The following is a 56082-nucleotide window of genomic DNA, read 5'->3' on the forward strand; positions in this document are numbered from 1 at the left end:
CGCAAGGGGGCGACCGTCGACGATCTGCTGGATCTGATCCCACTGCGTCCGGCTCAGCGCGTCTTGCCCGGCGATCAGCCAGTAGGTCGCGTGATGGGGCAAGCTGGTCTCCTCCAGCCGGATCAGGGCCCCGCTGCGCAGGTCTGCCTCTGCCAGTGGCAGCGATCCCAATACCACCCCCGCTCCGGCGCGCGCAGCGCCGAGCGCGGACAGATGGGTGTCAAATCGCAGCTGCGGTACCGGTGTGCTGCTGCCACCGTGGCGGGCCAGCCAGTCGCTCCATCCGGGGCGCGCGCCGGAACACGCAATGCGGGGCAGATGGGTCCAGTCGCGCCCCCTTGCCTCCAACAGTGACGGCGCCGCAAGCGGGGCGAGGGCCTCTCCATATAGCGGCAGCTTGTAGGGATGCGGCCAGTCGCCGGTGCCATAGCGGATCCGGATGACATCATCCTCTGGCGCGTCATGGGCCCCCGTCACCATTGTCTGCACAGAAATCTCGCCATGGGCGACCTCGGCCAGCTGGCCGAGACGGGGCATCATCCAGAGGTCAATAATCGTTTGACTGGCCGAGATAACCAACCGGCGCCGGCCAGATCCAAAAATTGCTTCGGAACTGTCGCGCATACCTTCAAGAGCAGATTGCACATGGGGCAGCCAGGCCTCTCCTTCGACGCTGAGGGTGATGGCGCGGGGGTGGCGGTGAAACAAAGCGGTGCCAAGGCGCTGCTCCAACTGGGCGATCCGCTGGCTCACGGCTGATTGGGTGATCCCGGTTTCCGCCGCCGCGGCGGTAAAGCTGCCGGTGCGGGCTGCAGCCTCAAACACCCGGATCCATTCCAGCGGGGGCAAAGTGGGACGCGGGTTATGCATTAGCTGACCTTGGCCTAAGAGCGGTAATTCGTAATTTGAGATTATGTATCGCGAATGTCACTTTGGTCCCAAGCGTTTTGACACTCACACCAGACATTTTATGGGAGACACCATGCCGTCTGTTACCGTTTCCGCCGAAGGCGATTTTCTGACTCTCACTTTGGGTACACATTGCCTGCGGTTTCACGCCATCTGGTTGCGTGACAATTCCAGTGATCCAGAGACGCGTGCGCCTTCAAACGGGCAGCGCCTGATTGCGTTGCGCGACATTCCGGCAGACACCAAGATTGCCGAAGCTGGTCTTGAGGGGGGCGCGTTGGAAGTGCGTTTCCTGCCCGAAGATAAAACCATCAGCTACGATCTCGCCTGGCTGGAAGCCCACGCCTATGACCGCGCGCAGGACGCAGCGGCGGGCTGGCTGCCGGCAGGGGTTGAACCCTGGGACGCTGGCCTGATGGCGGCTGTCCCCACCGGTGATTTTGCGGCGTTGGAGGCAGGCGGCCCGGCACTGGATGACTGGCTGGGCGCGGTTGTGCGTTATGGGTTTGCAAAGATCGTGAACGCCCCTGTCGAAGAGGGCGCGTTGTTCCGGGTGGTGGACCTGTTCGGTCATGTGCGTGAAACCAACTATGGCCGCCACTTTGAAGTCCGCACAGAGGTAAACCCGACCAATCTCGCCTTTACGGGGCTGGGCTTGCAGGCCCATACGGACAATCCCTACCGCGATCCGGTTCCGACCATTCAGGTGCTGTACTGCCTCGAAAGCTCTGCTGCGGGTGGTGAGAACATGGTGGTGGATGGCTTTGCGGCGGCGCTGCGTCTGCGAGAGGAAAACGAAGCCTATTTCAATGTACTGGCAGCCCATTGCGCCCGTTTTGAATACGCGGGCGAAGAAGGCGTCTGTCTCACGTCCCGCCGTCCGATGATTGAATTGGCCCCCGATGGAGAGTTGATCGCTGTCCGCTTCAACAATCGCTCCTGCGCGGCGATCACCGATGTGCCCTTTGATCAGATGGCGCTTTATTACGCGGCCTATCGACGCCTGGGCGAGATCATCGACGACACCGCGATGGAGGTGACCTTCCGCCTGAACCCCGGCGAAGCCTTTGTGGTCGACAACACCCGCGTGCTCCATGCCCGCAAGGGATATTCCGGCGAGGGCACACGCTGGCTTCAGGGCTGCTATGCCGACAAGGATGGCCTGCGTTCTGCCTATGATGCGCGCCGTCGTCAAAAGCTGGCGGAGGCTGCAGAATGAGTGGTCCAGATCAAGACAACGCCGCAACACATCTGCCGCCAGAGGATCTGTCGGCAGAGACGATCGTTGCCTTCATCGGTTCGATCTTCGACCGCCGGGGGGGCGAGGAATATCTCGGCGAACCGGTCACCATGGGCGAGCACATGCTGCAGGGTGCCACGATCGCCGAGCAAAACGGCCAGCCAGAAGAGATCATCGTGGGGGCGCTGCTTCATGACATCGGTCATTTTACGTCGGAGTTTGGCACCTACCATCCGGATGATACCGAAGACCGTCATCACGAAGACGCAGGCGCCGCCGTGCTGGAGCGGTTCTTTCCATCCGTCATCACCGATTGCTGTCGCTACCATGTGGCCGCCAAACGCTATCTCTGCGCGACAAAGCCAGAGTATTTCAAACGGTTGTCACCGGCCTCGGTTCACACCCTCGAACTGCAGGGTGGTCCGATGACCGCAGACGAGGTGACCGCGTTCGAGGCCAACCCCAATCTCAAAGAAATCATCGCCGTCCGCTATCTCGATGAGGCAGGCAAACGTGAGGGGATGGAGACGCCTGATTTCTGGCATTTTGCCCCGATGGTCCAGCGGATGGTCGATCGTCACTGCGACAAGGCCAGCTGATCTGACAGGCCGCAGTAAAGCCTAGGCAACGGTACGGCCAAGGGCGGATGCGAATTGCATTCGCCCTTTTGCCTGCATAGCTTTGCCTCATGTGCAATCTCTACGCCTCTACCCGCCCACCGCAGGCCATTGTGCAGGCCGCAGATGCGATGGTTGTTGATCCGGCCATTGGCAACCTGCAGCCGCAAGAGGGGATCTATCCCGATTACACTGCCCCGATCGTACGTCACGGAGACCAGGGGCGGACTCTTGCGATGGCTCGTTGGGGGCTGCCCAAACCGGCTTTTGCGCTCAAAGGCAAGAAGGTCGACAGCGGTGTCACCAATGTACGCAACACCGATAGTGCGCATTGGCGCCGCTGGCTGGGTGTGCCGCATCGCTGCCTGGTGCCCTGGACCCGCTTCAGTGAACCGGGGCGCACGGCCGAAGGGAAATACGAGCCGGTCTGGTTCGAGATGGCAGACCCGGATGTCGTGCCGTTCTTTGCAGGGCTGTGCATTGCCCAATGGACATCCGTGCGAAAGCTGAAAGAGGGCGCGGTGACCGCGGATCTTTTTGCCTTTCTCACCACCGAAGCCAACGCAGAGGTGGGCGCTGTCCACCCCAAGGCGATGCCAGTGATCCTGACAACAGCTGCAGATATCGAAACCTGGCTCATGGCCGACTGGGCAGAAGCCCGCCACCTGCAAAAGCCGCTCGCCGATGGCTGCCTCAGGCGGTTGGGCCCCGGTTAAGGCGCCGAGGCTCAAGGCATGAAAACGCCCCCAACCCAGATCCGGGAAGGGGGCGCTGGAACCCGATGTGATTTCGGTTTTGACTTACATTGCGTTTTTGAAGAGCTGGGTGAGGTTTTCCTCGGTCAGCTCGACAGGGTTTCCGCCGCAGGACGGGTCGATGAGGGCGCCTTTGACGAGCTGGGGGATGGAGTCTTCGGTGACGCCGAGCTGGGCCAGTCCGCGGGGGATGCCGAGTGAGTCGTTGAGCTCCTGCACATAGCTCTTGAAGCCCGCAAAGCCGCCATCGATGCCAAGGTAGGCCGCTGCCATGTCAAAGCGCTCGGCGATTGCGTCGGCATTGAACTCCAGCACGGCGGGCATGCAGACCGCATTGGTGGTGCCGTGGTGGGTGTTGAAGACGGCGCCGATCGGGTGGCTCATGGCGTGGATGGCGCCCAGACCTTTCTGGAAGGCGGTGGCGCCCATGGCGGCGGCTGACATCATCTGCGCGCGGGCTTCGATATCGCTGCCATCGGCATAGGCGCGCGGCAGGTAGTCCTTGACCAGGCGCATGCCTTCCAGCGCGATGCCCTGGGACATCGGGTGGTAATGGGGGCTGGAGAATGCCTCGACACAATGGGCAAAGGCGTCCAAACCGGTGCCTGCGGTGATGAACTTGGGCATGCCGACGGTCAGTTCAGGGTCGCAGATCACCACCGTGGGCAGCACCTTGGGGTGGAAGATGATCTTTTTCTGATGGGTCACACTGTCGGTGATCACAGAGGCGCGGCCCACTTCGGATCCGGTGCCAGCCGTGGTCGGCACCGCGATGATCGGCGCGATGGCATCGGCATCGGCGCGGGTCCACCAGTCGCCAATGTCTTCAAAATCCCACACCGGACGGCTCTGGCCGCACATGAAGGCGACCATCTTGCCCAGATCGAGACCCGAGCCGCCGCCAAAGGCAATCACCCCGTCATGATCGCCTGCCTTGTAGGCGGCCACGCCTGCGTCGAGGTTTTTCTCGTTCGGGTTGGGGTCAACATCCGAGAACATCGCCCGGCCAAGGCCCGCGGCCTCCAGAATGTCGAGCGTGGATTGGGTGACCGGCAGATCGGCCAGGCCTTTGTCGGTGACCAGAAGCGGTTTTTTCATGCCCGCCGCCGCGCAGGCCTCGGCCAGCTCCTTGATCCGGCCAGCGCCAAACTTGATTGCGGTCGGATAGGACCAGTTTCCAACAAGTGTCATAGGTGTGTTCCTGTGATGAAGCCGGGGAGGGGGCGCTGCCCCCGCTTGCCCTGCGGCAAGCCCCCCGGAGTATTTTTCGGAAAGATGACGGGGCTCAGCCCGTGACCTTTTTCAGGTGATAGGATTTCGGGCGGGTGAGGTTGTGGAAGCCGATGACCGACAGGCCGCCCCCACGCCCGGTGTTCTTGCAGCCGGTCCAGCACAGGCCGGGGTCCAGGTAATCGGCGCGGTTCATGAAGACGGTGCCGGTTTCGATCTGATCGCCAACCCGCGCCGCGCGCTCGACATCGCGCGTCCACAGCGAGGCGGTGAGACCAAACTCGCTGTCATTCATCAGCTGGATGGCCTCCTCGTCGGAGGTGACTTTCATGATGCCCACCACCGGGCCAAAGCTCTCGTCGCGCATCACCCGCATGTCATGGCTCACATTGGTCAGGATCTGCGGGGTGAGATAGGCGCCGCCATCATCCTCGGCGAAGGGCGCGATATGGGCCACGGCACCGGCCTCGAGCGCCTCGGCGATCTGGGCGCGCACCTCCTGTGCAAAGCGCACATTGGCCATCGGGCCAATGGTGGTGTCGGCCTCCAGCGGATTGCCCAGCTTGTAGCTGTTGACGATCGCCACGGCCTTTTCGACAAAGGCATCGTAAAGGCTTTCATGGACATAGATCCGCTCGATGCCGCAGCAGCACTGGCCTGCGTTGAACATGGCGCCATCGATCAGCGTGTCCACCGCCGCGTCCAGATCGGCGTCTTCCATCACATAGCCCGGATCCTTGCCGCCCAGCTCGGTGCCGACGCCGGTAAACGTGCCCGCTGCGGCGCGTTCCATCGCCTGACCGCCACCGACGGAGCCGGTGAAGTTCACGAAGTCAAACGCGCGGTCTGCGATCAGCGCGGAAGTGGTGTCATGATCCAGGAAGACATTCTGGAACACATCCGCCGGAACCCCCGCCGACTGGAAGGCCTGCGCCATGCGCTCGCCCACCAGGAGCGTCTGGGTGGCGTGTTTCAGAACCACCGTATTGCCCGCAATCAGGGCAGGGGCCACGGTGTTGATCGCGGTCATATAGGGGTAGTTCCAGGGCGCGACCACCAGCACGACACCGTGGGGCACGCGCTTGATGTAGCGTTTGAATGTGGCGTCTTCGCCCACCTCGATATCAGCCAGCGCGTCTGCCGCGATCCGGGCCATGTGGCTGGCGCGTTCGTTGAAGCCGCCGAACTCGCCGCCATAGCGCACCGGTCGGCCCATCATATGGGCCAGCTCGGGCACGATCTCGTCGTTCATCGCCCCAACAGCAGCCACACCGGCCATCACCAGATCGATGCGCTCCTGCAGGGGGCGCGCGGCCCAGGCCGCCTGGGCGCTGCGCGCTGCTGCGGCGCGCTCTGCTGCGGCCTCGGGCGACAGCGTTTCACGCTCGGCATAGACCGATCCGTCGATCGGAGAGATACATTTCAGGGTCTGGCCCATGGTCTTCCTCATGTGGTTTGACAGGGGCGCGGCCCCCATCGTCATCTTTCCAAAAATACTCTCGCCGAAGGCTCTGCGCGCCTCAGGCGCGCTCGAACCCGCGGGCAATTTCGTAGTCGGTCACGATCCGCTCGAAATCCTCGATTTCCACCTCTGCCGCGCGCACGTAGTGATCCACCACCTCATCGCCCATCGCGGCGCGCAACATGGCAGAGCCCTTGAGCGCCGCCGCCGCGTCGCGCAGGGTGCCGGGGATCATGCCGGTGTCGCCCTGATAGACATCGCCCTTGGTGGGCGCCTGCAGCTCGAGACCCTCCTCGATGCCCGCAATACCCGCAGCCAGCATGCCCGCGATGGCCAGATAGGGGTTCATGTCCGAACCCGGAATGCGGCATTCGACGCGGATGGCCTTGCTGCCGACGCCACACAGGCGATAGCCCGCGGTGCGGTTGTCCACCGACCAGATGATCCGGGTGGGGGCAAAGGTGCCCTTCATGAAGCGTTTGTAGCTGTTGATGTAGGGCGCCATGAAGGCGGTGTAGTCGGGCGCGTATTTCAGCAATCCCGCCATGTAATTCTTCATCAGGGGTGACATGCCCAGCTCGTCGCTGTCGTCAAAGAACGCAGGCTTGCCGTCCTGCCACAGCGACTGATGCACATGAGAGGACGAGCCGACCTTGTCGTGATGCCATTTCGGCAGGAAGGTCACCGCATGACCCTGTTGCTGGGCAATTTCCTTCACCGCATGTTTGGCGATGGTGTGGAATTCCGCCGTGTCCATCGCCGCGGCATATTTGATGTTCAGCTCTTCCTGACCGGTCTCTGCCTCGCCCTTGGAGTTCTCGATCGGCAGGCCCGCGTCCCACAGGTGGTTGCGGATCGGACGCAGCACGTGCTCTTCGCGGCTGGTCTGCAGGATGCTGTAGTCTTCATTGTAGCCCGAGATCGGCTCCAGATCGCGAAAGCCCGACTTGCGGATCGCATCAAAGCTCTTTTCAAAGAGAAAGAACTCCAGCTCGGTTGCGCACATCGCGTCAAACCCCATCTCCCTGAGACGGTTGACCTGGCGTTTCAGGATGGCGCGCGGCGAATGCGGCACCTCTTCGTGGCTGTGATGATCCAGCACATCACACAGCACCATCACCGTGCCCTCAAGCCAGGGCACCGGGCGCAGGGTGGCCAGATCCGGCTTCATGACATAATCGCCATAGCCGTTTTCCCAGCTGGTCGACGCATAGCCATCCGGCGTCGCCATCGCCAGATCCGTGGCCAGAAGATAGTTGCAGCAATGGGTCTCTTCCCAGGCGCCATTCACGAAATGCTTGGCGTGAAAACGCTTGCCCATAAGGCGACCCTGCATGTCAACAAGGCAGACAAGAACCGTATCAACCGCACCAGAGATAACCTGGTCTTTGAGTGTGTCGAAGGAGAGCATGAGCAGCCCTTTGCATCTGAGGCCGCAACTTTTCAGGAAGTTGGGCAAATTCGTTGGGAAGGGGTTTGGCCCGTAGGGGCCGGGCCAAACCCAGGATTTGAAAGCGGGCCTTAACCGTAACGGTAGGGGCGGCCTGCTTTTTGCATGTCTGCGTTGTACTTCTTGATGATTTCAACAACACGCGCCTTGGTCGGGCTTTCGGCTGCGATCTCATCCCAGAACTTGTAGGCGGCTTCCTCGACCGTTGCCCATTCGGCATCGGGGATTGAGGTCAGCTCCATTTTCGGACCGTTGACGCGCAGGTCTGCCTCGCCACCCCAGTACCACCACTGACGGTAGTAGTGCGACTGGTCACAGCAGACGCGGAACAGGGTCTGCAGATCTTCCGGCAGTTCGTTCCAGCGGCCCTGGTTGGCAAAGAAGGAGCCCGCCCAGGCGCCGGAGATGTTGTTGGTCAGGAAGTAGTTGGTCACATCTGCCCAGCCAACGGTGTAGTCTTCGGTGATGCCGGACCATGCGATGCCGTCCAATTCGCCCGTTTGCATCGCGACTTCGATGTCTTCCCACGGCAGGGTGACGGGGACGACGCCGAACTGGCTCAGGAAGCGGCCAGCAGTCGGGAAGGTGAAGACGCGCTTGCCCTTCAGGTCCGCGAGGCTGCGGATCGGGTCTTTGGTGGCAAAGTGGCAGGGATCCCAGGCACCGGCCGAGATATGTTTGACGCCGACCTTGGAATATTCCTCGTCCCAGATTTCGTTCAGACCGTATTTGTTGAACAGCACCGGCACGTCCAGGGAATAGCGGGACGCAAAGGGGAAGTAACCGCCAAAAACGGTGACTTCGGTGGGTGAGGCCATGGAGTCATCATCGGACTGCACCGCATCGATGGTGCCACGCTGCATGGCGCGGAACAATTCGCCGGTCGGCACCAGCTGGTCGGCAAAATAGAGTTCGATCTGCATGCGGTCGCCTGCGATCTTGTTGAACATGTCGATGGCGGGTTTCACCACATGCTCGGCCAGCGCCGCGCCCGCATAGGTCTGCATCCGCCATTTGATGGTGGACTGCGCCAGAGCAGGGGTTGCCAGCGGTGCCGCCATGGCGCCAACACCGGCGGTTTGCAGAAACTTACGTCTTGTTGTCATCAGTTCTCTCCGTGTTGAAATTCCGGCCCCCTTGCGGGGCTCTTCTGGGGGTTATTTTCCGTAAACAAATTCTGGCAGCCAAAGAGCGATCTGCGGGAAGATCATCACCAGGGCCAAGGCCACGACCATGACGGCAGCAAAGGGGATGATCGAGACATAGATGTCCTTGAGCCCGATCTCGGGCGGGGCCATCGCGCGCATCAGGAACAGGTTGTAGCCGAAGGGCGGGGTCATGTAAGCGATCTGGGTGGTGATGGTGTAAAGGACGCCATACCAGATCAGATCGAACCCCAGCGCGCCCACCAGCGGCACATAAAGGGGGGCCACGATCACCAGCATAGCGGTGTCATCCAGGAATGTGCCCATCACGATAAAGCTGAGCTGCATCAGGATCAGGATCATCCAGGGCGACAGGCCCAGCTGCGTGGTAAACAGATCCTCGATCGCCTTCACCGCGCCCAGCCCGTCAAAGATCGCGCCAAAGCCGAGGGCTGCGAGGATGATCCACATGAACATGCAGGAAATCCCAAGCGTCGAGCGTACGGAGGTTTCAAACACCTCCTTGTTCATCCGGCCCTTCAGGATGGCCGCGATAAAGGCGGTCATGGCTCCGATGGCCGAACTTTCCACCAGCGAGGTCCAACCGTTGACGAAGGGTACCATCATGGTGGCAAAGATCGCCAGCGGCAGCACGCCAGAGAACAGCAGCCGGTATTTTTCCGCCATGAACACGTCGTGATAACATGCAGGGATCTTGCGGGTCACAAACCCAACAGCCAAGAGCGCCAGCGCAAGACCCGCGGCCGGTTTGGCCTCCAGCAGGCCCATCATGGCGGCCAGTGGCACCAGGATCAGCGTGCCCAGAACAATGTAGTTCAGGCGCAGCGGGTGGTCGCTGATGCGGTCATATTCGGCCAGGTCTTCGGGGCTCATGGCGGGGCCAAGCTCAGGCTGCATCCGGGCGCGCAGGTAGATGTAGACAATGAACATCGTCGCCATCAACAGGCCCGGCACAACGCCTGCAAGCCACAGCTGGCCAACCGGCTGGCGGGCGATCATCGCATAAAGGACCAGCACAACAGAGGGCGGCACCAGAATGCCCAATGATGATCCGGCCTGAATGGTCCCTGTCACCAGCGTCTTGTCATAGCCCCGGCGCAGCAGTTCGGGCAGGGCGATGGTGGCGCCGATGGCCATACCGGCAACAGACAGGCCGTTCATCGCTGAAATCAGGACCATCAGGCCGATTGTGCCAATCGCAAGCCCGCCTTTGACCGGCCCCATCCACACGTGGAACATCCGATAGAGATCGTCCGCGATCTTGGATTCCGACAGAACGTAACCCATGAAGATGAACATCGGCAGGGTCAGCAGCGGATACCATTTCATCAGCTTCATGGCCGCAGAGAAGGGAATTTCACTCCCGCCTGTACCCCAAAGCAGCAGTCCAGCCAAAGCGCCGACAAATCCGATGGCACCAAACACGCGCTGGCCGGTCATCAGCATCAGCATCATGCCGGCAAACATCACGATGGCGATGAGTTCATAAGGCATTAGAATTCGTCTCCGCGAAGGCGTCCGAGATCACGGAACAGTTCGGCAAGGCATTGCAGCAGCATCAAAGAGACACCGAGGCACAGGATGGTTTTGACCGGCCACAGGAAGGGGCGCCAGGCGGTAGAGCTGCGCTCCAGATAGCCCAGCTTGGCGCTGGCCGCATCAAGGCCTTCGGTCATGAGGGTTTTCAGCAGATCTCCAAAGAACTGGAACGGCTCAAGCCCGAAATACCCCAGTGAATAGGCCGTGGAGCTGACCGCGCCGTAAAACAGCACCCCGAGGTAGAACATCAGGAACAGCACGGTAAAGGCATCGACCCAGGCTTTGGTCTTCAGCGACCAGGCACCGTAAAACAGGTCCATCCGCACATTTGATCCCATCTGGATCGAATAGGGGCCACCCAGAATGTAGTAGGCGACCATCACGAATTGTGCAGTCTCCAACGTCCAGAGGGACGGGTTGAAAAACGTCTTCGAGATCGACGACCACAACAGAACCCCAACCAGGGCAAAGATCAGGTACATCGCAATGCGCCCGATAAAGCGGTTCATGGCGTCGATTGCGCGAACGTAGCCTTTGATCACACTAGGCATTGTCGGCTCCTTCCGTTGCCGGGGCCGCAGCTGCCAGATGCGCAAGGGCCGGGCGCAGCAGTACCAGCAGCTCTTCGGTCATCTGGGCTTCCTCGGCACTGTCGCGCACGAGGTCGTTGCGGATTTCAATCATCACATTGGCAAGCCCGTTGTTCACCCCATGCAACACCAGGCTGTGGGTGACGCCATCTTCGGGACCATAGGGGCTGTTGCGCTCGACCAGCCTGTTTGGCAGGGCCGGGGCGGCCTCCAGCATCAGATCGGCAAGCCGTGTGTCCGTGTCGTGCAGGATACCGATCTCAACCGCGCGCGGCTTGCCGTAATAGACAGGGGTAAAGCTGTGGACGGTGATCAAAACCGGTGGGCGCCCCTCGAGGGTGCGTTTCTCGATCAACTCGCTCACCGCGGCACAGAAGGGCCGGTAGACGGCATCGGTGCGCTCGGCACGGGCGGCGTCATCCAGATCGCGATTGCCCGGCACGTCAATCAGCTCTGACTTGGCAGGCATCGCGCTTGGGGCTTCGGGCGGGCGGTTGCAGTCATAGACCAGGCGGGACACCCGGCTTGCCACCATCGGGGCATCAAGCGCCTGCGCCAGTCCCAGGGCAACCGCGCGTGCGCCCGGGTCCCAGGCTGCATGGCTTTCACTGTCAGCGTGCGACAGACCAAGGCCGTCATAGCGCGCGGGGATGTGGTTGCTGGCGTGTTCGCACAGCACCAGCACATCGCCAGAGCCATCGGCATTCCAGACCTCGACCGGGGCGTCGAGATCGTCTGGCAGGCCGGAGGTAGGAGCGTTGGAATCGCTCAGCGGCATTGGGGTCTCCCTGTATTTTGGAAAAATGTTTTCATGCAGATCGGTTTGTGTCAATATATTTTCAGAAAGAGTTTCACCGCCCGCCCCATGCTGGTTTTTGGACGCCAGACGTGCTTAATTGACGGGCAAAGTTGATGAGGTAGCCTGCCTGTGACCAAACCGCCCAGCACCGTCAGAGAGCTGATCCGGGATCAATATTCGGCGTTGACGCAATCGGAGAAGAAATTCGCCAATGCGCTTCTTGCGAATTATCCGGCTGCGGGGCTGGCATCGATCACGATCGTCGCCTCCAATGCCGAGGTGTCGACGCCAACCGTGGCGCGGATGGTGCAAAAGCTGGGATTCAAAGGGTATCCGCAGTTTCATCAGGCCCTGCTGAAAGAGCTGGAGGCAAAGGGTTCAGGCCCCACGCAGCGGCGCGCCAACTGGGCGTCCGAAGCCCCCGAAGGCCACCTGCTGAACAGATTTGCACAGGCAGTTACCGATAACCTCAGTCAGACATTTTCGAATGTGGATTCAGAGCAGTTCGACGCGGCCGTGCGCCAGCTCGCAAATACCGAAGGGCGGCTTTACGTGGTGGGGGGGCGCATCACGCGGGCGCTTGCCGACTATGCCTTCACCCACTTTCAGGCGATCCGCCAACGTGTCACGCATATGACATCGTCATCGGCCACCTGGCCGCATTACGTGCTGGATATGGTTGAGGGCGACACGCTGCTGATGTTTGATGTGCGGCGGTATGAAACCAACCTCCAGCGCCTTGCCGAACTGGCAGCCGAGCGTGGGGTTTCGGTCATCTTGATCACCGATCAATGGTCAAGCCCGATCAACAGCGTTGCTGCGCATACGTTCAACTGCTGGGTTGAGATCCCATCCGCCTGGGATTCCAATATTTCAACCATGATGCTGCTTGAGGCGATGATCTCTGCGGCTCAGGAAGAGCGCTGGGATGAGACCCGTGCGCGGTATGAAAAGCTCGATACCATCTTCGATACGACCCGGCTTTTCCGCAAATTTACATAGGTTTGATAGTTTTAGGGGGCGATAGTTTCACCCATTGGTGACGAAAACAGGCAGGTGGCTATCTGCCTCCTGCCTGTTTCTCATCATTTGTAATATGTCGATATCACGCGGCGCGCTTGTGTCCCAGCGCCAGCCCCAGAAGCACGCCCAGGCCAACCGCACCAGCCAGTGCAACGCCGGGGTTTTCCTCAACGAATTTGGACCCGGATTTGGCCAGATCTGCAGCGGCGTCGGTGGTGGACTTCAAGGTCGCATCCGCAGCAGCGCGAACCTCTTCGGCCTTTTGCGAAGCAGCTTCCTTCAGCGCTGCGACATTGCTGTCTGCGTCCGCCTCCGGCTTGTTGGTCTTGCTTGCGGTCGTGTTGTTCTTTTCAGCGATCGTGGCCATCGTAAATCTCCTTTCGTCACCTCAAGTGTCACCATCTCAACGAGCTGCCGGGCCATCTGGTTCCATCCTGTTTTTCGGGAACCGGATCAGCCCGCGCTGCGTTTTGCCGGTATCCACGAAACGACAACCAAGGAGGCTCCGATGCTATATTGGGCTCTTATCTTTCTGGTCGTCGCATTGATCGCAGGTCTGTTCGGCTTTGGTGGCGTTGCGTCGGCTTCTGTTGGGATTGCACAGATCCTGTTTGTACTGTTCCTCATTCTGGCCGCCGTGGCCTTTGTGGTTCAGCTGGTCAGGGGACGCTGATCTGACATGGTTGATATCTGAGACGGGCAGACCTCTGGTTTGCCCGTTTTTGTTTGGGCCACGGCGGCTGTTGCGGGTGGTGCGACAAAAGAATCAGGAACAACCACCGGGGCGTTGCGTTGGGTCGGTGAACGTAAACGAGAATGAGAGGAAAACGATATGAGCGAAGTTCTATCCGTAGTGCCCAGCAAAGATTCTGTGTCCACCGGCGTGCGCGATACCTCGGCCCTCGCCGAAGGTCTGGCAGATGTACTGGCGGATACCTATCGTCTCGTCTTCAAAACCCACGCCTATCACTGGAATGTCGAAGGCCCGGCCTTCTACTCGGTCCACAAGCTGACCGAAGAGCAATACGAAAACATGTTTGCGGCCACCGATGAGCTGGCAGAACGGATCCGTGCCCTTGGCCATCTGGCGCCAGCAAGCCTGGCTGACATCGTGAGCCGCTCCAAACTGCAGGACAGCGCTGGCGGCCTGAGCGCGGCGGAGATGATCGAAGATCTGGCCACCAGCCACGAACGCGTGGCGCACCGCTTGCACGCGCTGGCCGAAATGAGCGGGGACCGCAAAGATATCGTAACCGAAGATCTGGCGACGGCCCGCTCCGCCTTTCACGAACAAGCCGCCTGGATGCTGCGCGCAATCGGCAAATCCTGATCAGGTTGCTCTTGCCTGTCGCCCAGCTTCAGGCAAGAGCGGTCATCGGACCAGAAAAACAGGTTCAATGAAAAAAGCCGCCACATCGCTGTGGCGGCTTTTCAGTTTCGGTTGAAGGAGCCCGGTTCAGACCTTCAAAGTCTCGGTCGAGCTGAAGAACATGGCCTGGCTCACGGCAGAGCGGACCTGTTCCTCGGTGTAGGGTTTGGAGATCAGGAATGCCGGTTCCGGGCCTTCACCTGTCAAAAGGCGCTCGGGGAAGGCTGTGATAAAGATCACCGGACAATCTTCCTGTTCCTGCAGGATTTTGTTCACGGCATCGATCCCGCTGGAATTGTCGGCCAACTGAATATCCGACAGAATCAGGTCCGGCCGCTCTTCCTGTGCGAGTTTGACCGCCGCCGTCTCTGTGCGCGCGATCCCGGTGACACGGTGGCCCATCTCGGTAACGATGCTTTCCAGATCCATCGAGATGATTGCCTCATCTTCGATGATCATCACCTTGCCCGAGGTCGATTTGGACATTTCCTGATAGGCAATATTGATCAGCTCCTGGGCTTCGGCAGCGCCGACACCCATGACTTGGCCGACTTCTTCGGTCGAAAACTCCTCGATTGTGTGCAGCAAAAGGGCTTCACGGGTGTTCGGTGTCAGCGCGCTCAGGTGCTTCTGGGCTTTGCTCTCAAGCCCCGATGCGGGGGCCTCAACCTCCAGTGGAGCGCCAGAGGTGGTCCAGATTGCGTGAAAAGCGCGGAACAAAGCAACTTTTGCCTTGAGCGCTGTGTCAAACCGGTCAGGCTCGGACAGGATAGCCTCTAGTGTGGCTAGGGCATAAGTGTCACCGCTTGTCTGGCTTCCAGTCAGCGCGCGCGCATACCGGCGCAGGAAAGGCAGGTTCGCCCCGATTTGGTTGGCAAGAACTTCTCCTGGCTCAGCGGTCATCGGCTATGTCCTTTTTTTGGAATACATATGGAACCATACGCCGGATTAACGCGTTTGGTTCCGGAAAGCGCAAAAAAAATGTGTGAAAAATTTGGATGAGAGAGCACGAGATGCCCAAGAAGCGCAGTGATACGGTCGAGCGAGAGATCGACCAAAACCTGAAGCGTGCCTTTGACGCACTGGCCTCGGAGCCTCTGCCGGACCGCTTCACCAGCCTGCTGGATCAGCTCAAGGCCAAAGAGACGTCAGATAACGCGTCGGCCTCTGATGACCAGGAGGGGCGAAATGACTGACCCCCGCGATGAGCTTGTCGAACATCTGGGCGCCATGCGCGCCTTTGCCATCAGTCTGACCAGAAACACGGCAACAGCCGATGATCTTGTGCAGGACACGTTGGTTAAAGCCTGGACAAACTTTGACAAATTCGAGCAGGGTTCAAATATGCGAGCCTGGTTGTTCACAATTCTCCGCAATACGTATTACTCCCTGCGACGCAAACGGCGCCGCGAGGTAGAGGACGCGGATGGCGTCATGGCGGAAAGCCTGTCCCAAAAGCCGGATCATGACGGCCGGTTGAACATGCGCGATTTCAATGTTGCGTTTGAACAGCTCAACGACGAGCAGCGCGAGGCATTGATCCTGGTGGGCGCCGGTGGTTTTTCCTACGAGGAGGCCGCAGAAACCTGTGGCGTGAAAGTCGGGACAATCAAAAGCCGCGTTAATCGTGGTCGTGCGCGGCTTGCGGAACTGATGAACATGGACGAGGACGAGCCGATGGAAATCACTGACGTGGTAACCGCGGGCATCGTCGCACAGCAGAGTCACGCCTGATTTATGTTTGAGCGCTACCTGTCCCGAGGGCTGTTTTTCCGGCTGGCCATCCTGATGAGCTTTGCCCTGCTGCCCTTGGGTCTGATTGCATTGTATCAAACCTACACCGTGGTGGATGAGGCCGCCCGCCTGTCGCGGGTGGCCATTCTCGCGCGGACAGAGCGCGCGGCGATTGGCGAGCGCGAGCTGCTGCAGCGAAGCCAGGGCGCGGCCAATACCTTGGCCTCAATCGGCTGGACGCTGATGCGCGAGCGCAGTGCCTGCGCCGATGTGATGAGAGGTTTTGTCTCCGATCATCCGGAATATAGTTTTGCGGGTCTGACTGACGCAGACGGAAATTTGATCTGTGCATCGGACAACACCGGAAAAGACGTGTCCGAGGAGGCGTTTTTTATCAAGGCCAGCAACAAAGGGGCGCCTGTCTTCAGCGTCGACCGCTCCCTTGCGGATCGGGAACGGCTCCAGCTGTCCTTGACGTATCCCATCCGTGACGGGGACGCGGTGGTGGGATTTGCAACCCTTGGCATCCCAAAGTCGCTCACCAGTGTCTTCTTTACCGAGAAGTGGCAGTTGGAAGGTATCAAGTTCGCCACTGTCGATTCCGATGGCGACATTCTTTCCTCCTCTGATGTCTTTCCGCAGGCGGGGCTCTTGCTGCCTGCTTCGATCGAACGGGACCAGTTGCTCGGCTATAGTGGGCAGACGTTTTTCGCCCAGTCCACGGCAGGCAACGATCGGTTTTTCGCCATTAGCGAAGTCATCCCGGGGCAGGTGGCTGTGGTGGGAAGTTGGCCTGCGGATATCTCTGATCTGGCATCTGGTCCCGGGCGTTGGTTGTTGACGCTCGCCTTCCCGGTTCTGATGTGGGTCGCCGGGATCGGGGTTGCCGTGTTCGGCCTGCACCAGCTGGTGATCCGGCACCTCAGTGATCTGCGCACCGCGATGCGGCGCTACGCTTTGGGGGAACGGGAACATGCGCAGCTGCAGCTGATCAACCCACCGCGCGAGTTTTCAGAGGCACAGCAGTCGTTTAACCGGATGGTCATGATCCTGAGCAACGCCGAGTCCCGGCGTGAGATCGATCTGCAGGAAAAGACGGTTCTGCTGAGAGAAGTCCATCACCGGGTCAAAAATAACCTGCAGCTCATTGCATCGATCATGAACATGCAGGCCCGTGGCACCAAGTCCGAAGAGGTGCGTGGCGTGCTCTCGCAGCTGCAACGCCGGGTCCGGGGGTTGGCCGCAATCCATCGCTCGCTCAACACCAACCCCGACAGCACGGCCGTGGATTCACGTGAACTGATCGAAACACTGGTGGGCGAGGCGCGACTGCAGTCGGGCGCAGCGGCAGAAATCCGAACAGAGGTGCAGCCCGTGCCTCTTGATCAGGATACTGCTGTCAACCTGTCGATGCTGCTGGCCGAGGCCTTGAGCAACGCGATCAAGTTCGCCTCTCACTGCCCGGAGGGACAGAGAACGGTGGATGTGCAGTTTTTCCTTCTGGACGATGACCGCTGCCATCTGGTGATCCGCAACAGCCGTACAGCGGGCGCAGGTGATGATACAGCAGACACCGCAGGATCGGCCGGCCTTGGCGCGCGTCTGATGAAGGCCTTTGCCTCGCAGTTGGGTGGAGAGCAGAATATCAGAACAACCGAGACAACCTTTACCTACGACATCGTATTTTCACTGGATACGCCATAAGGTCAGGTAGCAGGGGCCAGAGACGGGGCCCCATTCGCAGTCAATTTGCATTCACGACAGGGATCTGCCGACATGGAGCGCAGAGACACCACCGCCGACGCCCCCGACAGGGAAGACATGTTTGAGGTTCTGGTCACGGCGCAGGAAGCCTGGCCTGCCTTTGAGCGGGCTGTCCTGGGGGCAGAAACCGTTGTCCGGGCCAGCTTTCGGATCTTTGACTTTGCCACGTTTTTGCACAGTGACGAGGCCAAGGAGCTGGGCACGACATGGGCAGATCTGGTCGAACATATTCTGCGCAAAGGTGTGGATTTTGATCTGGTGGTCAGTGACTTCGATGCGCTGATGGCAGAGGATCTGCACGGCAAATCGCAAGCAACCTTGAAACAGGCCCGCGACATTCAGGCAAAGCTAAGGGCGGATCCGCCAACCAAGTGTGGCAAACTGACCGTCCGCGCGGCCCTGCATCCGGCGCGGGCGGGGCTGGTGCCCCGGCTTGCCTTTGGCCCGTTTGTCAAACGGCGCAAGAAAAAGGTGATCCGCGGGCGCAAATCCCGTGACCAAAGCAGTTGGTTGCCGGAACTGAGCCCGGTCACCCACCACCAGAAACTCGCCGTGGTCGACGGCACCACGCTTTATGTTGGTGGGCTTGATCTCAACAATCGCCGTTACGACACGCCCGATCATGACCAGGTGGCAGAACAGACCTGGGCAGATGTGCAGCTGATCCTGAAGGGGCCGGAAGCCGCCGAGGCCGATGCCTATCTGCAGGAGTTCGAAACGCTTGTCGCGGGCAAGGAGACACCCAAAGAGGGTATCCATCTGCGCCGGACCCTCTCTGCGCCCCGCAAGCTGGGGTTCTGGGCGGTATCACCCCAGACGGTCGCGCGAGAGATCGAGGAGGACTTTCTCAACGCCTTCAAGCGTGCGCGCCATATGATCTACATGGAAACCCAGTTCCTTCGCTCCAGCGTGCTTGCAAACGGGCTGGCAGAGGCGGCACAGCGTAACCCGGATCTGTCGGTTATCCTGGTTTTGCCTGCGCTTCCCGATGATGTCGCGTTTGACGGCAACCGTGAACTGGACGCGCGCTATGGCATGGCGCTTCAGGCCAGCGCCCTTGAGCGGGTTGTGGGGGCCTATGGTTCACGCGCCTGCATCGCCAGCCCAGTGCAGCCCATGCTGGCAGACAGAGACTCTCCGCGCGCCCTAGCAGGTTCACCGATGATCTATGTGCACAGCAAGGTGCTGCTAGTGGACGACAGCTTTGCGATGGTGGGATCGGCCAATATGAACGGTCGCTCCATGCGCTGGGACACCGAAGCCGCACTGCGCACCGATGATCCCGCGCGCGTTGCCAAGGTCTGGAAGGCCATGTGCGACCACTGGTGGCGTGGCTCTCATTCCCTGCCGGACGAGGCGCGCAGCCCCGAAACCGCCGTGGACTGGTGGCGCCGCGAGGTCGCCCGAAACGGTGTGCGTCTGCCGCAGAAACGAACCGGTTTTCTGGTGCCGCATGATCCGTCGAATATGAAAGATCTGCAGCAACCTTTGCCAGGGGCAACTGAAGATATCGTATAGGATCAGTGGGTTAAAATATGTACCCAAAATCCACATTTACCGCGGGTAAAAAAAAGCTAGAATGAAAGGGAACCACCCTGTGTTTGCGCGCGTTCAGGTTGCACAAATGTTCAGATGAAGGCAAATGTCCAGCTGATCATCTGTACGACAGGCAACCTGAATAGGATCCAGAGAGAGTTAATCACGTGGATTTTAGCCCAGACATGATGAAACGCGCCGCACAGCAGTTGTGGCACCAGTTAGAAAACCGCCGTTCCTCCATGTTGATGATCGAGGCGGCGAAACCAGCCCTGCAACCGGTCAGTCATTTTGCCGATCCTGAACGCGGTCTTGTGTGGTTTATCTGTTCACGAGACAGCGCGCTGGTTTCCGCTTTCAAGGACGTCGCGCCGGCTCGGCTGAACTTCGTCAGCAACAGCGAAGACTATTTCGCCAGCCTCAGCGGCGAGATCGAAATCGCTGACGATCCCGATCAGCTGGACCATTTCTGGAGCTATGCGGCGGATGCTTGGTTTGAACAGGGGCGAAATGATCCCAGTGTTGTTCTGCTGAAGATGACGCCTCAAAAGGCCACCGCATGGGTGGCGCAGGGGCAGCAGCTCTTGGTGGCGCCCAAATCCATGTGCATTCAGTTCGGGGTTGAACCGGTCAAATCCAGCCAACGCAGCAACACCCGCTGATTGCGGGTACTGTCTGCTCTCGGCGCCAGTGTTCTTCGAAAAAAAGCGGCCCAGGGGGCCGTTTTTTGCTGAACAGGGTGTCGCTGCCTCAGGCCTTGGCGCCGCGCGGACCGAACAGAAGCCAGCAGATAAAGCCGATGATTGGCAGGATCAGAACGAACAGGATCCAAAAGACCTTTTTGCCGGTGCTCGCGCCAGAGCTTACGGTGCCTACGATGGCCCAGATTGTCAGGGCCAGCACGATCAACCCGCCAATGCCTACATAATCATTCATTCCAATACCTCTTTCGTGATCCGCTTTCGGCCCTTGCCCGGTCAATGCCGGGCAGGGCGGGGGCGTGTTACTGCGCCTCCTGGGACTCTTCAGTGATCGTATTGCCCAGCGAAGACACATCGCGGCCAAAGCCTTCGGTGGTTTCACAGGCCGCGAGGCCAACAAGGGCAAGCGCTGCAAGCATGATACGCATAATCTGTCCTTTCATCATCTCTGATTGCGGGCGGGTCGCCACGCAGGAGGAGGGGCGAGAGGCAGGAAGGCCTGCAATCATCGTAACGCCCGAACGGTCCTGACTGATCTCAGGTTTGCAGTGCCTCAACGCGCCTTCCTGCAAGTGGTTCCATGCGCTGCGGTTTTCTTTTTCGGGAACCCGGCCCGCAAGCCTTGCGTTTTTCAGGCAGACAATGCCCGTCCCGTCCTGATGCCAAGCGCAGACAGAACAGGGGGCGCGGCCCCCCTGCCGCGCCAGCGTACCGACAAGGAGACCCCCATGTCAGCAGATCAGCAACCGGTCGAACATATGATCGATACTACAAGCGAGCTGCTGGACGAGGACTGCATTCATGTCGATGACGTGGTGGATGATCTGGGCCGCAGCTCGATGTCTGCCACGCTGCTGTTTCCGGCAATGATTGTGGTGTCCCCCCTCAGCGGGGTGCCGGGTCTGTCCACGGTCTGTGGTCTTCTGATCTTTCTTGTGGCCGGTCAGATGGTGCTGGGCCGGGACGAGCTGTGGTTGCCCCAGTGGCTGCGCCGTCGCAGTCTTGCCTCTGATAGGGCGCGCAGGGTGCTGGGACCGCTGCGCCGCATGGCGCGGTTTCTGGATCGCCACACCGATGCCCGGCTCACCGTTCTGACGCGTCGGCCGTTCGTCACCGTCCCGCGCGCCATCTGCGCGCTGTGCGGGGCGATGATGCCGTTTCTGGAGCTGGTGCCCTTTACCTCCTCTGCCTTGGGGGCAGTGGTGGCAGGCCTGTCCGTTGCGATGCTGACCCGCGATGGCGTGGTGATGCTGGTTGCGCTTTGTCTGGTCTGCGTTCTTGCAGTGGGGCTACCGATCTTTGTGACCGGCGTCGTCGCCTGAGAAGCCCGCCCTTAGGGCAGGGCATGACGGCGACGAACCTGACCAGGACGGCCAGGCAGTGACAAGGTCGCATCACCGCGTGCACTGCGGGAAATGATCTTGCCTTTTGCCACAACCGCCAGCCGCGCCGGCCGCAGGCGCACGGCCTCGGTCGGGGTGGCGGCATCCAAAACCACAAGAGAGGCCTTGGCGCCCTTTTTCAGCCCATAGCCCTCCAGCCCGATGATCTGGGCGTTGGTCTCTGTCACCATGGTAAAACAGCGCGCCATTTCCTCAGGGTGGGTCATCTGGGCGACATGCAGCCCCATGAAGGCCACATCCAGCATGTCGCCTGTGCCAAGGCTGTACCAGGGATCCAGCACGCAATCCTGCCCCCAACCGACCGCAATGCCGTGGGCCTGCATTTCCTTCACGCGGGTCAGGCCTCGTCTCTTGGGGAAACTGTCATGGCGACCCTGCAGCACGATATTGATGAGCGGATTGGGAATTGCACTGACGTCTGCCTCTGCAATCAACGGCAAGAGCTTGGAGACATAGTAGTTGTCCATCGAATGCATCGACGTCAGATGGCTGCCAGCAACGCGGCCACCCAGGCCGTGGCGCAGGGTCTCTCGTGCCAGTGTTTCGATATGGCGCGACAGCGGATCGTCTGTCTCATCGCAATGGATGTCCACCATCAGGCCACGCTCGGCCGCAATGCGACACAGATCGACGAGCGAGTCCGCACCTTCCTGCATCGTGCGCTCAAAGTGAGGGATGCCGCCGACCACATCGACTCCCATATCCAGCGCCCGCAGCAAGTTCGCGCGCCCGGTTTCCGTTCGGTACAACCCATCCTGAGGGAAGGCGACAAGCTGCAGGTCGATGTAGCCCTTGACCGCCTCGCGCAGCTCCAGCATGGCAGTGACCCCGCGCAGGTGATCCGGGGTGGTGTCCACATGGGTGCGGATCGCCAAAAGCCCCATGCTGGCGGCCCAGTCGCAATAGGTCAGCGCGCGCTCGACCATATCCTCTACGCTTGCTTCCTCGCGCAGTTCTCCCCACAGGTTGATGCCTTCCAGCAGCGTGCCCGAGGCATTCACGCGGGGCTGGCCATAAGACAAGGTGGCATCCATGTGAAAATGCGGGTCGACAAATGGCGGCGAAACCAGATCGCCGGTCGCGTCGATCGTCTCCTTCGCGGTGGCCTCCAGTGCGGGGGCGATCTCTGCGATGGTGTCTCCGGTAATGCCGATATCCGCAACAGAACCATCCGGCAGCGTGCCGCCTTTGATGAGCAGATCAAACATCATCTCTCTCCCTTGTTGAACGGCACCATCAGCGCCGCAGGAACCTCTGCGCGTCGTGACATCACGACCAGCGCCAAAATCGACAGAATATAGGGCAGCATCAAAAACAGCTGATACGGGACCAACGCCCCGATCCCCGTCTGCTGAAGCCGGATCTGCAGCGCATCAAAGGCCGCAAAAAGGATTGCGCCCAACACGGCCTTGCCGGGACGCCAGGCCCCGAACACCACCAGCGCAATACAGATCCAGCCGCGCCCGTTCACCATGTCAAAGAAAAAGCTGTCAAAGGCCGACAGGGTCAGAAACGCCCCGCCAACCGCCATGAAACCACTGCCCGTGATGACCGCGCCCATGCGGATCGCTGTCACGGACAGACCTTGCGCTGCGACAGCCGAAGGGTTCTCTCCTGCGGCCCTGACCGCAAGACCCACAGGGGTGCGATACAACGTGTAGGCACAGATCGCGGCCAACAGAAATGCAGCATAGGTCAGCGGCGTCTGCGAAAACAGCGCAGGCCCAATCAGCGGCAGATCGGCAAGGAGAGGTATCTCATAGGGTTGAAAGGCCTCGATCTTGGGCGGAGAGGAGACTTCGGGCAAAACCACGCGATAGGTGTAAAAGGTCAGCGAGGTCGCCAGCAACGTCAGGCCAATCCCGACCACATGCTGCGAAAGACCAAAGGGCACGCTGAGTGTTGCATGCAGCAGCCCAAAGGCCATGCCGGTCAGCATTGCCACCGCAACGCCCCCCCAAAGCGGCAGCCCGGCCCAGACTGCGATCCAGCCGGAGAATGCGCCCGCAACCATGATCCCCTCGATCCCGAGGTTCAGCACACCGGCCCGTTCGCAGATCAGCTCTCCCAGCGTGGCAAAGATCAGCGGCGAGGCGATCCGGATGGCAGCGGCCCAGAAACTTGCCGACAAAAGGATGTCCAGAATATCCATCTCAATCCCTCCGCAGGCGGAATTTGCTCAGCAGGATGGCAAGCACCATCAACAACAGAGCCGAGGCCAGCATGATATCGGCAAGATAGCTCGGCACCCCTGCGGCCCGGCTCATGCTGTCGGCGCCGACAAAAATGGCCGCCACAAACAACGCCGCAAAAACCACGCCAATGGGGTGCAGAAGGGCCAGCATCGCAACAACGATGCCGGTGTAGCCAAAGCCGGGGCTCAGATCGAGCGTCAGCGCCCCCTTGAGACCCGCCACCTCGGAATACCCTGCCAGCCCCGCCAACCCACCGGACAGCAGCGCGGTCTTGAGGATCACTTTGGTGACAGGAATGCCCGCAAACTGCGCAGCCTCAGCATTCTGCCCCACCGCCCGCATTTCATAGCCAAGCGTGGTGCGCGTATTGATGAGCCAGATAGCGACGGCCGAAATCAGCGCCAGAGCAAACCCCCAGTGCAACCGCAACCCGTCCACCACCCGTGGCAGCCGCGCCTCTGGGTCCAGGCGTGGTGATTTCGGCCAGCCCATCCCCATCGGATCTTTCAGCGGTCCCTCCAGCAGGTAGGACACAAACAGAAGAAAGATAAAGTTGAACAACAGCGTGGTGACAACCTCATCCACGCCCAGCCGGGTTTTCAGCAGCGCAGGCCCAAGTAGCAGCCCCGCCCCGGCGACCATCGCCGCCAAGGCCAGCAGCGGCAAAAGCAGCGGCGCAGGCAGCGCCAGCGCGCCCGTGCCCAGAACAACCGTTACAACCGCCCCGGCATACAGCTGGGCCTCGGCGCCGATGTTCCACAGCTTCGCACGAAAGGCGACAGCAACCGCAAGCCCCGTAAAGATCAGCGGGGTCGCCCTGTTCAGGGTCTCAAGGATCGCAAATTTCGACCCAAGCGCCCCTGACAGGATCAGCCCGAAAATCGAAAACGGGTTGCCCCCGGCAATCTGCGCAAGAAGCGCGGCAATCACAAATGTTGTAAGAATGGCGGCGGCAGGCGGGATCAGCCGACGCTGCCAGCTGGGCGCCGCGATGGGTTCAAGGCGCATGGGGGCCCTCCGCTGTCATCGTGTCAAACCCGTGTCCGGCCATCCAAGCGCCTAGATCTTCGGGCTGTTGGCTGCCGCGCGGAAAACTGGGGCTGAGCCTGCCTTCGCTGATCACATGGATCACATCGGAAAGCTGCATGATCTCGTCGAGATCCTCTGAAATCAGCAAGACCGCTGCGCCCCGCGCCCGCGCTTTGGCCAGTTGTTCATGGACATAGGTGACCGCGCCGATGTCCAGCCCGCGCACCGGTTGGTTGGCGAGAATTATGTCGGGCGCCAACTCCAGCACGCGGCCCAGGATCAGCTTTTGCATATTGCCGCCGGATAACAACCGGATGCGGGTGTCCGGCCCCGGACAGCGCACGTCGTAGGTCGCGATCAGATCCTTGGCAAACTGCCGGGCAGCCCGCCAGTCCAGCCATCCCTTGCGCGCAAACCGGGTCGAATAGGTTTCCAGTATGGCGTTCTCGGTCAGATCGAAATCTGCGATGGTGCCGGTCTTGTGGCGGTCCTCGGGGATGCGTGCAATGCCTGCATCGACCGCCTTGCGCGGTGACCATGCGCCGATCTCGCGCCCGCGGATGCGGATCTGGCCGGACTGGGCGGTGATCAGCCCCGAAATCAGATCAGACAGCGCTGCCTGGCCGTTTCCTGATACGCCGGCAAGCCCGGTGATCTGGCCCGCTGCCAGATCCAGCGTAACGTTGCGCAGCCCCGGCGCAGCCCCATTGTCTGGTGTTGATACGCCTTGCAGCTGCATCAGCGCAGGCCCCGCTGCATTCGGTGCAAACCTTGCAGGCTTCACGTCAGCCCCGACCATCAGTGACGCCAGTTCATCGCGGCTGGTCTGAGCGGTGCGCCGCTCTGCCACCAGACGGCCATGACGCAGCACCAGAACGCGATCTGAAATCGCCATCACCTCATGCAGTTTGTGCGAAATGAAGATGACCGAAAGCCCCTGACCGATGGCCTCTCTCAGCGTCGCAAAAAGCGCATCGGACTCCTGTGGTGTCAGAACGGCCGTGGGTTCATCCAGGATGAGGATCCGCGCGTCGCGATAAAGCGCCTTCAGGATTTCAACACGCTGGCGCTCTCCCACCGTGAGGCGGCCCACTTTGGCGTTGGGGTCGACCTTCAGGTGAAAGCGCTCGGAAAGACTGCGAATGCGGGCTCTGGCGGCGCTGGCATTCAGTCGCATCTGAAAAAACGGCTCGACGCCCAGGGTGATATTTTCCCAGACCGTCAGATTGTCTGCGAGGGTGAAATGCTGGTGGACCATGCCCACACCACCATCCAGCGCCGCTCGGGGCGCACCGGGTGGCAGGGTTGCGCCAAACAGCTCAACCTCTCCCGCGTCGGCCGTATACTGGCCAAAGAGGATGTTCATCAGCGTGGTCTTGCCCGCGCCGTTTTCACCAAGAAGCGCGATGACCTCGCCGGGAAAGAGGTCAAAGCTCACGTCTTCATTGGCCGTCACCGGACCAAACCGCTTGGTTATCTCTTTAAGGCGCAGCACCGGGCCATTGGCCGCGCGCTGCGCCATGCTGGGGGTTGTCATGCCTTGGCTCGGATCACGACGAGGTGGGTTCTGCGTCGTTGATCTCTACCACATAGGATCCATCCTTGATGGCCGCCGTGCGGCTGGCGATCAGGTCCAGTGCAGCTTGGGGGATCTTGCCCTCAAAGGTGCCAAACGGGGCAAGCGAGGCGCCGCCTTCCTTCATGAAGGAATAGGTGCCATAGTCCGCCGCCACAAAGCTGCCGTCGCGCACCTTGGCGATGGCCGCATCCAATGTCGGCTCGAAATGCCACAGTGCCGATGCCACCACGGTATCGGGATAATCCCCTTGGGTGTCGATCACGTTGCCAATCGCCAGAATGCCCTTTTCCTTGGCCGCGTCAGACACGCCAAAACGTTCTGCATAGAGCATATCCGCGCCATTCTCGATCATGGCAAAGGCGGTTTCCTTGGCTTTGGGCGGGTCAAACCAGCTGCCGATAAAGGAGACCTGGAAGGTGATATCCGGGTTCATTTCGCGCGCACCGGCCATGAAGGCATGCATCAGGCGGTTCACCTCCGGGATCGGGAAGCCACCGACCATGCCGATATTGCCACTCTCGGACATGGCGCCCGCAACGATCCCAGACAGGTAAGAGGCGTCCTGAATGTAGTTGTCGAACACCGCAAGGTTGGGCAGGCTCGGATCCTCCTTGAAGGAAGAGCCCATCAGAAACGCGACGTCGGGATAATCTGCGGCGACTTCCCGCGCTTCGGCCTCGACCCCAAAGATTTCGCCAATGATCAGCTTGTGGCCCTGCTCGGCATATTCCCGCATGACGCGCGGGTAATCGGTGTTGGAGGTGTTTTCGGAAAACGTATAGGTGATATCGCCGCGCTCCTGCGCGGCAAGCGCGGCCACATGGATGCGGCTGACCCACTGCTGTTCCACGGGGACGGTGTAGATGCCTGCGACCTTGATCGGGTCGGCGGCCAGAACGGGATCTGGCAGAACCCCGGCAAGCGCAACAGCCAGCGCGCCCGCGGCAGTGCTGGTCAGGAATTGGCGGCGCGACAGCCGCGCTGCGGTCTTGATCTTGGTCATTCTCACTTCCCCCTGTGGATTGGCCTGCTTGGGCAGGCTTGGTCTGGAATGGCACCGCAGCTGCGGTGCGTGCAGTCACGCTAAGGGCCCCGAATGCGGGCCGCCAAGGGATCCGCTGCATTCACATCCAAAACTATAGAGGCGTGCCTCTTATCTGGGCAAGAACCAATTCATACATCCTAATTTGTGCGTTATTTGAACGGCTTGCAGCGCGTGTTGGCCCATTTTGTGCGGGGTGCGCACTGGCGGTGATCACCGGCCAGATATGGGCACCGGGCTGTGCCAAACCGGATCGTCCCACCGGCCCTTGGGGCAGGTTTATGCCGCGACAGGGGCCATCGTGGCCGCGCTGACGTTGCGCGCGGGCGCGGCTCTGGCTATCGAGTTGGCGAGGCCACTTCGGCCGACCTCAGGTTTTTTGGAGACAGGACATTCAGATGAGCGACATCGAACGCAGCCACACCGGCACCCGCATGAGCCAGATCGTCAAGCACGGCGATACCATCTACCTCGCAGGCCAGGTCGGCACTGCCGGGGCCAGTGTTGCCCAGCAGACTCAGGATTGTCTGGATAAGATCGACGCCCTCCTGGCCGAAGCAGGCAGCGACAACACCCGCATCCTGCAGTGTGTCATCTGGCTCGCGGATATGGCGGATTTCGAAGAAATGAACGGTGTCTGGGATGCCTGGGTTCCCGAAGGCCATGCACCCGCGCGCGCCTGCGGCGAGGCAAAACTGGCCCGCCCCGATCTGCTGGTTGAACTGATCGTGACCGCAGCGGCAAAATAAGGCGGCCGCCTGACAGCTGTCGTGTCAGTCCGCAGTCCCGGCCAGATCGCCGTTGGCGGCAAGGGTCGGGCGCGGCAACGCCTCCAGCAGCTCTGCCACCCGACGGCGGCAGGGCTCTCCGCGCCAATCGTCCGGATGCAGTGACAGCGGCAGATCCGGATGGCGCAGAACCACCCGCCGCCAGCGGTGCACGATCAGCGTGCGCAGCGTGGCGATCTGCGCTGCGGATAGCTGTTCATCAATGGCCAGCCCGCTGCGCGCGCTGTTCAGTTCGGCCAGCGTCACGTCCAGATCCGAACAGGTGACGCGCAGATCCTCGGGAAACAACCGCCTCTGCAGCCACTCTGGCACCGCCAAATCAGGATTGTGCACCACCAGCAGATCACGGGCCACCGATGCAGCTTTGCCAAGACCCAGCGCCGTGCAACGGTTGACGCTGACGTAATCTGCCTGCTCCAGCAATCCATCCAGCATGGCGGACTGACCGTCTTCTGCAATGGCCAGATGCCACTCTGTGGGCGGGGCAATTTCGCGGGCATAAATCCGGGGCGTCACTGCCGCAGACTGGCTGCGCCCGCTTTCGGTCAGGAAATGCACAGACGCCCGGCCCGAGCGGGTGCTGTCGATCCAGCCATCCTTGCGCAGGCGGTGCAGCGCGACGCGGATCGCTTCGGGCTTGATGCCCATCGGCGTGATGATCTGCGTCAGGGTCTGCCCGTTGATAGAGGCCCCTTTTTGCTGCGCCAGATCCCCGAACAGGGACACGATCACCGACCAGACCCGCTGGTTCTGCGGGTCACTCAGCTTGGAAACGGCGGTATCAAACCAGAGATCTTGGGCATCAGTCATACCCTTATGTCTAAGCCCCCGGAACGCGATAGGCCAGTCCATACGGACTGGCCCAGGGCAGGTGCGGTGCTACGGCGATGGATCAGTAGGCGTTCATCGTCAGCAGTTCATACTCTGCCGCGATTTCATCGTCCTGATTGGTCAGCGTCACATGCCAGCGCACTTCACCGTATTCATCGTTGCGCGGGGTCTTTTTCTTGACGCTCAGGCGCACCTTGATGCTGTCACCGGCCGCAACCGGCTTCATGAAGCGCAGGTTATCAAGGCCGGTGTTGGCCAGAACCGGGCCTTCGTCGGGTTGCACGAACATGCCCGCAGCAAAGGACAACAGCAGGTAGCCATGCGCCACACGGCCCGGAAAGAACGGGTTACGCTTGGCGGCTTCGTCATCCATATGGGCATAGAAGGTGTCGCCGGTGAAATGGGCGAATGTCTCGATATCCTCCAGCGTCACGGTGCGCGGCGCGGTGTGCAGGGTCTCGCCGACCGCCAATTCGCCGAACTTGCGGGTAAAGGGGTGTGCGGGGCCTTCGATCTCGGTGCCACCCGGAACCCATTTCTCGCCAATCGCCGACAGGATGTCGGGTGAACCCTGAATGGCGGTGCGCTGCATGTAGTGTTTGACGCCGCGCACGCCGCCCATTTCCTCGCCGCCGCCGGCCCGACCAGGGCCGCCATGCACCATGTGGGGCAGGGGAGAGCCATGGCCGGTCGATTCCTTCATCGAGTCGCGGTTGTTGAAATACAGTCGGCCATGATAGGCGCCGGCGCCGATCGCAACCTCACGGGCGACGGCAGGGTCATGGGTGATAACGGACGCCACCAGCGAGCCCTGACCCCGGTTGGCCAAAGCGATGGCGTGGTCCAGATCGCGGTAGCCCATGATGGTTGAAACGGGGCCAAAGGCCTCGGTGTCGTGCACGCGTTCCGCCGTGTCAGGCGCTTCGCAGTGATACAGCATGGGCGGCACAAACGCGCCCTTGGCCGCGTCCGCACCCGTCACGTCAAAGCGCTCCGGATCGCCAAAGACGCGGGTGGCCTCCTGACCGATGATGGCGGCCTTTTCCATCACGTCGCGTTTCTGCGCATTCGACACCAGCGCCCCCATCCGGGTCCCTTCAAGGCGGGGATCTCCGATCTGGGTCTTCGCCAGACGCTCTGACAGGGCTGCAATGACGGCCTCGATCTGGCTTTCCGGCGCGATGATGCGGCGAATGGCGGTACATTTCTGGCCCGCTTTCGTGGTCATCTCGCGGCTGACTTCCTTGACGAACAGGTCAAATTCCGGCGTGCCTGGCTGGGCGTCAGGGCCAAGGATGGAGGCGTTGAGACTGTCCTGTTCCGCAACGAATCGCACCGAGTTCCGCAGGATCACAGGGTTTGCGCGCAGTTTCAGCGCGGTTTCGGCAGAGCCGGTAAAGCTGACAACATCCTGCATGCCAAGGTGGTCGAGCATATCGCCAAGCCCACCGGACACCAGCTGCAGCGCCCCGTCCGGCAGGATGCCCGACTCCAGCATCAGTCGCACCGCCAGTTCGGTGACATAGCAGGTGGCGGTCGCGGGTTTCACGATGGCGGGGACACCGGCCAGCAGGGTCGGGGCCAGTTTCTCCAGCATGCCCCAGACCGGGAAGTTGAAGGCGTTGATATGCACCGCAACCCCTTGCAACGGCGTGCAGATGTGCTGACCCAGAAAGGTGCCGTTGCGCGACAGCTGTTCGACATCCCCATCCAGGTAGACATGGCCGTCCGGCATTTCGCGCCGCCCCTTGGAGGCAAAGACGAACATGGTGCCGATGCCGCCATCAATGTCGATCATGTGGTCGGACTGGGTGGCGCCGGTGTTGAACGACAGATCATAAAGCGCCTGCTTGTGCTGGTTCAGATGACCTGCAAGCGCCTTGAGCATCCGGGCGCGGTCGTGGAACGTCATCTTGCGCAAGGAGGGGCCGCCGACAGAGCGAGCATAGTCCAGCATGCCCTGTACATTCAGCGTATCATTGCCCGCTTGGGCAATCACTTCGCCTGTGATCGCGCTGGCAATGTTGCGCGCACCTGCACCCGGTGCAATCCACTGACCAGCGGCAAAGCTGGAAACATCAAGAAGGCTCATCGTGAGATCCTTTGCATCTGTTGCTGGCCGACCACCCAAGGGCGCAATCGGCGGGGTTGCAAATATATTGACCGTCCGGTCGGTTTATGCAAGATCTTTATCCATGACGTCAGAGGGAGGGCGCGGCAATGTCGGATACGCTGCTGGTGCAGGGGCATGGAAACTGGGTGGAAATCACCCTGAACCGGCCTGATCGGCTGAACAGTTTCAACGAGGAAATGCACTACGCCCTGCGCGCCGCACTTGAGGCCGCGCGCGACGGTGCCGCCCGTGCGGTGCTGCTGACTGGCGCGGGCCGCGGCTTTTGCGCGGGGCAGGATCTGGGCGACCGCGATCCGCGCAAGATGGATGGCCCCCCGGACCTCGGGAACACGGTGCGCACATTCTATGCCCCACTGGTGAACCTCATCCGCTCTCTGAATTTCCCGGTGATTTGCGCGGTCAATGGCGTGGCCGCCGGGGCAGGGGCCAATCTGGCGCTGGCCTGCGATGTGGTGCTGGCCGCCGAAAGCGCCAAGTTCATCCAGTCGTTTTCCAAGGTGGGCCTGATCCCGGACACCGGTGGCAGCTGGCATCTTCCGCGCCTTCTGGGCGAGGCGCGCGCCAAGGGGCTGGCGCTGACCGCTGAACCACTGCCTGCCAAGAAGGCGGAGGACTGGGGGCTGATCTGGAAGGCGCTGCCAGATGACGACCTGATGGCCGAGGCCCGCACGATGGCGGAGAAATTCGCCAACGGCCCGACGCTGGGTCTGGGTCTGACCAAGCAGACAATCCAGGCCGCAGCGGTCAATACGCTGTCCGACCAGCTGGAGATCGAGGCCGACGCGATGAAGACCTGCGGCGAAAGCGCGGATTACGCAGAGGGCGTCGCCAGCTTCCTGGAAAAACGCGCACCCGCGTTCAAGGGCAAATGATCATGACCCCCAAGGAACGCGCCGAGAAATCCGCTGCCGCGATGTGGGCGGATGACCATGCCTCCAAATGGGCGGGCATGGAGATCACCCATGTGGATGAGGGCGCCGCCACGCTGGAGCTGATCGTCACCCAGCACCACTGCAACGGCCACGGTATCTGCCACGGGGGGGTGACCTTCATGCTGGCCGACAGCGCCTTTGCCTTTGCCTGCAACAGCCGCAATCAGGCCACCGTCGCGCAGCACAATGTCATCAGCTACACCGCGCCCGGACGGCTGGGCGACCGGCTGATTGCCACCGCAACAGAGCTGTCACTGACCGGGCGCAGCGGCATCTATGATGTCACTGTCACCAATCAGGACGGCACCAAAATAGCCGAGTTCCGCGGGTTTTCGCGGGCGATCAAAGGCCAATTGTTTGACGAGAAACAGGGCGACTGACTGAGCCGCCAATTGAGACGACCAAACGGTGTGGAGGACGCCAATGAAAGACCTGACCCCCAACAAGGCTGATCTGGACCCGATCGAGATTGCCTCGATCGATGAAATCCGCGCCCTTCAGCTGGACCGGCTGAAATGGTCGGTGCGCCACGCCTATGAAAACGTGCCCATGTATCGCGAGCGGTTCGACGCGGCAGGCGTGCATCCGGACGATCTGCAACAGCTGTCTGATCTGGCGAAGTTCCCGTTTACCTACAAGAACGACCTGCGCGACAACTACCCGTTCGGCCTCTTTGCCGTGCCGCGCAGTGAAATCATCCGTCTCCATGCCTCCTCTGGCACCACCGGCAAGCCGACGGTGGTGGGCTATACCAAGGGCGACATCGACAACTGGGCGGATCTGGTGGCGCGCAGCTTGCGGGCGTCTGGCCTGCGCAAGGGCGATATGGTGCACAACGCCTACGGATACGGCCTGTTCACCGGCGGGCTTGGCGCGCACTACGGGATCGAACGTCTGGGCGCCACTGTGGTGCCGATGTCGGGCGGCCAGACCGAAAAACAGGTCGGCCTGATCACCGATTTCAAACCCGACGGCATCATGGTGACGCCCTCCTACATGCTCAACATTCTGGAGCAGTACCTCAAGGTCGGCATGGATCCGCGCGAATGCTCGCTCAAGGTGGGTGTCTTTGGCGCCGAACCCTGGACCGACGCCATGCGCAAGGAGGTCGAGGACGCCTTTGACATGCATGCGGTCGATATCTACGGCCTGTCCGAGATCATGGGGCCGGGTGTCGCCAACGAATGCGTCGAGACCAAGGATGGCCCGGTGATCTGGGAAGATCACTTCCTGCCGGAAATCATCGACCCGCAGACGGGCGAGGTGCTGCCGGATGGCGAGCTGGGCGAACTGGTGTTCACCACGCTCACCAAGGAAGGCCTGCCAATGATCCGCTACCGCACCCGCGATCTGACACGCCTCCTGCCGGGCACCGCACGCTCGATGCGGCGGATGGAAAAGATCACTGGCCGCAGCGACGACATGATCATCCTGCGCGGCGTCAACGTCTTTCCCAGCCAGGTGGAAGAGCAGCTGCTGGCTACGGGCGGCCTCGCGCCTTACTACCAGATCGAGCTCTACAAATCCGGCCGCATGGACGCGATGCGGGTCTTTGTAGAGGCCAATCCCGATGCCACCGACGAACTCAGCAAGACCGCGGCCGCGCGGATGCTGACCAAGCGCATCAAGGATATGGTTGGCGTCTCGACCGAGATCATTGTAGGCGAGCCGGGTTCGGTGGAGCGCAGCCAGGGCAAGGCCAAGCGCGTCGTCGACAACCGCAGCAAGGAGTAACCCCGCTTGGCCCGCACGATCGCAAAAGACCACGACGAGAAACGCGCCCAGATTCTGAAATCTGCGGCCAAGGTGTTTGCCGAGGCAGGGTTCGACCGCGCCTCGATGACCCAACTCGCGCGAGAGTGCGGGATCTCCAAGGCCAATATCTATCACTACTACGACAGCAAGGATGCCGTCCTGTTCGGCGTCCTTGACACCTACCTGAGCGAGCTGCGCGACCGGGTCTGTGGCGTCGATGTCAGCGCGCTGTCCCCCGATCAGCGGTTGCGCCGCATCGTGTCGGAAATCCTGCTGGCTTATCAGGGCGCGGACCACGAACATCAGGTTCAGATCAGTGCAATGGGCGCGTTGCCGGAAGACCAGCAAAAGCTGCTGCGCGCCTATCAACGGGAACTGGTCCAGGTGGTCAGCGACGCGCTCGCAGCCGTCGCACCCACCACATTGGCCCAGGACAGCGAAAAACTGCGCTCTGCCACGATGTCGGTCTTTGGCATGTTGAATTGGTATTACATGTGGAACTCCGGCGCAGGCTCTGACGCGCGTGAATCCTACGCCGATGTGGTCGCAAACCTGACCCTCGGCGGGGTCGGCAGGCTTTAGGGGCGGCGACCAAACAGCAGGTCGGGATGTGCCCCGGCTTGCGCCAGACAGTGAATTTGCACCATAGTCACGTCGGATTTATTGGGCCGGACCGGCCGGGACGTGATTTCGATGAAACTGATTTGGATGTCAGATCTGCATTTCCAGCACAGTGGAGAGATCCTGGGTCATGACCCGCAACTGCGCCTTGATGCAGCCATCGCCTATATCAACCAGCACCATTCCGACGCCTCTTACTGCGTGATTTCCGGCGACATGGCAGAGACCGCCACCGCCCGCAACTATGCCGATCTGGCTGACCGCCTCGACCAACTGGCGATCCCCTGTCTGCCGATGGTGGGCAACCATGATGACCGGGATCTGCTGCGCGCGCAGTTTCAGGTGCCGGACAGCTGCATGGACGGTTTTCTGCAATACTCCGTGGACACTCCGGCTGGGCTCATCCTGTGTCTGGACACTCTCAAACCGGGCGCGTCGGAGGGCGAATTCTGCGCCGAGCGCGCCCGCTGGCTGACCAACACATTAGACGCAGCACAAGACAGGGCGGTTCTTCTGTTTCTCCACCATCCGCCAATGCCGCTGGGTCTGCCCATGCAGGACAGCGCGCGGCTGGAACATGGTGCGCGCTTTCTTGAGATCATCGAAGGCCGGGCAAACGTCCGCCATCTCTGCGTTGGTCATGTGCACCGATCCGTGACCGGCACCATCCGGGGCATCCCCTTCACGGCCCTGCGTTCTGTGCTCTATCAGGCGCCGCCACCGCAGCCAGAATGGGACTGGAACAGCTTCACCCCAAGCGCCGAAGCGCCCGAACTTGCTGTTGTGTCGTTTGAGCAGGACAGCGTGACCATACAGCCGCTCCAATTCTGCCCCTATCACGTTGGCACATCAGGCCGGGGTCGGTCATAACGCTCCGATGCCCTCCACGGAACGCAAAACACCCCGCCGCGTTTCAAGGCGCCGGGGTGTGTCTGTCTGTTGATACGAACGGACCGCGCGATTACTGCGCGCCACTCAGCAGTTGGGTGATGCGGCGCACGGCCACGCGGCGGTTCGCGCGCTCGGCCGTAAGGGTGCGCACAGCCAGATCACTCTCACCATAGCCCTGCACCACCATGTTCTCCGGGGGTACGTCGAAATACTCGGTCAGCGCCAGCGCCACGGTTTCCGCGCGACGGTCCGATAGCGCAAGGTTGAAGGTCGCAGCCCCAACCGCATCGGTGTGGCCTTCGATCAGGAACACCTCGGCGGGGTTGCGGTCGATCAGCTCACGCAGGGCATTGCCAAGGGCCGCCAGCTCCTCCGCTTCCTGCGGGCGGATCACCGACGATCCAGTGTCGAAGTTCACCGAATCCACGTTGATGACCGGCGTCAGGCGACGCACCGCATCAATGTTGCGGATCTGCGCCAGCGAGAAACGGCGCTCTACCGACTTGGCATCTTGTGCGGCAAGCGCAGCTGCAAGATCCTCGGCAGAAACGGCCCTGCTGCTGGAGACGGCGTTGCGGTCCTCCTGAACCTGTGGCAGCTCGTTGACGACCACGCGCTCTGCTTTCTGGGTGTCATCAAACAGCACCACGCTGCGCCCATCCGGCAGCAATTTGGTGCGGCGCAAAACCCGCCCTTCGGCAGAGCGGATGGTTTCCACCTCAACCCCGTTTTCGCGCACAACCACAGTGCGGGTCGAGCCATCGGCGAAGCGGTAGGTGGTCACATTCGACCCCGGCTGACGCAGCAGCGCGTCATCATCCTTCAGCACACGGTATTGGCCGTTTTGCTCGACAATGGCGCGGTCGCCCGAATTGGCGACAACCTTGCTGCCGTTGTTCAACAGCGTGCCGATCGCCAAGGCTCCCAGCCCCAACAGGACATTGCGCTCGCGGGTGGACAGACCGCTGTCATCTTCTTCGGCCGCCGCTGCGTTCTGTTGCGGGGCCGGGGCCGCGTCGCCAACAGCGGTTTCGAACTCCTCGTCAGAGCTGCGGGCGGTCTCCTCGGTGACGACTTCCTCAATCACTTCGGGCTCTGCCGCTTCTGTGCTCGGATCGCCAGCGCTGGCAGCTGCGGCGCTGGCTGCACTGCCGTCCCCGTCCAGCGCATCGGCCTGGGCCTGGCTGTCGATTTCGGCCAGTTCGGGATTGTCGGTGCCTTCGTCCGCTTCCTCCTGCGATTGGGCCAGATCTGCGGCAATGGCCTCCGCCGTCGCCTCGGACCCATCAGCAGCCTCTGTTACATCGTCTGCAGCGGACGTCTCTGCAGGCGCGTCGGTTTGGGGGGCGGGCGCACTCTCGGTGTCAGCTTCAGCAGTGGTGTCCGTGCCAGCCTTCTCTGCGGCGTCCGCCTGCGGCTGGGTCTCTGCGCCTTCGGTTGGCTGGGTGTCCGCGCCTTCGATCGGCGGCGCGTCCGTGGGTTCCGATGCCTGCACCTCGGCTTCGGCCTGCACGTCTGCGTCTGCGTCTGCAGTCAGCTCCGCGACGCTGGCCAGAACGCTGGTGGATTGCAGCTCGCCGGGCAAATCCGCGTCAAAGGCACCAGTGCCATAGGCCTTGCAGAACTTGGCGATCTTGCCGGTCTTTTCTTCGACCTCCTGACCTGCGGCCAGTTTCTTCTGGGTGCGTTCCGCCCGCTTGCGGCATCGATCCACCAGATCGCTGATTTCACCTACAGACATCTGGCTGAGATCAATCTGCTTGCCGCCCTTGTTTTGCGACAGGGCAGGAAGAGGGGCTGCCAGCGAGATCATCACCGCGAGCGCCGTGGATGATTTGAAAATACCCGGTTTCATGTCGGTTCCTTTCTGTTCCGGCACATGGCCACAGAAAGACAACGGATGACTCACAAGAAAGTTGCGCAGCAGCGGCGCAAAAGAAAACCGCCCCAATGCGGGGCGGTCAAAAAGTCATGTCAGTGCCTGGGCTTGACCGGTCTTAGACCTCGACAGGGCGCACCATGCCGATGATGTCGTAGGTCTGGCTCAGGATGGGGGCGGTGATCGCGCGGGCGCGTTCCGAGCCACGGGCGAGGATCTTGTCGATCTCGTCCTGGTTTTCCATCAGCCGGGCCATCTCGGTGGTGATCGGAGACATCTTGGCGACAGCCAGATCCGCAAGCATCGGTTTGAACTCCGAGAACTGCTTGCCGCCCACCTCTGCCAGCACCTGATCGACGCTCATCTCTGCCATTGCGGCATAGATATTGACGAGGTTGCGTGCTTCGGGGCGCTCTTCCAGGCCCTTTGCTTCGGACGGCAGCGCCTCCGGGTCGGTCTTGGCCTTGCGGATCTTCTTGGCGATGGCGTCCGCATCATCGGTCAGGTTGATGCGGCTGGCATCCGAGGGATCGGACTTCGACATCTTCTTGGAACCATCGCGCAGGCTCATGACGCGGGTTGCCGCGCCTTCAATCACCGGCTCGGTTTCGGGGAAGAAGTTCACGCCATAGTCATGGTTGAACTTGATCGCGATGTCCCGTGTCAGCTCAAGATGCTGTTTCTGATCCTCACCCACCGGTACATGGGTCGCGTGATAGACCAGAATGTCAGCCGCCATCAGCGCAGGATAGGCAAAAAGACCAAGCGACGCGTTCTGCGCGTTTTTGCCAGCCTTGTCCTTCCATTGGGTCATGCGCTGCATCCAGCCCATGCGCGCGACGCAGTTGAACACCCAGGCCAGCTGCGCATGTTCGGGCACCTGGCTCTGGTTGATGAGAATGGACTTCTCCGGATCAAGCCCTGCCGCGATGAAACCCGCACACAGCTCGCGCGTGGATTTCTTCAGATCCGCCGGATCCTGCCAGACGGTGATCGCGTGAAGATCCACCATGCAGTAGATGCTTTCCACGTCCTTGGCCTGCCAGTCGACGAACCGCTTGAGCGCGCCAAGATAGTTGCCCAGGTGCAGATTGCCCGAGGGCTGGATGCCGGAAAACACGCGAGGCGTGAATGTGGTCTCGGTCATCGAGAAACTCCCGTCTGGAATTAGGATGCTCAGTGGCTTAACCATGGCAGGAACCGTCGTCAACCGCGCGCGGATCCGCTGTGCGGGCCAGGGCGAGGCGATAAAGCAGGCGAGCAGGAGAAAGCCCCCAGATGGACCACGTCAGAGAACCGTCCCCCGTGAACCCATTGCCCCCCGGTGTGATCGCGCTGGTGCTGATCATCATGGGCATCGAGGCGGCGTTTTCGCTGGGCGCCCGTGGCATTGTCGGCGGGCCAGAGGCCATTGGCTGGCGGCTTGATGCAGTCCAAAGCTATGCCTTCTCAGCCGAGATTTTTGCCTGGATGTGGGAAACCGGGCAGTGGCCGGCCGAGCATCTGATCCGCTTTGTGTCCTACCCATTTGTGCATGTGGCCTTTACCCAGACGCTGTTTGTCTGCGTTTTTGTGCTGGCCATGGGCAAAATGGTGGGAGAGCTGTTTGGCGATGCCGCGATGGTGCTGATTTTTGTGATTTCTGGGATCGGCGGGGCCTTGGGATATGCGCTGCTGACCCAATCCCCGGTGCCGCTGGTTGGGGGCTTTCCCGCCGTCTACGGCCTGATCGGGGCCTTTACCTATATTCTGTGGCGTCAGCTGTCGCTGGTCGGCGCCCAGCAAAGCCGCGCCTTCACGCTGATTGCGTTCCTGATGGGGATCCAGCTGCTGTTCGGCCTTTTGTTCGGCGGCACATTGGACTGGGTCGCGGACCTCTGTGGTTTTGCCACCGGCTTCGGCCTGTCCTTCTTCCTCGCCCCCGGCGGCTGGGCCCGCATCCGCAACCGCATCCGCCGAGAGTAGGGCCGGCACAGATACTCAGCGCCGGAAACAACAGCGCCGGTGCTGGGGCCGTGTCCGGCGCGTGAGGTGTCTATGCCTTGCCGCCCCGGCGGACGGAGCGTTTCAAATCCCCCAGCCGCACCGCGCCGATCACCTGAGCGACGCCGAAATAGACCACTGCGCCCAGCACGATCAGCCCCAAAAGCGCGAGATAGCGCCAGCTGGGCAGGTAGAACAGCCAGCCAAACTGCTGCACCACACCAAAGAGCACGGCTCCCATGATGGCAGAGGCGGCCAGAATGCGCAGGCTCCGGTCGTAGAACCGCTGGTCGAACCGCGCGACCTCTCCCATGCGGCGGGCGCCCAGCCACAGGCAGGCCACCATCGCCCAGCCCGCCACAGTGGCGGCAATGGCGGGGGCGATCCAGCCCAGATAGGGTTTCAGGCCAAAGGCCAGCGCCGCGTTGATGACCATTGCCACCAGCGCATAATGAAACGGCGAACGGGTATCTTCGCGGGCAAAATACAGCGGCTGCAGCACCTTTTGCAGCACGAATGCCGGCAGGCCCGCGCCATAGATCGCCACTGCCAGCGCGATGGCGGCCACGTCATCGGCCCCGGTTGCGCCGCGTTCATATAGAACCGAAACCAGCACCACAGGCACCGCCAGAAACGCGGCGGTCGAGGGCAGGGTCAGCAGCAAGGAAAACTCCCCCGCGCGGGAAAAGGCATCGCGCGCCCCCGCATCATCGCCCGCCCGCAGGCGGCGCGACAGATCCGGCAGCAGCACGATCCCGATGGCAATCCCCACAACGCCGAGCGGCAGCTGATACAGCCGGTCCGCCACAAACAGCCAGCTCACGGCGTTTTCAATGTCAGAGGCAACCTGCTGGCCGACCACCAGATTGATCTGCGTCACCCCCATCGCCAGCGCCGCAGGCAGGGCCACTCGCACCAGCGTTTTCATCTGCGGCGTCCAACGCGGCAGACCGGGGCGCAGGTGAATGCCAGCCTTGCTGGTGGCGCGCCAGACCAGCGCCAGCTGCGCAACGCCTGCCACAGGAATGGTCCAGATCAGCCAGCTGATGACCTCGCCGCCCAGAACGGCGCCAGCCACCATTGCGGCACAGGCAAAGATGTTCAGCAACACAGGCGCCGCCGCCGCTGCAGCAAAACGGCCAGTGGCATTCAGAACGCCGGAAAACAGTGCCGCAAGGGACATGAACAGAATGTAGGGAAAGACGATCTGACCATAGCCGACAGCCAGATCAAACCGCGCATCGCCAACAAAACCGCCCGCCGTGGCCCAGACCAGCGCAGGCATGAACACCATGCCAAGCCCGACCAGCAGCAAAACCGTCGCGGCCAGCAGATTGAACGCCTCCTGGGCAAATCCCTGCGGGTCGTCGCCGCTTTCGACACGTTTGGCAAACATCGGCACAAAAGCCGCGTTAAAGGCGCCTTCGGCAAAGAACCGACGGAACATGTTGGGCAGTCGAAAGGCCGCAACAAACGCGTCCATCAACGGACCCGGCCCGATGTAGGCAGTGATCAGGATTTCGCGCAGAAACCCCAGAATGCGGCTCGCCAGGGTCCAGAACCCAACGGTGAGAAACCCCGACAGCAGTTTGATCGGCTTCATGATCCGGCCCGTTTTGCCCCTTCGGCGATGGCACTGCGCAGCTTGGCTTCCAGCGATTTCTGCTTGGCCTCGGAGTAATATTTCAACCCGAACATATCCTTCACGTAAAACGCATCGACAACCTGCTCGCCATAGGTCGCGATGACCGCATTGGCGATATAGATATTGGCTCCGGCAAGGGTGCGGGCCAGATCATACAGCAGCCCGGGGCGGTCGCGGGTGTCCACCTCGATGATCGTGTAGATCTCCGAGCCGTCGTTGTCGAAGGTGATATGCGTGGGCACGTTGAAGGCGCGTTCGCGCTTCTTGATCTTGTCGCGTGACTTCAGCGCCTCGCCTGCGATCACTTCGCCCTTGAGCGTTTTGTGGATCATCTGGCTGAGACGGGGCAGGCGGTCTGCCTCATAGGGGTGGCCCTCGGTGTCCTGGATCCAGAAGGCATCGGTGACGTAGCCGTCTTTGGTTGTATAGGATCGCGCATCGACCACATTGGCCCCAACCAGCGCCAGCGCACCGGCGATGCGGGCAAAGATGCCGGGGTGGTCGGCCATGCAGAAACAGGCCCGCGTTGCATCCCGATCTTCATCTGGATGCAGGCGGATGATGACCTCTGCGGGGTTGTCCCTCTCTGTCAGCTCTCGCAGCATTTCGGCAAAATCGATATGCGCGGTGACATCCAGACCCTGCCAGTAGGGATCATAATGCCGCCCGGTTTCGATCTTCAGATCGGCTTTGGGCCAGCCGGGGAGGGCGGCGCGCAGGGCTTTCTTGGCCTCGGTGCCGCGATGGGCCCGGTTCAGCGCCTCCATGCCGTTTTCCAGCGCCTCGCGCGTCTGGTTGTACAGCGCCCGCAACAGCGCCGCTTTCCAGTTGTTCCAGGTATCAGGCCCGACGCCGCGAATGTCACAGACCGTGAGCAGCAGCAAAAGGTCCAGCCGCTTGATCGTCTTCACCGCCTTGGCAAAGTCGCGCACGGTGCGCGGGTCGGCAATGTCGCGTTTCTGCGCCATGTCCGACATCAGCAGGTGATAACGCACCAGCCATTCGACCGTCTCGGTCTCGCTTTTGTTGAGCCCAAGCCGAGGCGCGACGCGTCGGGCAATCTGCGCCCCAAGGATCGAATGATCCTGTTCGCGCCCCTTGCCGATGTCATGCAACAGCATGGCAACAAGCAGCACCTTGCGGCTCAATCCTTTGCGCAGGATCTCCGACGACAGCGGCAGCTCATCTTCCAGCTCGCCCCGTTCGATGGCGGCAAAGTTGGCGATCACCTGAATGGTGTGTTCGTCCACGGTGTAGGAATGATACATGTTGAACTGCATCATCGCCACGATCGGCTCGAACTCGGGGACAAAGGCGCTCAGCACGCCCAGCTCGTTCATCCGCCGCAGCGCACGTTCCGGGTTGCCGTGTTTCAGCAGCAGATCAAGAAAGATCCGCTGGGCTTCCTTGTCGTTGCGCATCTCCTCATCAACGAGATGCAGATTGGCCGTTACCAGACGCATTGCATCCGGGTGGATCAACATGCCTGTGCGCAGGGCTTCCTCGAAGATGCGCAGCAGGTTCAGCTTGTCCTCGCAGAATGCGTCGGGATCAGCCACGTCCAGCCGGTTGCGCACCACTTTGTAGCCGGATTTCACCCGCGGGCGACGGCGGAAAATGCGCTCCAGCAGGGGTTCGTTCTTCAGGTGGCTTTCTTCCAGCTTGGTCAGAAAGATCCGGGTCACATCCCCCACAGTCGTGGCGTGGCGGAAATACTCCTGCATGAAGACCTCGACGCCGCGCCGACCCGATCGGTCCTCATATCCCATGCGGTCAGCCACCTCGACCTGCATGTCGAAACTCAGTTGTTCTGTTGCGCGATTGGCGATCAGATGCAGATGTGCCCGCGCAGCCCAGAGGAAATTCTCTGCCTTGGCAAATGAATCGAGCTCTTCGGGGCTGAACAGCCCCATCGGCACCAGTTCGGCGACGTCCTCGACCTGATAAAGGTATTTTGCAATCCAGTAGAGCGATTGCAGATCGCGCAAGCCGCCCTTGCCCTCTTTGACATTGGGTTCCACGACATAGCGCTGGCCCTGTTTCAGGTGGCGGGCATCGCGTTCGGCCAGCTTGGCTTCGACAAAATCCTTGGGGTCTTTGGAAAACAGCTCTCCACGCAGCCGTTCCCCCAGCTCCTGCGCCAAGGCCTCGTCGCCATCCAGAAACCGCTGCTCCAACAGGGCCGTGCGGATGGTGAAATCCTCACCGCCGAGGCGAATGCAGTCGCGGATCGTCCGGCTGGAATGGCCCACTTTCAGGCGCAGATCCCACAGGATGTAGAGCATCGATTCAATGACGCTCTCGGCCCAGGCGGTGATCTTGTAAGGGGTCAGGAACAGCAGATCGACATCGGAATGCGGTGCCATTTCCCCACGGCCATATCCCCCAACCGCAATCACGGCGATACGTTCGCCCTGCGTGGGGTTGGCAATGGGATGCAAAAGCTGCGTCGCGGTGAAATGCGCGGCCGTGACCAGACCGTCGGTCAGATAGACATAGGATCGTGTCAGCGCGCGCGCTGCAAAGGGCTCTTCGCCGAAGGCCTCGGCAATGGCCGCGCGCCCGGCTTTGTTGGCGTCACGCAGGATCTTGACGACCCCCGCGCGCAAATCCGCCCCGTTGCAGTCCTCGGACAGGGCCGTGATCTGCTGACGGATCGCGCGGGCATCAAAGATCTTGCCGGGATCGCAGATCAGCGGTCCCGGCAAGGGCGGTAGGTGCAGGGTGTCGGGCAGTGCCGGATCAGAATCCGGCACCGGCGAAGCTGGAGGGAGCTGGCTCAATAACCACGACCTTCTGTTCTTGGATGGTTGCAACCGCAAGGCCGCGTTCATTGGTGCCGTCCGGACGCAGACGGAAGATGCCGCCAGTGCCCTGGAAACCACTGCCCTGGGTCAGGGCCGCGCCGGTCAGCGCATCGGATTTGCCTGCGCCAACCAGCGCACCGATTGCTGCAATGCCGTCATAGGCCAGACCGCCGATCGGATGCGGCGCAGCGCCATAAGTCCCCTGATAGCGGGCGCGGAACTGCGAGGTTTTGTTCGGATCGGGCAGCGCAAACCAGCCGCCTTGGACGCCGGGCAGCGACAGGGTCTGGGACGGGATATCCCAGCGGGTCAGGCCGACATACTGTGTGATGGCCGGATCAACGCCTGCTTCGGGCATCAGCTGGGTCAGCAGGGGCAGGGCGCCTGCCGAATTTGCAGTCAGGAAAACCGACTGCGCGCCGCTGCTACCGACAGCGGAGCGGATGGTCGGAATCGCATTGATCACACCTTGCTGGGACAGCTCGTAGCTGACAGCGCCGGCCACATTGGCCCCCGTCGTTGCAGCGGCGCGTTCAATAGCGACGCGCCCTGCCTGACCGGCGGGGTCGCTGCCGCTGACGATCACCATTTTGCCCTTGCCCTGACGGGCGGCATAGCCGGCCAGCCGGCGGGCGGTGTTGTCAAAGGTCGGACCCAGAATAAAGACGTTGCCACCCGCGATGGCGGTGTTGTTGGAAAACGCCAGAACGTTCACGTTGCGCTGCGCCGCTGCCAGACCGGCGGCGTTTGCAGCCTCAGCGTAAACCGGGCCCAAAATGACACGGGCGCCATCGTTGATCGCTGTGGTCGCTGCCGTTGCGGCCTGCTGTGGGTTGCCCGCAGTGTCATAGATGCGCAGGTCAATCTGCACCCCGTTCAGATCCGCAATCGCCAGACGCGCCGCGTTCTCAAGGCTCTGGGCAAGCAAAGCATCGCCCGCCTGAGCCGAGCCACGCGGCACCAACAGTGCAACAGGAACGGGTTTTGATGTGTTGATGGTGGGCCCACTGCCGGTCGGCAGGGTGTCGCAGGCAACCAACGCAAGCGTTGATACTGCCGTCACTGCGGCCAAAGCCGCCTTGCGGGCGTGTTTAAAAACAGCAAACATAATGGACTTGAAACTCCCTTGTCCGGCGGCGTACGCCGTGGTGGTACCTCAGGGATCATAAACGACCAACAAGGCGGGTCCAGCGTGAATCACAAGATCGTCCATTTGCCTAGCGGCCTTTACTTTGTTGCAACGCCCATTGGCACTGCACGTGACATCACTTTGCGCGCGTTGGATGTGCTTGCATCCGCTGATGTCATCGCGGCAGAAGACACGCGGTCCCTGCGTAAGTTGATGGAAATCCACGGAGTTCCGCTGAACAACCGTCACATTGTGGCCTATCACGATCACAGTGGTGCAGGTGCAAGGGCCAAGCTTCTCGCCGCGCTGGACGACGGGCAATCGGTTGCCTACGCATCCGAGGCGGGCATGCCGCTGATTGCGGATCCGGGCTATAATCTCAGCCGCGCCGCAGCCGAAGCCGGCCATCTCGTGACGGTTGCGCCGGGCCCATCGGCGGCGCTTGCGGCCCTCACTCTGGCGGGGCTGCCCACGGATGCGTTCTTTTTTGCGGGGTTTTTGCCCAACGCCAGCGGCGCGCGCCGCAAACGGCTGGAAGAGCTGGCGGCCGTGCCCGGCACGCTGATCTTCTATGAATCGCCCAAGCGCGTCGCCGCCTCTTTGCGCGACATGGCCGAGGTCCTGGGCGACCGCCCTGCCGCGCTCTGCCGCGAACTGACCAAGAAATTCGAAGAAATCCGCCGCGACAGCCTGGCCACCCTGGCCACCGGGCTGGAGGACGCCCCCGTCAAGGGCGAGATCGTGGTTCTGGTTGACCGCCATCGCGGCGACAGCGTCAGCGACGGTGATCTAGACACCGACCTGCGCGCGGCCCTGCAGGGGAACTCGGTCAAGGACGCCGCCGCGATTGTCGCAGAGATGCACAACATGCCGCGCCGCAAGATCTATCAACTGGCGCTCGAAATCGCCAAGGGAGAGGGGTGATCATGCAGGGTGGTGCAGGCTCTGACAAAGGGGCGAGAACCACCCGGCAGCGTCGCGGCGCACAGTCCCATCACGCAGGCCACGCGGCAGAGGAACTGGTCGCGCGCCACTATGAACGCATCGGCTGCACGGTCGCGGCCCGGCGCTGGCGCAAGGGCGGCAGCGAGATTGATCTGATCCTGCGGCAAGGCGCCATGGTGATCTTTGTCGAGGTCAAGCACAGCCGCAGCCGTGACAGCGCCGTCTCTCGCATCAGCGAAACCCAGATGCAGCGCATGATGCTCAGCGCCGCACGGTTCTTGGAGGGCGAACCAAAGGGCAGCCTCACCGACTGCCGCATCGACGTGGCACTGGTGGATGGTACGGGCCATGTCGAGGTGCTGGAAAATGCCTATGGTCAGGGCTGACGGACACCGCCGCTGTCGCCGCCATTGCCCTCACGTAGCCCCCGCAACAGGATTGGGGGCGCAGAGCATACGCCCCGCACCCCCAACCTGTGCCCAATGGACAGAATGGCGTGATTACTTCTCGTATTCAGGCAGCTGCTCCATCTCTTCCTTGCTCATGGAGACATAGACCCGCAGGTTGTCCCCATCGTCAGAGCGCAGGATGTCCATCTCACCCAGCTTCAGCGCAACCGGCTTTTCACCAAGACCAAGGAAGCCACCGATGTCAGCCACAATCATGTCCACCTTGCCCTGTTCGGTCAGGATGATCTGCGACACTTCGCCGATCCATTCGTCCTTGCTGTCATAAAGCGGTGCACCGGTCAGCTCTTCGCTGGTCAGCGCTTCGGCAGATGCCGCAACATAGCCGTCCTTCACGAAGGGGTCTTTCAGACTGTCGGCTGCGTTCTCGGCGGTCTGCTCGGCATCTTTCGCCAGCGCGTCCGCATCGTCCTTAAGCTCACCCGCCGCCGCAGCTGTTTCCTGCTTCAGCTCTTCTGCCTCTGCTTCGACCTGGCGAGTCCAGTCGTAGGTCGGCGCGTCCTTCAGCGCATCAACCGGAGCATCCATCACGAGGAAGAAGTCATCCAGATCTTCGGCGGTGGAGCTGTCGGCAACAAATTTCACCGATTTCATATCAACCGCCACCTGGTTCTCACCGATGCCGAGGAAGCCGCCGATATCCACCAGAATGGAGTCAACGGTGCCATCGCGGTTCAGAACAACGTCGTTGATTTCGCCAATGTCATCCCAATCCTGCTGCACGCCGGCGTATTCATCAGCGGCGGTTTCCACATCAGAGCGGTACACCCGCATGCCAATAAACTCGGAGGCGTGGATCGCCATCGGGTCCGCTTCGGCGCGGAACATGTCCCCGTGATCAGCCGCCATAACAGCGCTTGCAGGGGTCAGGGCGATTGCAGTCGAGAGAAGCAGATTCTTCATTGTTTCCATCCTCTTAGTTGTCAGTGTAATGTCGTTCATTACTGGCAGAACAACTCAGCCGTGCAGCAATTGGTTCCGCACTCTCCACACTTTTTTGTGAAAACGGGGGGTTTTCCCATCCCTTCGCCTTGGGCCATGCGGCAGCGCACCATTGAACATAAGGCCCGGCTGGGCCATGTATTCCGGGCAGCGGTTCGCGCCGGGTTCTGGCCCATTGTCGACCAACCTGCCCAAACGCCCTGCAACCTGCCCATGTCATGAGGGACTGACATCATGAAAATCGCCTTTCAAATGGACCCGATCTCTGCGGTCGATATCAACGCCGACAGCAGCTTCCGTCTCGCCGAAGAGGCACAGGCGCGCGGCCATGAGCTGTTTTTCTACGGCCCGGATCAGCTCGCCTATCAGGAAGGGCGCATCACCGCCCGTGGCCAGGACATGACGGTCCAGCGGGTGCCGGGATCCCCGGCAGTGCTCGGCCCCGAGCGCGAGGTCGATCTGGCTGATTTCGACGTGGTCTGGCTGCGTCAGGATCCGCCCTTTGACATGCATTACATCACCTCCACCCATCTCCTCGACCGGCTCAAGGGCACGACGCTGGTGGTGAATGATCCCTTCTGGGTCCGCAACTATCCGGAAAAACTGCTGGTTCTCGACTTTCCGGATCTGACCCCGCCGACAACGATTGCCCGTGATCTGCAGACCATCAAGGCATTCAAGGAAAAGCACGGCGATATCATCCTCAAGCCGCTTTATGGCAATGGCGGCGCGGGTGTGTTCCGTCTGGATGCAAACGACCGCAATCTGACCTCTCTGCACGAGCTGTTCACCGGTTTCAGCCGCGAGCCCCTGATCGTGCAGAAGTTCCTGCCCGATGTCTCAAACGGCGACAAGCGGGTGATCCTGGTCGACGGCGAGCCGGTCGGGGCCATCAACCGCGTTCCCGCCGCGGGCGAGACACGTTCGAACATGCATGTGGGCGGTCGCCCGGAGAAAATCGGACTGAGCGAACGCGATCTGGAAATCTGCGCCGCCATTGGTCCGCTGCTGCGCAAAAAAGGCCAGATCTTTGTCGGCATCGACGTCATCGGCGATTATCTCACCGAAATCAACGTGACCTCGCCCACCGGCATTCAAGAGCTGGAGCGCTTTGACGGTGTGAACATCGCTGAAAAAATCTGGCAGGCGATCGAGGCCAAGGTCTGATCCTGCCCGATTGATCCAGCCAGACGCCTGCCCACCGGGGCGGGTGTCTTTTTTTGCGCTCAGGCGGGAATGCGAAAACTCAGCGCCTCGGCGACATGGGGGCGGCGCATCAATGGCTCACCGGCAAGATCGGCAATCGTGCGCGCCACGCGCAACACACGGTGATAGCCCCGCGCGGTCAGGCCAAAGCGTTCAGCAGCCTGCAACAGCAACGCGCGCCCCTCGCTGTCTGGCGCGGCCACCTCTTCCAGCAGCTTGCCTTCTGCGTCCGCATTCTGGCGCAATCCGGCGTAGCCATCATAGCGCGACGTCTGAATTTCCCTTGCGATGGCAACACGTTGCGCCACCTCGACAGAGCCCTCACCGCAGGCGGGCTGATCGAGATCGGAAAACGCAACCGCCGGAACATCCACCCGCAGATCAAACCGGTCCATCAGCGGGCCAGAGATGCGGCCCATGTAGTCCTGCGCGCATTGTGGTGCTCGCGCGCAGGCCCGGCCCGGATCGCTCAGCGCGCCGCATTTGCAGGGGTTCGCCGCCGCAATCAGCATGAACCGGCTGGGATAGCTGACATGGGCATTGGCCCGCGCCACATTGACGGATCCGGTCTCCAGCGGCTGACGCAGGGTTTCCAGAACCGGACGGCTGAATTCCGGCAGTTCATCAAGAAACAGCACGCCATTATGGGCGAGGCTGATCTCACCGGGCTGCGCGCGCCTGCCGCCTCCGACGATTGCGGCCATCGACGCCGTGTGATGGGGCGCGCGAAACGGTCGACTGCGACAGATGCCGCCGCTGTCGATCAGGCCGCACAGTGACTGGATCATCGACGTCTCAAGCGCTTCGGCCGCGCTCAGCATTGGCAGGATGCCGGGCAGGCGCGCGGCCAGCATTGATTTGCCGGAACCGGGCGCGCCGACAAACAGCAGGTGATGACGTCCCGCGGCAGCAATCTCCAGCGCCCGCTTTGCACGGTCCTGTCCCTTTACATCGCGCAGATCCTTGCAGCCTGTGTCCTCAACCACCTCACCGGGGCGGGCGGGAGAGATGACGCCCTGACCGGTGAAATGGCGCAGCACATCCCCCAGTGTCGCAGCCCCAATCACGGTGGCATCGCGGACCCATGCGGCCTCTGCACCCGATGCCTCCGGACACAGCAGTCGCCGCCCCTCGCTCGCGGCCGCCATTGCCGCAGGCAGGGCACCGGCAACAGGCATCAGGCAGCCATCCAGCGACAACTCCCCAAGTGCGATGCTTTCCGATGCGGCCTCGGGCGGGATGATTTCTATCGCCGCCAGCAGGGCAAGCGCGATCGGCAGGTCGAAATGGCTGCCCTCCTTGGGCAGGTCGGCAGGGGACAGGTTCACGGTGATGCGGCGGGCGGGCAGGGCGATGGACAGGGCGGCAAAGGCGGCGCGCACCCGTTCGCGGGCCTCGCTCACCGCTTTGTCTGGCAGCCCGACGATGGAGAACGCAGGCAGGCCGGGCGCCACGGCGCATTGCACCTCCACCGGGCGGGCCTCTACCCCCTGAAAGGCAACGGTATAGGCGCGTGAAATCATCTCTCCCCTTTCTGCAGGCCTCAGGTGGGTCTGCAGAAAGGCTTGGCAATCGTGGTTTCGGAGTCGTTAACGGCGTGCCGTATTTACGATCTCTTCACCACGATTACGTGTCCCGCTAGGCCAGCACCCAAGGGCGGTGGGGCAGGTCGACGGGATAGGGGTTGGTGTCATAGACCGTTTCATCAATGCGGGCCTGCCACTGCAGCAAAACAGGGTCCGACAGGGTCAGCCGGCAATAGGCCCGCATCCGCTCTGACACCGGCAGGTCATAGCCAACAATCCGCGCCGCAACCGGCGCATAAAAGGCATCCGCCAGAGAATAATCACCAAACAGCCAGCCCTCCGCCGCACCAGAGATCTCGCGGGCATGATCAAACAGCGTCTCGATCCGTGCAAGATCCACAAGAACGGCATCTGACGGCTCAAATCCCTGATAGATTTGGGCAAGTTGCATCGGACAGGCGCTGCGCAGCGCCCCAAAGCCCGACGCCATCTCTGCCACCAGCCAGCGCGCCGTGGCGCGTGCTGCCGGGTCAGCGGGCCATAATCCGGCCTCTGGGTGGCGCTCTGCAAGCGTTTCGGCAATGGCGACGGTTTCCCCCACCACAGTGCCCTCCGGTAGAACCAGCGTCGGCAACAGACGCGCCGGCGCAAGGGGCGCCATCTGCGCTGCCATTGTGCCCGAAAACATCTCGACCAAAGAGGTCGAGTGGGGCAGGTTGAATTTTTCCAGCATCAGCCAGCCGCGCAACGACCAGCTGGAATACTTGCGATCACCGATATAAAGTTGATAAGCCATAGAGACAGGCTAGACGCAGCGAAACCATTCTCAAATCGAATATTTGTGCGCCTATGCATCACGGAATGTGATTGATCCGCCCGCTGCTCCAGCCCCGATCCCAGTCCAGCCCCTGATGGCTCAGCTCCGTGACCGACAGATTGTCGATGCGATGGGAAAACGCCTCTTCTGCGGTCAGCCGCGCGGCCCGCTGGATCTGTGTCAGGATCTGACCGAAATGCCCCACCACGATCAGGTTGCGGCCCCGATGCTGCGCAATCAGCGCATTGATGGCGCGATCGACACGGGCGCAAACCTCGTTCCAGCTCTCGCCGCCGGGGGGGCGCACATCGCCGGGCGTCTCCCAGTAGGCGCGGATATGGTCGGGGGATTCGGCGTCAATCTCGGCCCAGCTGCGCAGCTCCCAGGCGCCAAAGTGGATCTCGCGCAGGTCGCGATGATCCGCCAGCCGCTCGCGGGCTCCGCCGATGGCCGAGGCGGTGTCGCGGGCGCGCGACAGATCCGAGGACACCACCACCGCCTCCTGCGGCAGATAATCATGCAACCGTGCAAGCGCCGCGGTGTCGGACAGATCCGCTGGCAGATCCGACCAGCCGACCATGGTCTTGGCATGGGTCGGCCCGTGACGGATCAGAAACAACCGCGTCAGAACGCTTTCGCTCATAGCGCACCTTTCAGCACATGTGGCAGGCCGACAGTGACCTGCACAACGGTGTCTGCCACTTTGGCCAGTTCGATGTTCAGCCGCCCCTGTGCCTCGCGGAACCGCCGCGCCAGCGCGTTTTCGGGGACGATGCCCTGTCCGGTTTCATTGGACACAACCACCACATCAGCGGCACAGCGCGCCAGCGCATCCAAAAGATCCCTCTGCGCGGACGCCAGATCACCGTCCTCTGCCAGCATATGATTGCTCAGCCACATGGTCGCGCAATCCAGCAGACAGATCTGATCTGCACCAAGCGAGTCGAGGACCGGCGCCACATCCATTGGCGCCTCATGGGTGGTCCAGCCCTCTCCCCGCTGTTGCAGGTGGCGGTCCACTTTTGCGCGCATTTCACGATCAAACACTTGTGACGTGGCCAGATAAACCCTGTCTTTTCCGGACTTTACGCAGATTTCTTCGGCAAAAGCCGATTTTCCAGAGGCCGCGCCCCCAAGAATGAAAGTGACTTTCGACGGCAATTTTATTACCCTGTTTCTGTCCTAAGGTGCGATACTGGGTATCGACGGGTGCAGTGCAGCACAAGATGCGCAGCCCCCTTGCCTGCGTCAACCTGCGCTGCGGATCCTTATGGATCGCTGCGGGCCAACGACAGGCACCGCCAGATAGGGCACATCGCCAAACCGGGCCTTAGCAGGGCCCATGTGGCGCATTGGGTGCGGCAATCGCTCTGCCGCCCCGCTGACAGATCCGCGATGACCATGAATTTTGCATCATCCGGGAACCAAGGTGGATTTCGCGCGTTAGCGTACCGCAATTCCAATGCAGACTGCCAAGACCCGAGACATCACCGACGCCGGACATAGGCCCATCGCCTGAACCATTTTCGGCCCGGATCACAGCCTCAAACTGGCCTCCGCGCAGCGGTCCGATCAGGCGCTTTGGATTTTTGCCAATTTAGAATTGATCCAATGTGCCTGCCGCCACGTAACAGGGTCAAACTCATCAACGGGGAAGAAAAATGGCACTTGATACCATGATCGAAAACCCACTGCCCAAGCGGGCGATGAAGGCCGAGTTGCTTGATGCCGAGACCGAGCTCAAGCTGGCCTACGCCTGGCGGGATGAGCGGGATGTCCAGGCGCTCCATCGATTGATCAACGCATATATGCGGCTGGCGATCTCCATGGCCTCGAAATTCCGACGCTACGGCGCGCCGATGAATGACCTCATCCAAGAGGCGGGTCTGGGGCTGATGAAAGCCGCTGACAAATTCGACCCGGACCGCGGCGTGCGCTTTTCGACCTATGCGGTCTGGTGGATCAAGGCCTCCATTCAGGATTACGTGATGCGCAACTGGTCGATGGTGCGCACCGGTTCCACCTCCTCCCAGAAATCCCTGTTCTTCAACATGCGCCGCGTCCAGGCCCAGCTGGAGCGCGAAGCCGCCGCCAGCGGAGAGCAGCTGGACCAGCATCAGCTGCACCAGAAAATCGCCACCGAAATCGGCGTGCCGCTGCGCGACGTGCAGATGATGGACGGCCGCCTGTCGGGTGCGGATTTCTCGCTGAACGCGGTACAATCAGCCGAGGATGAGGGTCGCGAGTGGATCGAGGCGCTGGAAGATGACAGTGCGCAAGCCGCCGAACTGGTTGAGGAAAGCCACGACACCAGGCAGCTGCGCACCTGGTTGGTAGAGGCGATGCAGGCGCTCAACGATCGCGAGCGTTTCATCATCACCGAACGCAAACTGCGCGACAAACCCCGCACTCTCGAAAGCCTCGGGGATGAGCTGGGCCTGTCCAAGGAACGCGTCCGCCAGCTGGAAGCCGCAGCTTTCCAGAAAATGCGCAAGTCGCTCGAAACCTGTTCGCGTGAGGTACAGAATTTCCTGATGTAAGCGGGGCGCAGATCGCAACCGCGATAGATCAAAGACCAGACCGGCGCGTCCGAAACGGGCGCGCCTTTCTTGTCGGCAACACAGCGCGGCCGGCAGGGTGAAAACCGTTTCCCTCTCGCGCGCAGGCGCAGTACTGTTTGGCGGACTTTGCGGCAAGGACGGATAAATGCTGGCCAACAAACGTATTCTTCTCATCATCGGCGGCGGCATCGCGGCATATAAATCGCTGGAGCTGATCCGCCGCTTGCAGGATCAGGGTGCCGAGGTGGTGCCGGTTCTGACCAAGGCGGGAGAGGAATTTGTGACCCCGCTGTCGGTCTCCGCACTTGCGGGGCAGGCGGTGCACCGCGATCTGTTTGATCTCACCGCCGAGGCAGAGATGGGCCACATCCAGTTGTCGCGCAGTGCGGATCTTCTGGTGGTGGCCCCGGCGACGGCGGATCTGATGGCGAAAATGGCCAATGGCCATGCCAATGATCTGGCGTCTACCCTGCTGCTGGCGACGGATACGCCGGTGCTCTTGGCGCCTGCGATGAACGTGCGCATGTGGCAGCACCCCGCAACCCAGCGCAATCTGGCCACGCTGCTGGCGGATGGTGTCGCTTGTGTTGGCCCGGATGAGGGCGGCATGGCCTGCGGCGAATTTGGTCCCGGTCGTCTGGCCGAACCAGAGGCGATTGTTGCCGCCATCACCGCCAAATTGTCGGATGGCCCCCTGAAAGGACGGCGCATTGTCGTCACCTCCGGCCCCACCCATGAACCGATCGACCCGGTCCGCTATATCGCCAACCGCTCCTCAGGTGCGCAGGGAACAGCGCTGGCCCGTGCTCTGCGCGATCTGGGCGCTGAGGTGGTCTTTATCACGGGCCCTGCCAGCGTCGCGCCACCCGAGGGGGTAGAGGTCGTGCCGGTCGAGACTGCCCAACAGATGGCGGATGCGGTTTTTGCGGCGCTTCCCGCAGATGCCGGGGTCTTTGCCGCTGCGGTCGCCGATTGGCGCGTCACCAGCGCCTCGGACCGCAAGCTGAAGAAATCAAAGGATGGCCTGCCGGTCATGGAGTTTGCCGAAAACCCCGATATCCTCAAGACCGTCGCGCATCTGGACAAGGGGCGACCGGGGCTGGTTGTGGGGTTTGCGGCCGAAACCAACGACGTGATGGACAACGCCACCGCCAAACGCCTGCGCAAGGGCTGCGACTGGATCGTGGCCAATGATGTTTCTCCGGCGACGGGCATCATGGGGGGCAGCGAAAACGCGGTAATCCTGATCTCCGATGCAGGTGCCGAAAGCTGGCCGCGCATGGACAAGACAGCCGTCGCGCGCCAACTGGCCGAACGCATCGCCGCCGCGCTGACAGACAAGGGCTGAGCCGCCCGAACGAGAACAAACGAGCAAGGACACGCCACAGCAATGGTCGAGATCCGTATCACATATGACGAGGGCGCAGACAGGGATGTGCCACTGCCTGCCTATCAGACAGAGGAAGCCGCAGGCGCGGACCTGCGCGCCAACCTGCCGGACCGCCAATCTCTGACGCTGGCACCGGGAGAGCGCAGACTGGTGCCGACCGGGCTGCGGTTGGAAATCCCGCAAGGCTACGAGGTGCAGATCCGCCCCCGTTCGGGCCTTGCGCTGAAACACGGCATCACCCTGCCCAACGCGCCGGGCACCATCGACAGCGATTACCGTGGCCCGCTGGGGGTGATCGTGATGAACGCGGGCGATGCGCCGTTTGAGATCGCCCATGGCGACCGTATCGCGCAGATGGTGGTGGCCCCCGTGCTGCAGGCCCGGTTCCACCTTGTCGACAGCCTCAGTGACAGCGCGCGCGGCAGCGGCGGCTTTGGCTCTACGGGGCAGCGCTGATGCTGTCGATCTTCCTTCTCGCAGCGTTGATCTGGTGGGGGGGCGGCTTTGCCGGTCTGGACCGCCGCCTGCGCCTGTCCCTTCTGGCGCTGATCTTTCTCGCGGTGCTGGCAATCCAGTTGACCCTGCCCGACGGCGCGCCGCTGCGTGCCGCAACCGGCGGATCGGCGGCCCCCTGGCTGATGCTGGCAGGCGCTGTCGCGCTGGTGATGGCCTATCGCCACCTGTTGCGCAGGCTGCGCAGCCGCGCCCAGCCCGACACTGCGGAGGAGACCGCCACCAAACCCCGCGCGGACAAATTCTCTGACAGCGAGTTGGACCGCTATGCCCGCCACATCGTATTGCGCGAACTGGGCGGACCGGGCCAGAAAAAGCTGCGCAAGGCGCGCGTGCTGGTGATTGGGGCAGGGGGGCTTGGCGCGCCTGCGCTGCAATATCTTGCAGCCGCCGGGGTCGGCACCATCGGGGTGATCGACGACGATGTGGTGGAAAACGCCAACCTGCAGCGTCAGGTCATCCACCGTGATCAGGACATCGGGATGCCCAAAGTGTTCTCGGCCCAGGCCGCGATGGAGGCCCAGAACCCCCATATCACCGTGCGCCCCTATCATCGTCGCTTGGATGCGGCGATCGCCGGCGATCTATTTGGCGATTATGATCTGATCCTGGATGGCACCGATAATTTCGAGACACGCTATCTGGCCAATCGGACCGCCGTGGCACTGGGCAAGCCGCTGATTTCAGGCGCGCTGTCGCAGTGGGAGGGGCAGATTTCGCTGTTTCACCCCACCTCAGGCGGCCCCTGCTATCAGTGCATCTTTCCCGAAGCGCCGGCGGCAGGTCTTGCCCCCAGCTGTTCCGAGGCGGGGGTCGTGGGCCCATTGCCCGGCGTGGTTGGCGCGATGATGGCACTTGAGGCGATCAAGGCCATCACCGGCGCAGGTCAGACCCTGCAGGGCGAGATGCTGATTTACGACGGGCTTTATTCCGAAAGCCGCAAGATCAGCCTCAGCCAGCGCAGCGATTGCCCGATTTGCGCGGGCGGAGCCGAAGCCGGAGACGACAGCAGCAAAGAGGCAGGCGCGCCGCGATCCGATGCGGAGGCCACCTGAGACACTCTGACGACGTAATCACATCACCAAAGGGGAGGATAAGATGACATTCACATGGACTGGGACGGCGCTGAAAACAGCAGCCGCAACCGCAGCGGTGGCCTTGCTGGCAAGCGCAGCTATCGCGGCGGAT

56 protein-coding genes (2 of these 56 only partly in view) are annotated in these 56082 nt (G+C 61.4%); 27 read left to right on the forward strand and 29 right to left on the reverse strand.

Translation table 11 applies throughout. The annotated features are described in order from the left end of the window. A protein-coding gene (locus tag KUV39_RS06795) for a LysR family transcriptional regulator (protein WP_222459320.1) crosses the window boundary here: on the reverse strand, positions 1-870 show its 5' portion. Its footprint begins 33 nt before the window's first position; the window shows 870 of its 903 coding nt (coding positions 1-870); its start codon is at positions 868-870; the stop codon falls past the left edge of the window. Between the two features lie 112 nt (positions 871-982). Between KUV39_RS06795 and tmpA the strand changes: the two genes are divergently transcribed. The 3 genes from tmpA (at position 983) to KUV39_RS06810 (ending at position 3482) form a co-directional block, all read left to right on the forward strand. Continuing rightward, positions 983-2128, forward strand: a complete 1146-nt coding sequence (tmpA, locus tag KUV39_RS06800; protein WP_008560182.1) for a 2-trimethylaminoethylphosphonate dioxygenase — start codon at positions 983-985, stop codon at positions 2126-2128. Further along, positions 2125-2748, forward strand: a complete 624-nt coding sequence (gene tmpB / locus KUV39_RS06805) for a (R)-1-hydroxy-2-trimethylaminoethylphosphonate oxygenase (RefSeq protein ID WP_050672989.1) — start codon at positions 2125-2127, stop codon at positions 2746-2748. The genes tmpA and tmpB overlap by 4 nt, the downstream gene beginning before the upstream one ends. Before the next feature lie 89 nt (positions 2749-2837). After that, positions 2838-3482, forward strand: a complete 645-nt coding sequence (locus KUV39_RS06810) for an SOS response-associated peptidase (protein ID WP_222459321.1) — start codon at positions 2838-2840, stop codon at positions 3480-3482. A gap of 84 nt (positions 3483-3566) precedes the next feature. Here KUV39_RS06810 and KUV39_RS06815 read toward each other — a convergent pair whose 3' ends face one another. The 7 genes from KUV39_RS06815 to KUV39_RS06845 all read right to left on the reverse strand — a co-directional run bounded on the left by KUV39_RS06815 (position 3567) and on the right by KUV39_RS06845 (position 11736). Beyond that, positions 3567-4712 carry an iron-containing alcohol dehydrogenase gene (locus KUV39_RS06815; protein WP_008559064.1) on the reverse strand — a complete coding sequence of 382 codons (1146 nt, stop codon included), beginning with the start codon at positions 4710-4712 and terminating at the stop codon, positions 3567-3569. A gap of 94 nt (positions 4713-4806) precedes the next feature. Next, entirely contained in the window at positions 4807-6189 is a 1383-nt protein-coding gene (locus tag KUV39_RS06820; RefSeq protein WP_050672992.1) for an aldehyde dehydrogenase family protein, read from the reverse strand. An 82-nt stretch (positions 6190-6271) separates the two neighbouring features. Next, a complete protein-coding gene (locus KUV39_RS06825) occupies positions 6272-7624 on the reverse strand; it encodes a glutamine synthetase family protein (RefSeq protein WP_222459322.1) in 1353 nt (450 codons plus the stop codon). A 110-nt stretch (positions 7625-7734) separates the two neighbouring features. Next, positions 7735-8769, reverse strand: a complete 1035-nt coding sequence (locus KUV39_RS06830; RefSeq protein ID WP_008561619.1) for a TRAP transporter substrate-binding protein — start codon at positions 8767-8769, stop codon at positions 7735-7737. A gap of 51 nt (positions 8770-8820) precedes the next feature. Further along, entirely contained in the window at positions 8821-10323 is a 1503-nt protein-coding gene (locus KUV39_RS06835) for a TRAP transporter large permease (protein WP_008560280.1), read from the reverse strand. Continuing rightward, positions 10323-10919 carry a TRAP transporter small permease subunit gene (locus KUV39_RS06840; protein ID WP_222459323.1) on the reverse strand — a complete coding sequence of 199 codons (597 nt, stop codon included), beginning with the start codon at positions 10917-10919 and terminating at the stop codon, positions 10323-10325. Before KUV39_RS06840 ends, KUV39_RS06835 begins: the two co-directional genes overlap by 1 nt. Then, on the reverse strand, positions 10912-11736 hold the full coding sequence (locus tag KUV39_RS06845) for an N-formylglutamate amidohydrolase (protein WP_222459324.1): 825 nt from the start codon (positions 11734-11736) through the stop codon (positions 10912-10914). Before KUV39_RS06845 ends, KUV39_RS06840 begins: the two co-directional genes overlap by 8 nt. A 150-nt stretch (positions 11737-11886) precedes the next feature. On the opposite strand from KUV39_RS06845, the gene KUV39_RS06850 reads away from it, so the two are divergent. Continuing rightward, on the forward strand, positions 11887-12759 hold the full coding sequence (locus tag KUV39_RS06850; RefSeq protein ID WP_222459325.1) for a MurR/RpiR family transcriptional regulator: 873 nt from the start codon (positions 11887-11889) through the stop codon (positions 12757-12759). A 103-nt stretch (positions 12760-12862) separates the two neighbouring features. Here KUV39_RS06850 and KUV39_RS06855 read toward each other — a convergent pair whose 3' ends face one another. After that, positions 12863-13147 carry a hypothetical protein gene (locus KUV39_RS06855; RefSeq protein ID WP_046210789.1) on the reverse strand — a complete coding sequence of 95 codons (285 nt, stop codon included), beginning with the start codon at positions 13145-13147 and terminating at the stop codon, positions 12863-12865. Positions 13148-13288: 141 nt separating this feature from the next. On the opposite strand from KUV39_RS06855, the gene KUV39_RS06860 reads away from it, so the two are divergent. Both KUV39_RS06860 and KUV39_RS06865 read left to right on the forward strand, forming a co-directional pair. After that, entirely contained in the window at positions 13289-13453 is a 165-nt protein-coding gene (locus tag KUV39_RS06860; protein ID WP_008560857.1) for a DUF1328 domain-containing protein, read from the forward strand. Between the two features lie 159 nt (positions 13454-13612). Beyond that, complete coding sequence (locus KUV39_RS06865) at positions 13613-14110, forward strand: Dps family protein (protein ID WP_037302536.1); 498 nt, start codon at positions 13613-13615, stop codon at positions 14108-14110. A 126-nt stretch (positions 14111-14236) separates the two neighbouring features. On the opposite strand, the gene KUV39_RS06870 is transcribed toward KUV39_RS06865, so the two are convergent. Beyond that, complete coding sequence (locus KUV39_RS06870) at positions 14237-15052, reverse strand: response regulator (protein WP_046210790.1); 816 nt, start codon at positions 15050-15052, stop codon at positions 14237-14239. 110 nt (positions 15053-15162) lie between these two features. On the opposite strand from KUV39_RS06870, the gene KUV39_RS06875 reads away from it, so the two are divergent. From KUV39_RS06875 to KUV39_RS06895, 5 genes are all read left to right on the forward strand, one after another. Further along, positions 15163-15345: a NepR family anti-sigma factor gene (locus tag KUV39_RS06875; protein WP_046210791.1), complete on the forward strand. Its 183-nt coding sequence runs from the start codon at positions 15163-15165 to the stop codon at positions 15343-15345. Further along, positions 15338-15883 (forward strand): RNA polymerase sigma factor, encoded by a 546-nt coding sequence (locus tag KUV39_RS06880; protein ID WP_046210792.1) that lies wholly within the window; start codon positions 15338-15340, stop codon positions 15881-15883. The genes KUV39_RS06875 and KUV39_RS06880 overlap by 8 nt, the downstream gene beginning before the upstream one ends. Positions 15884-15886: 3 nt before the next feature. Beyond that, positions 15887-17587 (forward strand): sensor histidine kinase, encoded by a 1701-nt coding sequence (locus KUV39_RS06885; protein ID WP_222459326.1) that lies wholly within the window; start codon positions 15887-15889, stop codon positions 17585-17587. A 72-nt stretch (positions 17588-17659) separates the two neighbouring features. Beyond that, positions 17660-19165, forward strand: a complete 1506-nt coding sequence (locus tag KUV39_RS06890; protein ID WP_222459327.1) for a phospholipase D-like domain-containing protein — start codon at positions 17660-17662, stop codon at positions 19163-19165. 185 nt (positions 19166-19350) lie between these two features. After that, the gene (locus tag KUV39_RS06895; RefSeq protein ID WP_222459328.1) at positions 19351-19845 is read left to right on the forward strand and encodes a pyridoxamine 5'-phosphate oxidase family protein; all 495 of its coding nucleotides are present in this window, start codon (positions 19351-19353) and stop codon (positions 19843-19845) included. Positions 19846-19933: 88 nt separating this feature from the next. Here KUV39_RS06895 and KUV39_RS06900 read toward each other — a convergent pair whose 3' ends face one another. Both KUV39_RS06900 and KUV39_RS06905 read right to left on the reverse strand, forming a co-directional pair. Further along, the gene (locus KUV39_RS06900; protein ID WP_008563024.1) at positions 19934-20119 is read right to left on the reverse strand and encodes a PLD nuclease N-terminal domain-containing protein; all 186 of its coding nucleotides are present in this window, start codon (positions 20117-20119) and stop codon (positions 19934-19936) included. Positions 20120-20186: 67 nt separating this feature from the next. Next, positions 20187-20312, reverse strand: a complete 126-nt coding sequence (locus KUV39_RS06905) for an entericidin A/B family lipoprotein (RefSeq protein WP_046210923.1) — start codon at positions 20310-20312, stop codon at positions 20187-20189. 300 nt (positions 20313-20612) lie between these two features. On the opposite strand from KUV39_RS06905, the gene KUV39_RS06910 reads away from it, so the two are divergent. Next, on the forward strand, positions 20613-21206 hold the full coding sequence (locus KUV39_RS06910; protein WP_222459329.1) for an exopolysaccharide biosynthesis protein: 594 nt from the start codon (positions 20613-20615) through the stop codon (positions 21204-21206). Positions 21207-21217: 11 nt separating this feature from the next. Here the strand turns inward: KUV39_RS06910 and KUV39_RS06915 are convergent, their stop codons facing one another. Genes KUV39_RS06915 through KUV39_RS06935 form a run of 5 tightly spaced genes read right to left on the reverse strand, consistent with a single transcriptional unit; the run spans position 21218 to position 27093 of the window. Next, a complete protein-coding gene (locus tag KUV39_RS06915) occupies positions 21218-22495 on the reverse strand; it encodes an amidohydrolase family protein (RefSeq protein WP_222459330.1) in 1278 nt (425 codons plus the stop codon). After that, positions 22495-23439: an ABC transporter permease gene (locus KUV39_RS06920; protein ID WP_046210796.1), complete on the reverse strand. Its 945-nt coding sequence runs from the start codon at positions 23437-23439 to the stop codon at positions 22495-22497. The genes KUV39_RS06915 and KUV39_RS06920 overlap by 1 nt, the downstream gene beginning before the upstream one ends. 1 nt (position 23440) lies before the next feature. Further along, a complete protein-coding gene (locus KUV39_RS06925) occupies positions 23441-24490 on the reverse strand; it encodes an ABC transporter permease (RefSeq protein ID WP_222459331.1) in 1050 nt (349 codons plus the stop codon). Next, on the reverse strand, positions 24480-26048 hold the full coding sequence (locus KUV39_RS06930) for an ABC transporter ATP-binding protein (RefSeq protein ID WP_244998257.1): 1569 nt from the start codon (positions 26046-26048) through the stop codon (positions 24480-24482). The genes KUV39_RS06925 and KUV39_RS06930 overlap by 11 nt, the downstream gene beginning before the upstream one ends. 13 nt (positions 26049-26061) lie before the next feature. Next, entirely contained in the window at positions 26062-27093 is a 1032-nt protein-coding gene (locus tag KUV39_RS06935) for a BMP family protein (protein WP_008561925.1), read from the reverse strand. A 437-nt stretch (positions 27094-27530) separates the two neighbouring features. Here KUV39_RS06935 and KUV39_RS06940 point away from each other — a divergent pair, with 437 nt between their 5' ends. After that, positions 27531-27881, forward strand: a complete 351-nt coding sequence (locus KUV39_RS06940) for a RidA family protein (RefSeq protein WP_008559624.1) — start codon at positions 27531-27533, stop codon at positions 27879-27881. 24 nt (positions 27882-27905) lie between these two features. Here the strand turns inward: KUV39_RS06940 and KUV39_RS06945 are convergent, their stop codons facing one another. Continuing rightward, on the reverse strand, positions 27906-28730 hold the full coding sequence (locus tag KUV39_RS06945) for a PaaX family transcriptional regulator C-terminal domain-containing protein (RefSeq protein ID WP_050673006.1): 825 nt from the start codon (positions 28728-28730) through the stop codon (positions 27906-27908). Positions 28731-28812: 82 nt separating this feature from the next. Then, the gene (gene paaZ, locus KUV39_RS06950) at positions 28813-30843 is read right to left on the reverse strand and encodes a phenylacetic acid degradation bifunctional protein PaaZ (RefSeq protein ID WP_008563288.1); all 2031 of its coding nucleotides are present in this window, start codon (positions 30841-30843) and stop codon (positions 28813-28815) included. 128 nt (positions 30844-30971) lie between these two features. Between paaZ and paaG the strand changes: the two genes are divergently transcribed. From paaG to KUV39_RS06975, 5 genes are all read left to right on the forward strand, one after another. Beyond that, positions 30972-31757: a 2-(1,2-epoxy-1,2-dihydrophenyl)acetyl-CoA isomerase PaaG gene (gene paaG / locus KUV39_RS06955; protein WP_222459332.1), complete on the forward strand. Its 786-nt coding sequence runs from the start codon at positions 30972-30974 to the stop codon at positions 31755-31757. A 2-nt stretch (positions 31758-31759) separates the two neighbouring features. Further along, on the forward strand, positions 31760-32197 hold the full coding sequence (paaI, locus tag KUV39_RS06960; RefSeq protein WP_222459333.1) for a hydroxyphenylacetyl-CoA thioesterase PaaI: 438 nt from the start codon (positions 31760-31762) through the stop codon (positions 32195-32197). A 43-nt stretch (positions 32198-32240) separates the two neighbouring features. Next, positions 32241-33551, forward strand: coding sequence for a phenylacetate--CoA ligase PaaK (paaK, locus tag KUV39_RS06965; RefSeq protein ID WP_222459334.1), 1311 nt, complete (start codon positions 32241-32243; stop codon positions 33549-33551). Between the two features lie 6 nt (positions 33552-33557). Beyond that, positions 33558-34154, forward strand: a complete 597-nt coding sequence (locus KUV39_RS06970) for a TetR/AcrR family transcriptional regulator (protein ID WP_222459335.1) — start codon at positions 33558-33560, stop codon at positions 34152-34154. Positions 34155-34265: 111 nt separating this feature from the next. Beyond that, the gene (locus KUV39_RS06975) at positions 34266-35063 is read left to right on the forward strand and encodes a phosphodiesterase (RefSeq protein WP_244998258.1); all 798 of its coding nucleotides are present in this window, start codon (positions 34266-34268) and stop codon (positions 35061-35063) included. A gap of 91 nt (positions 35064-35154) precedes the next feature. Here the strand turns inward: KUV39_RS06975 and KUV39_RS06980 are convergent, their stop codons facing one another. Both KUV39_RS06980 and trpS read right to left on the reverse strand, forming a co-directional pair. After that, a complete protein-coding gene (locus KUV39_RS06980) occupies positions 35155-36939 on the reverse strand; it encodes an OmpA family protein (RefSeq protein ID WP_222459337.1) in 1785 nt (594 codons plus the stop codon). Between the two features lie 142 nt (positions 36940-37081). Then, complete coding sequence (trpS, locus tag KUV39_RS06985) at positions 37082-38110, reverse strand: tryptophan--tRNA ligase (protein ID WP_008560196.1); 1029 nt, start codon at positions 38108-38110, stop codon at positions 37082-37084. 131 nt (positions 38111-38241) lie between these two features. On the opposite strand from trpS, the gene KUV39_RS06990 reads away from it, so the two are divergent. Further along, on the forward strand, positions 38242-38928 hold the full coding sequence (locus tag KUV39_RS06990; RefSeq protein WP_222459338.1) for a rhomboid family intramembrane serine protease: 687 nt from the start codon (positions 38242-38244) through the stop codon (positions 38926-38928). Between the two features lie 70 nt (positions 38929-38998). Here the strand turns inward: KUV39_RS06990 and murJ are convergent, their stop codons facing one another. From murJ to KUV39_RS07005, 3 genes are read right to left on the reverse strand one after another with little or no spacing between them, the layout of a single operon-like run. Then, complete coding sequence (gene murJ, locus KUV39_RS06995; protein ID WP_168578114.1) at positions 38999-40549, reverse strand: murein biosynthesis integral membrane protein MurJ; 1551 nt, start codon at positions 40547-40549, stop codon at positions 38999-39001. Then, the gene (locus tag KUV39_RS07000) at positions 40546-43347 is read right to left on the reverse strand and encodes a [protein-PII] uridylyltransferase (RefSeq protein ID WP_037302530.1); all 2802 of its coding nucleotides are present in this window, start codon (positions 43345-43347) and stop codon (positions 40546-40548) included. The genes murJ and KUV39_RS07000 overlap by 4 nt, the downstream gene beginning before the upstream one ends. Further along, positions 43334-44506, reverse strand: a complete 1173-nt coding sequence (locus tag KUV39_RS07005; protein WP_222459339.1) for a penicillin-binding protein activator — start codon at positions 44504-44506, stop codon at positions 43334-43336. Before KUV39_RS07005 ends, KUV39_RS07000 begins: the two co-directional genes overlap by 14 nt. An 84-nt stretch (positions 44507-44590) precedes the next feature. Here KUV39_RS07005 and rsmI point away from each other — a divergent pair, with 84 nt between their 5' ends. Continuing rightward, on the forward strand, positions 44591-45451 hold the full coding sequence (rsmI, locus tag KUV39_RS07010) for a 16S rRNA (cytidine(1402)-2'-O)-methyltransferase (protein WP_222459340.1): 861 nt from the start codon (positions 44591-44593) through the stop codon (positions 45449-45451). A gap of 2 nt (positions 45452-45453) precedes the next feature. Next, complete coding sequence (locus tag KUV39_RS07015) at positions 45454-45858, forward strand: YraN family protein (RefSeq protein ID WP_008561703.1); 405 nt, start codon at positions 45454-45456, stop codon at positions 45856-45858. Between the two features lie 114 nt (positions 45859-45972). On the opposite strand, the gene KUV39_RS07020 is transcribed toward KUV39_RS07015, so the two are convergent. Then, a complete protein-coding gene (locus tag KUV39_RS07020; protein WP_222459341.1) occupies positions 45973-46842 on the reverse strand; it encodes a PRC-barrel domain-containing protein in 870 nt (289 codons plus the stop codon). A gap of 273 nt (positions 46843-47115) precedes the next feature. Between KUV39_RS07020 and gshB the strand changes: the two genes are divergently transcribed. After that, a complete protein-coding gene (gshB, locus tag KUV39_RS07025; RefSeq protein ID WP_222459342.1) occupies positions 47116-48048 on the forward strand; it encodes a glutathione synthase in 933 nt (310 codons plus the stop codon). Between the two features lie 59 nt (positions 48049-48107). Here gshB and KUV39_RS07030 read toward each other — a convergent pair whose 3' ends face one another. The 4 genes from KUV39_RS07030 to cobU all read right to left on the reverse strand — a co-directional run bounded on the left by KUV39_RS07030 (position 48108) and on the right by cobU (position 51591). Next, a complete protein-coding gene (locus tag KUV39_RS07030; protein ID WP_046210809.1) occupies positions 48108-49610 on the reverse strand; it encodes a YifB family Mg chelatase-like AAA ATPase in 1503 nt (500 codons plus the stop codon). 115 nt (positions 49611-49725) lie between these two features. Then, positions 49726-50409: a glutathione S-transferase gene (locus KUV39_RS07035; RefSeq protein ID WP_222459343.1), complete on the reverse strand. Its 684-nt coding sequence runs from the start codon at positions 50407-50409 to the stop codon at positions 49726-49728. A gap of 58 nt (positions 50410-50467) precedes the next feature. After that, positions 50468-51073, reverse strand: a complete 606-nt coding sequence (locus KUV39_RS07040) for a histidine phosphatase family protein (protein WP_222459344.1) — start codon at positions 51071-51073, stop codon at positions 50468-50470. Next, on the reverse strand, positions 51070-51591 hold the full coding sequence (gene cobU, locus KUV39_RS07045; RefSeq protein ID WP_222459345.1) for a bifunctional adenosylcobinamide kinase/adenosylcobinamide-phosphate guanylyltransferase: 522 nt from the start codon (positions 51589-51591) through the stop codon (positions 51070-51072). Before cobU ends, KUV39_RS07040 begins: the two co-directional genes overlap by 4 nt. 500 nt (positions 51592-52091) lie before the next feature. Between cobU and KUV39_RS07050 the strand changes: the two genes are divergently transcribed. The 5 genes from KUV39_RS07050 to KUV39_RS07070 form a co-directional block, all read left to right on the forward strand. After that, positions 52092-52970: an RNA polymerase factor sigma-32 gene (locus KUV39_RS07050; RefSeq protein WP_008562072.1), complete on the forward strand. Its 879-nt coding sequence runs from the start codon at positions 52092-52094 to the stop codon at positions 52968-52970. 166 nt (positions 52971-53136) lie between these two features. Beyond that, positions 53137-54339, forward strand: coding sequence for a bifunctional phosphopantothenoylcysteine decarboxylase/phosphopantothenate--cysteine ligase CoaBC (gene coaBC / locus KUV39_RS07055; protein WP_222459346.1), 1203 nt, complete (start codon positions 53137-53139; stop codon positions 54337-54339). Positions 54340-54381: 42 nt separating this feature from the next. Beyond that, positions 54382-54837 (forward strand): dUTP diphosphatase, encoded by a 456-nt coding sequence (gene dut / locus KUV39_RS07060; RefSeq protein WP_222459347.1) that lies wholly within the window; start codon positions 54382-54384, stop codon positions 54835-54837. After that, positions 54837-55949 carry a HesA/MoeB/ThiF family protein gene (locus KUV39_RS07065; protein ID WP_222459348.1) on the forward strand — a complete coding sequence of 371 codons (1113 nt, stop codon included), beginning with the start codon at positions 54837-54839 and terminating at the stop codon, positions 55947-55949. Before dut ends, KUV39_RS07065 begins: the two co-directional genes overlap by 1 nt. Positions 55950-55992: 43 nt before the next feature. Further along, on the forward strand, positions 55993-56082 hold the beginning of the coding sequence (locus KUV39_RS07070) for a transporter substrate-binding domain-containing protein (protein WP_046210816.1). 723 nt of this gene lie beyond the right edge of the window; only the first 90 of its 813 coding nucleotides appear in the window; its start codon is at positions 55993-55995; its stop codon lies beyond the right edge, outside the window.

The sequence above is a fragment of the Phaeobacter italicus genome (assembly GCF_019801785.1).
Taxonomy (GTDB): domain Bacteria; phylum Pseudomonadota; class Alphaproteobacteria; order Rhodobacterales; family Rhodobacteraceae; genus Phaeobacter; species Phaeobacter italicus.

Bases quoted from the DNA above. Each gene is read 5' to 3' on its own strand.
- tmpA (WP_008560182.1), top strand. From the start codon at position 983: ATGCCGTCTGTTACCGTTTCCGCCGAAGGCGATTTTCTGACTCTCACT.
- tmpB (WP_050672989.1), top strand. From the start codon at position 2,125: ATGAGTGGTCCAGATCAAGACAACGCCGCAACACATCTGCCGCCAGAG.
- KUV39_RS06810 (WP_222459321.1), top strand. From the start codon at position 2,838: ATGTGCAATCTCTACGCCTCTACCCGCCCACCGCAGGCCATTGTGCAG.
- KUV39_RS06815 (WP_008559064.1), bottom strand. From the start codon at position 4,712: ATGACACTTGTTGGAAACTGGTCCTATCCGACCGCAATCAAGTTTGGC.
- KUV39_RS06820 (WP_050672992.1), bottom strand. From the start codon at position 6,189: ATGGGCCAGACCCTGAAATGTATCTCTCCGATCGACGGATCGGTCTAT.
- KUV39_RS06825 (WP_222459322.1), bottom strand. From the start codon at position 7,624: ATGCTCTCCTTCGACACACTCAAAGACCAGGTTATCTCTGGTGCGGTT.
- KUV39_RS06830 (WP_008561619.1), bottom strand. From the start codon at position 8,769: ATGACAACAAGACGTAAGTTTCTGCAAACCGCCGGTGTTGGCGCCATG.
- KUV39_RS06835 (WP_008560280.1), bottom strand. From the start codon at position 10,323: ATGCCTTATGAACTCATCGCCATCGTGATGTTTGCCGGCATGATGCTG.
- KUV39_RS06840 (WP_222459323.1), bottom strand. From the start codon at position 10,919: ATGCCTAGTGTGATCAAAGGCTACGTTCGCGCAATCGACGCCATGAAC.
- KUV39_RS06845 (WP_222459324.1), bottom strand. From the start codon at position 11,736: ATGCCGCTGAGCGATTCCAACGCTCCTACCTCCGGCCTGCCAGACGAT.
- KUV39_RS06855 (WP_046210789.1), bottom strand. From the start codon at position 13,147: ATGGCCACGATCGCTGAAAAGAACAACACGACCGCAAGCAAGACCAAC.
- KUV39_RS06860 (WP_008560857.1), top strand. From the start codon at position 13,289: ATGCTATATTGGGCTCTTATCTTTCTGGTCGTCGCATTGATCGCAGGT.
- KUV39_RS06865 (WP_037302536.1), top strand. From the start codon at position 13,613: ATGAGCGAAGTTCTATCCGTAGTGCCCAGCAAAGATTCTGTGTCCACC.
- KUV39_RS06870 (WP_046210790.1), bottom strand. From the start codon at position 15,052: ATGACCGCTGAGCCAGGAGAAGTTCTTGCCAACCAAATCGGGGCGAAC.
- KUV39_RS06875 (WP_046210791.1), top strand. From the start codon at position 15,163: ATGCCCAAGAAGCGCAGTGATACGGTCGAGCGAGAGATCGACCAAAAC.
- KUV39_RS06880 (WP_046210792.1), top strand. From the start codon at position 15,338: ATGACTGACCCCCGCGATGAGCTTGTCGAACATCTGGGCGCCATGCGC.
- KUV39_RS06885 (WP_222459326.1), top strand. From the start codon at position 15,887: ATGTTTGAGCGCTACCTGTCCCGAGGGCTGTTTTTCCGGCTGGCCATC.
- KUV39_RS06890 (WP_222459327.1), top strand. From the start codon at position 17,660: ATGGAGCGCAGAGACACCACCGCCGACGCCCCCGACAGGGAAGACATG.
- KUV39_RS06900 (WP_008563024.1), bottom strand. From the start codon at position 20,119: ATGAATGATTATGTAGGCATTGGCGGGTTGATCGTGCTGGCCCTGACA.
- KUV39_RS06905 (WP_046210923.1), bottom strand. From the start codon at position 20,312: ATGCGTATCATGCTTGCAGCGCTTGCCCTTGTTGGCCTCGCGGCCTGT.
- KUV39_RS06910 (WP_222459329.1), top strand. From the start codon at position 20,613: ATGTCAGCAGATCAGCAACCGGTCGAACATATGATCGATACTACAAGC.
- KUV39_RS06915 (WP_222459330.1), bottom strand. From the start codon at position 22,495: ATGTTTGATCTGCTCATCAAAGGCGGCACGCTGCCGGATGGTTCTGTT.
- KUV39_RS06920 (WP_046210796.1), bottom strand. From the start codon at position 23,439: ATGGATATTCTGGACATCCTTTTGTCGGCAAGTTTCTGGGCCGCTGCC.
- KUV39_RS06925 (WP_222459331.1), bottom strand. From the start codon at position 24,490: ATGCGCCTTGAACCCATCGCGGCGCCCAGCTGGCAGCGTCGGCTGATC.
- KUV39_RS06930 (WP_244998257.1), bottom strand. From the start codon at position 26,048: ATGACAACCCCCAGCATGGCGCAGCGCGCGGCCAATGGCCCGGTGCTG.
- KUV39_RS06935 (WP_008561925.1), bottom strand. From the start codon at position 27,093: ATGACCAAGATCAAGACCGCAGCGCGGCTGTCGCGCCGCCAATTCCTG.
- KUV39_RS06940 (WP_008559624.1), top strand. From the start codon at position 27,531: ATGAGCGACATCGAACGCAGCCACACCGGCACCCGCATGAGCCAGATC.
- KUV39_RS06945 (WP_050673006.1), bottom strand. From the start codon at position 28,730: ATGACTGATGCCCAAGATCTCTGGTTTGATACCGCCGTTTCCAAGCTG.
- paaZ (WP_008563288.1), bottom strand. From the start codon at position 30,843: ATGAGCCTTCTTGATGTTTCCAGCTTTGCCGCTGGTCAGTGGATTGCA.
- paaG (WP_222459332.1), top strand. From the start codon at position 30,972: ATGTCGGATACGCTGCTGGTGCAGGGGCATGGAAACTGGGTGGAAATC.
- paaI (WP_222459333.1), top strand. From the start codon at position 31,760: ATGACCCCCAAGGAACGCGCCGAGAAATCCGCTGCCGCGATGTGGGCG.
- paaK (WP_222459334.1), top strand. From the start codon at position 32,241: ATGAAAGACCTGACCCCCAACAAGGCTGATCTGGACCCGATCGAGATT.
- KUV39_RS06975 (WP_244998258.1), top strand. From the start codon at position 34,266: ATGAAACTGATTTGGATGTCAGATCTGCATTTCCAGCACAGTGGAGAG.
- KUV39_RS06980 (WP_222459337.1), bottom strand. From the start codon at position 36,939: ATGAAACCGGGTATTTTCAAATCATCCACGGCGCTCGCGGTGATGATC.
- trpS (WP_008560196.1), bottom strand. From the start codon at position 38,110: ATGACCGAGACCACATTCACGCCTCGCGTGTTTTCCGGCATCCAGCCC.
- KUV39_RS06990 (WP_222459338.1), top strand. From the start codon at position 38,242: ATGGACCACGTCAGAGAACCGTCCCCCGTGAACCCATTGCCCCCCGGT.
- murJ (WP_168578114.1), bottom strand. From the start codon at position 40,549: ATGAAGCCGATCAAACTGCTGTCGGGGTTTCTCACCGTTGGGTTCTGG.
- KUV39_RS07005 (WP_222459339.1), bottom strand. From the start codon at position 44,506: ATGTTTGCTGTTTTTAAACACGCCCGCAAGGCGGCTTTGGCCGCAGTG.
- KUV39_RS07015 (WP_008561703.1), top strand. From the start codon at position 45,454: ATGCAGGGTGGTGCAGGCTCTGACAAAGGGGCGAGAACCACCCGGCAG.
- KUV39_RS07020 (WP_222459341.1), bottom strand. From the start codon at position 46,842: ATGAAGAATCTGCTTCTCTCGACTGCAATCGCCCTGACCCCTGCAAGC.
- gshB (WP_222459342.1), top strand. From the start codon at position 47,116: ATGAAAATCGCCTTTCAAATGGACCCGATCTCTGCGGTCGATATCAAC.
- KUV39_RS07030 (WP_046210809.1), bottom strand. From the start codon at position 49,610: ATGATTTCACGCGCCTATACCGTTGCCTTTCAGGGGGTAGAGGCCCGC.
- KUV39_RS07035 (WP_222459343.1), bottom strand. From the start codon at position 50,409: ATGGCTTATCAACTTTATATCGGTGATCGCAAGTATTCCAGCTGGTCG.
- KUV39_RS07040 (WP_222459344.1), bottom strand. From the start codon at position 51,073: ATGAGCGAAAGCGTTCTGACGCGGTTGTTTCTGATCCGTCACGGGCCG.
- KUV39_RS07050 (WP_008562072.1), top strand. From the start codon at position 52,092: ATGGCACTTGATACCATGATCGAAAACCCACTGCCCAAGCGGGCGATG.
- coaBC (WP_222459346.1), top strand. From the start codon at position 53,137: ATGCTGGCCAACAAACGTATTCTTCTCATCATCGGCGGCGGCATCGCG.
- dut (WP_222459347.1), top strand. From the start codon at position 54,382: ATGGTCGAGATCCGTATCACATATGACGAGGGCGCAGACAGGGATGTG.
- KUV39_RS07065 (WP_222459348.1), top strand. From the start codon at position 54,837: ATGCTGTCGATCTTCCTTCTCGCAGCGTTGATCTGGTGGGGGGGCGGC.